This is a genomic window from Pseudomonas floridensis (genome assembly GCF_002087235.1).
Taxonomy (GTDB): Bacteria; Pseudomonadota; Gammaproteobacteria; order Pseudomonadales; family Pseudomonadaceae; genus Aquipseudomonas; species Aquipseudomonas floridensis.
On sequence record NZ_MUIO01000040.1, the window covers coordinates 1 to 56,824 of the forward strand.

The window sequence follows — 56,824 nt, forward strand, 5'->3', positions numbered from 1 at the left end:
CTCGCCGACTTTTCGTACAGAGCCTAATGAAAGGCAGGTTCAGGTCGAAAGTGGTCGCCCGCATACACCAGCTTTCGTTACTAATCCCAGTCCATTTTGATGCCCTCTTGCTTGCGGAACACGTCCAGCACACTCTGGAAATGGGCGCGTTCGAAAGTCAGGCTCGGTATTGAGTCGTACCAATCAACGGCAGGAGATTGCAGACTGATCAACCCCCTCAGCAAGCCAAATCGGCGCCAGTGGACGTGATGCTCATCGGCGTGCTGCTCAGCGACAATGACATTACATGTCAGGTCCAAATCATCAGAGCAAACAAGCAGGGGAACCAGGGTCGCCCAGCCCGGCGATGTAGAGTAGGTCCGATCCCATACCAAATAGTTGTCGTCATCGCTATACAAGCCTGAATGAGCTGCTACGAGGTGTAGCTCCGCTTCCCGATTGTGCCGAGGCAGCCAGACCTCCAGAGGTACACCGTCAACGGAAAAGGTCGGGTAGAAGCCGAAGCTGTACTTGGACTTATGGCTTGCAATAGATAGCAGATTACTCATTCCACCTCTCGACTCCTGAAGTTTATAGAGGTTACTTTTTCCAGGTGCGGATGTCTCTGTTGTCAGCTAGCTTTGTACGGCGGATGGCGGCTATGCGTTGCTTTTGCTACCGCTGTGGATTATAGCTCTGCTTCTTAAAGCTTGATCGTGGATGATGCGGGCGAAGTCTGAGCACAGCGCAGATTTCAGCTCTTCAAGGAAGATTCAAAGATGAGAGCGGACATTACCGATGCTCCAAAACGAGTCATTCGAACACGTCACAAACGTGGCCATTTTTACGTGATCATCTGCGTGATGATTGGAAGCACGGCAACGACAGGTGCAGTACACTTTGGTAGCAGAATCTCGACGCTCAACTCTGCATTCATTCAGGCGATCAGCTCCACCGGAAGCGATGAGGAATCGACTCCAACCAATTCAGCTCGACAAACCGTATTCAACAATCAGAACTATGTGCCAAGAAGCGCTAACAATATTGTTGCTCTGCGCGCTACCTACGATCTTTCTCCTGACAACAAGGGTCCGAAGAAAGTGAAGCTAACAATCATCCGGCAGTCCCCCAGCATGAAAGAACGTGCGTGTTGGCCTTATAGACAAGGAAGTGTCGAATCCCGGAACTGTCGCACCTCGGTCGGGCTCAAGCACCGAGACTGATGTGTTGACAGACCACAGCGGGCAGCGGCTCACTTATGATCGACCGCTATCGGCCAATACTGTTAAAAAGTCGGTTTGCCCGAACAGCCTGATCGTTGACGGGGGAAAAGCCTTTCTTGCAAACTGCCAGGTTAACTCAGAGCCTGGAATTATCCCGAAGTAAGACTTCAATCTCCAACGCGTACTTTCTGCTGAGCAAACCACGGTCGACTTTTTTCAACAGAATCACTTTTAGTAATGGCTAGCTATCCAGCAACATCAGGCGGTCGAATCATCCGCTAAAGATCGTGCGCGGCAATAAACATGTCGACCGCAGACCGGCAATAGGATTCGATTTCGTTGGAGTTCTCCGCTATCGCCTCATCGAAGCGAGCGATCATCAGAAGATCTGATCCTTTGATAAGCGCGGCAAACAAGCGAGCGGACTCTCGAGGGGCGGGCACACTCAATACCGCTTTCGCGTGCAACTGACGCAATAGAGCCTCTATCTGGGCGATGACATAGGCAGGGCCTGCTTCATAATGGAGCTTGCTCAACGACTTTTGCTTCATCTTGTCGACCACGATCATAGCTTCAACACTGCGCACCTCCGGGCTCAGTAACGTGCGCAGCAGGAACGTTCCCACCGCCATGAGCTGATCCGCAGCCGAACCGTCGACGCCTTCAATGATAGCTTGTGGTGCAAACTGATGGCAGTGGGCCGCGATGGCCGCACTGAACAGCGCCTCTTTATTTTCGAAGTGTCGGTAGATGCTTAGCTTGGATATTTTTGCCCGCTGGGCGACCTTGTCCATTGTTGTCGCTTGAAAACCCAACTCCACAAAAAGTTCGCCGGCGGCGTCGACGATCGTTTGGCTGAGCGCTTCATTGACCGGACGGCCGCGCCGGGTTTGGTTATTTTCGTTCACAAAAATTCCAGTACTTGACAGTATTCTAATTCCAGAATTATGGTACTCAACAGTATCCAAAAAGTAAAACACATATCCCTTCATCCACAATGCGGAGCCCATCACCATGAATGACGTCATCATAATCGGCGGCAGTTTTGCGGGGCTTGCCGCTGCCCTGCAGCTTGGTCGTGCCCGCCGAAAGGTCACCGTTCTTGATACCGGCCTTCCGCGCAATCGCCTCGCCAGCCACTCGCACGGCTTGCTCGGCCACGACCACAAGCCACCGCTGGAGATTCTTGCAGAGGCGCGGCAGCAACTGGCACGGTACCCTACGATCAGTATGGTCACTGCACGAGCCGAGGGTATCTCCGGCACCCTTGACGATTTCGCGATCCTCACAGGCGATGGCGAAATCCACAGGGGGCGCCGTCTGATCCTGAGCTATGGCGTCGCCGACCAGATGCCTGAAGTTCCCGGCTTTGCCGAAGGTTGGGGCACCTCCATCGTGCCCTGCCCCTATTGTGACGGCTATGAAGTTGCCGACCGGCATTGGGGCCTCGTCTGGTCCGGACCGCCGTCACATAACTACGTCAGGCTGTACCACGATTGGACTGACACATTGACGGTCTTCGCCAATGGTCACGACATTCCACTCGACATCCGGGGCGATCTCGCGCGCCGAGGCATCCTTGTCGTCGACGGCCGGATCACCAAAATCGACCATGAGGAGAGCCATAACACCACCGTCAGACTCGATGCCGGCCCCCCTGTCGCGATCGACATCCTGTTCGCGCATCCGCGCAACAAGCCGTCCGCACGCTTGCATGAATTGCTGGGCCTCGCCACGGTCGATACACCCCTGGGCATCGCCATCAAGGTCGACGAACGCCGCGAAACCAGTATGCCCGGCGTTTACGCTGCTGGCGATCTCGCCAATCCCCACATGGCCTCGGTCACCACGGCATCATGGCAAGGCGCGATGGCGGGCATCTTCGCCCAACAGTCGATGCTGGTTTGAGAGCACAGATGTCCTTGTTCGGTTGTCGCAGGCTTTTAAAGGTTGCGCCGTTGTAAAGGCGGATTTGGTGTGATGTTGCGCGCCTTTTCTTTTGGCTTGAGGTTACGCAGCTTGGTATCGGCCAGCATGGACGTCACGTATTCCACGTAAAAAACACCAGGCTCAAAAAAGCACTCACGCACCACGCTACTCAAACACGGCGCTAGCCGATGCAAGAAGCTGCCGGAAACTGCTAGATCCAAAAAAAACAAAAGCCCGCAATTGCGCGGGCTTCCGGGTGTTTCTTAGCACTCGCTACCGGACAATGCCGGACGCGGGATCATTCCCACTCAATCGTCGCAGGCGGCTTGCTCGACACATCGTAAGTAACGCGGGAAATACCCTCGATCTCGTTGATGATGCGGCCACTTACCGTCTCCAGCAGCTCGTAAGGCAGGTGCGCCCAGCGTGCGGTCATGAAGTCGATGGTTTCTACGGCGCGCAGTGCGACAACCCAGGCGTAGCGACGGCCGTCGCCGACGACGCCTACCGATTTGACAGGCTGGAACACGACGAAGGCCTGGCTGACTTTGTGATACCAGTCGGCCTTGCGCAGTTCTTCGATGAAGATGTGGTCTGCGCGACGCAGCAGGTCGGCGTATTCCTTTTTCACTTCACCCAAGATGCGCACGCCCAGGCCCGGGCCCGGGAATGGGTGGCGGTAGACCATGTCGTACGGCAGGCCGAGTTCCAGGCCGAGGCGGCGGACTTCGTCCTTGAACAGTTCGCGCAGGGGCTCGACCAGTTTGAGATTCATCTCCTCCGGCAGGCCGCCCACGTTGTGGTGCGACTTGATGACGTGGGCTTTGCCGCTCTTCGCGCCAGCTGACTCGATCACGTCCGGATAGATGGTGCCTTGGGCCAGGTACTTGATGTTGTCCAGCTTGCAGGATTCGGCATCGAACACGTCAATGAAAGTACGGCCGATGATTTTGCGCTTCTTCTCTGGATCGCTTTCGCCTGCCAGGTTGTTCAGGAACTGCTCTTCGGCATTGGCGCGGATGACCTTGACGCCCATGTTCTCGGCGAACATGGCCATGACCTGTTCACCTTCGTGCAAGCGCAACAGGCCGTTGTCGACGAAGACGCAAGTCAGTTGATCGCCGATGGCCTTGTGCAGCAGCGCTGCGACCACGGAGGAGTCGACGCCGCCGGACAGGCCCAGCAGGACGTTGTCGGTGCCAACCTGGGCGCGAATGGTGGCGATCGCGTCGTCAGCGATGTGCGACGGCGTCCACAGTGCTTCGCAGCCGCAGATGTCGAGGATGAAGCGCGACAGGATGCGACCGCCCTGCTTGGTGTGGGTCACTTCCGGGTGGAACTGCACGCCGTAGTAGCCACGGGTGTCGTCGGCCATGCCGGCGATCGGGCAACTCGGGGTGCTGGCCAGAACGTGGAAGCCGTCCGGGATTTCAGTGACTTTGTCGCCGTGACTCATCCACACATCGAGACCGAACACGCCATCAGCGTCGATGTGGTCTTCGATGCCGTCAAGGATGCGGCTCTTGCCAACGACGTCGACGCGGGCATAACCGAATTCACGCAGGTCGGAACCGGCAACGCGGCCGCCCAGTTGTTCAGCCATGGTCTGCATGCCGTAGCAGATGCCGAAGACGGGAACGTTGAGGTCGAACACGGCCTGTGGCGCACGCGGGCTGTTGGCTTCGTGCACGGACTCCGGGCCACCGGCGAGGATGATGCCGCGCGGGGCGAATTCGCGAATCGCTTCGTCGTCCATGTCGAACGGATGCAGTTCGCAGTACACGCCGATTTCACGCACGCGACGGGCGATCAATTGGGTGTATTGGGAACCGAAGTCGAGGATCAGGATACGGTGGGCGTGAATGTCGAGGGCCATGACTCAATCTCGTCAAAAAACAGAAACGACACGGGGCTGCGTCAACAGCCCCGGCTATGAAACTTGCTGAACTGCATCGCAGCGCGAACCACGATGCAATCCGGATCAACCAACGCGATAGTTCGGCGCTTCCTTGGTGATCTGCACGTCGTGGACGTGGGATTCAGCCATGCCGGCACCGGTGATGCGCACGAATTCGGGCTTGGTGCGCATTTCTTCGATGGTGGCACTGCCGGTGTAACCCATGGAAGAGCGCAGACCGCCCATCAATTGATGGATGATGGCGGACAGCGGGCCTTTATAGGCCACACGACCTTCGATACCTTCTGGCACCAGCTTTTCGGCACCTGCGGACGAGTCCTGGAAATAGCGGTCGGACGAGCCTTGCGCCTGGGACATTGCACCCAGCGAACCCATACCGCGATACGCCTTGTAGGAACGACCCTGGAACAGCTCGATCTCGCCCGGCGCCTCTTCGGTACCGGCGAACATCGAGCCCATCATTACGCAGGATGCGCCAGCCACGATGGCCTTGGACAGGTCACCGGAGAAGCGGATGCCGCCGTCGGCGATCATCGGCACGCCGGTGCCTTCGAGGGCAGCGGAAACGTTGGCGATGGCGCTGATCTGTGGAACGCCGACACCGGCGACGATACGGGTGGTGCAGATCGAGCCAGGGCCGATGCCGACTTTGACGGCGTCGGCGCCAGCGGCGACCAGCGCCTTGGCGGCTTCACCGGTGGCAATGTTGCCGCCGATGACCTGCACTTCCGGGAAATTTTCCTTGACCCACCGAACGCGGTCGATCACGCCTTTGGAGTGACCGTGGGCGGTATCGACGACCACGACGTCAACGCCTGCGGCAACCAGTGCAGTCACACGCTCGCCAGTGTCCTTGCCGGTGCCGACCGCAGCACCGACGCGCAGACGACCCTGGTCGTCCTTGCTGGCCAGCGGATAGGCCTTGGCCTTTTCGATGTCCTTGACGGTCATCATGCCCTTGAGCGCGAACTTGCCGTCGACGATCAGGACTTTTTCCAGACGGTGCTTGTGCAGCAACTCGCGCACTTCATTCTTGTCAGCGCCTTCGCGAACGGTGACCAGACGCTCTTTAGGCGTCATCACTTCGCGGACAGGGACATCGAGACGGTTTTCGAAACGCACGTCACGGGAAGTCACGATGCCGACCAGGTCGCCATCATGCAGCACGGGTACGCCGGAAATGTTGTGCATGCGGGTCAGTTCGAACAGATCGCGAACCGTGGCGTCGGCCTCGATCGTGATCGGGTCCTTGACGACACCGGCCTCGAATTTCTTGACCTTGCGCACTTCGGCAGCCTGCTGCTCGATGGTCATGTTCTTGTGGATGATACCGATACCGCCTTCCTGGGCCATGGCGATTGCCAGACGGGCCTCGGTGACAGTGTCCATTGCAGCGGAGACCAAAGGAATATTCAGCTCGATGCCACGGGTCAAACGGGTTTTCAGACTGACTTCGTTGGGCAGTACCTCGGAATAACCGGGCACAAGGAGAATGTCGTCGAATGTAAGGGCTTCTTGACTGATACGCAGCATCGCGGGGGCTCCCGGGCGGGAAAATTGGAAGCGCGCCATTATACCCACACACCCCGCCCGGCTCAATGTAAACCTCAGTCTATTATTGAAGCCGTTTATAAACGCACTTTGACGAAAGACACCGGCCGATCCAGACGTTCGGCGAAGTCATCGAGAAAGGTCTGCGTAAAGGACGCATCCAGCCAGTTGTTGAAGATGAAACCCAGGTTGGAAAAACCGCAGGCGTCCAGAAACAAAAAGCCATTGATGTCGTCTTCGTGCCGGCATTCCGGGCAGGTGAAGTTGTCAGTGTGGCCGGGCATCCAGTCTTCCAGGCTGTCGAACAGCGCTTCGCCGATTTCACGGCGGCATTCCGGGCAACCGGCTTCTTCGGCGAAGTTGTTCAGCGGGGTGAAGATGCAGCGCTTGGTCACGATCTCCAGCCCGTTGACGGTTTCACCGAACGGCAATGCGTCGGGGTTCTGCACCACGCGTCTGGCACCCGGCGCCACGGCGTAGGCCATTTTGTTTCCGGCACGCCCGCAAGTCGTCAGTTCGGGCTCGACGACATTGAGCTTGACCAGCCAGCGCAGGATCAGGCGCGCCCTCGCCTCGTGCGCAGGAAAGGTGGAGATTTGCGGGACGATGATGCTTTGGGTGTTCATGACGGACTGTCGTTTGCAGCGAATCGAGGCCGCAGCTTAATCGGCCATGGTTTCAGGTCAAGTTCAAACGTCCCGTCAACCGGAAAAGTAGCGGGCGATCAGGGCCATGCCACTGACCAGCACCAGCCAGGTCACCAGACGCACAAAGGTTTCGCGGGACAGCCTCTGGGTCAGCGCCCTGCCCACCCAGGAGCCGGTCAGCATCGCGGGCAACAGACAGACGCCCAGCACCAGCAGCGGGATTTCGGCGTAAACACCCGCGATCAAAAACAGGCTCAAGCGTACGACGGTGCTGCAACTGATCAGCGCACTTTGCGTGGCCCGGGCCTGCTCTTTGGACGTGAGGCGACTGTTCAGGTAGATCGCGTATAAAAAGCCGCCACTGCCAAACAGCGCGCCGAACAGACCGCCAATGGTGCCCATGGGGATTGCCCAGCCTGCGGCCAGTTGCGTCGGCCGCACCTTGATGGCCAGGCTGTACACCGCGTACCCGGTCACGAAGACGCCCATTAATAGAAGCAGCAGGTCGGATTTGAGGTTGAGCAGAAACAGCACGCCCAGCGTGCAACCTAACGCCATGCACGGCAACAGACGCAGCAGTTCGGATCTGACCACCGACTGGCGCGAGGGCAGCAGATTGCCGAATGCCGCGAGAAAATCCAGCATCACCAGCAGCGGGATAATGCGGGACAGCGGCATCAAGTGGATCAGGATCGGCCCGGCCACCAGCGCTGTGCCGAAACCGGCAATGCCGAATACGATGTAGGCAGCCGCCACACTCAGCTCGATGATCAGCCAGTCAAGCGGTGTGAAGCCCAGTTGAGTGAAGGCCGAGAACACCCCGATATCGCCCACGATGCTTCCTTTCCAGAGGGATTAAAGCGACTGTAGCAAAGACGCGGGGGAGTCGCCTTCACGTGGATGGCTGCCGGATCGACCGGACGCTCGCGCAACGAGCATCTTCGGGCTTTTGATCGAGCCCGTGCTCCGCGTATGATGCCCGGCATGATCAAAGACCCTTTCGCAAGACTCGGCCTCGACCGGGAAGTCCTTACTGTCAGCCAGCTCAACGGCCGCGCCCGGGTGTTGCTGGAAGACGTGTTCAGCAGCATCTGGGTCGAGGGCGAGATTTCCAATCTCTCGCGCCCGGCGTCGGGGCATGTGTACTTCACCCTCAAGGACTCCGGCGCCCAAGTGCGTTGCGCACTGTTCCGCCAGAGTGCGGCGCGGGTACGCCAGGCGTTGAAGGACGGGCTGCAGGTCAAGGTACGCGGCAAGGTTTCGTTGTTCGAAGGCCGTGGCGATTACCAACTGATCCTCGACACCGTCGAACCGGCGGGCGACGGCGCGTTGCGCCTGGCATTCGATGCACTGAAAGCCAAACTCAGCGACGAAGGCTTGTTCAGCGCCGAACGCAAGGTCGCCCTGCCCTTGCACCCGCAGCGGATCGGCATCATCAGCTCGCCGACCGGCGCGGTGATCCGCGACATCATCAGCGTGTTCCGGCGGCGTGCGCCGCGGGTCGAACTGACGCTGATCCCGACCGCCGTTCAAGGCCGCGAAGCGATTAACCAGATTGTCCGCGCGCTCAAACTGGCCGACTCCCGCGGCTTCGACGCGCTGATCCTCGCCCGGGGCGGCGGCTCGCTGGAAGACCTGTGGTGCTTCAACGAAGAGGCCGTGGCCCGCGCCATCGACGCCTGCGTGACGCCGATCGTCAGTGCGGTCGGGCATGAAACCGACGTATCGATCAGCGACTTCGTGGCGGACGTGCGTGCACCGACGCCGTCAGCGGCCGCCGAACTGTTGGCTCCCGATTCCAGCGACCTGCACCGCCGCGTCGACAACCTGCATCGCCGACTGATCAGCCGTATGCAGGACCGCCTGATGCGCGAGCGTCTGCGCCTCGAAGGGATATCCCGGCGCCTGCGCCATCCCGGCGAGCGCCTGCGTCAACAGTCACAGCGCCTGGATGATCTGGACATGCGCCTGCGTCGCGCCTTTGAACAGAGCATGCACAAACGTCAGGTGCGGCTGGCGCACATGGAAAGTCGACTCGCTGCCCAGCATCCGGGACGTACTCTGGCGTTCCTGCGTCAGCGCCTCGACGGTCTGGCCGAACGCCTGCCACGCGCCATTCGCGAACAGATCAAGACCCGCAAATTACAACTGCAAAGCCAGGTTCAGACCCTTAACGTCGTCAGCCCGCTCGCTACTCTGGGGCGCGGTTACAGCATTCTGCTCGACGAGCGGGGACAGGCGATTCGCACCGCCGCACAAACCCAGACCGGCCAGCGCCTGACCGCAAAACTGGGCGAAGGCGAACTGCAAGTGCGGGTCGAGGACAACCATCTGACGCCCGTGACCCTCTCTCTTCTGGACTGACTGCCCGATGCTACGTTTTATCGCCCCGCTGTTCGCTCTGCTGCTGTGCCTGCCTGCCCAGGCCGACAGTTTCATCACCCGCGCCCTGAACAAACCGGTGCCGGGCGGCGTTGCCGTCATCGACCTGGGAACCGGCGCGCAGGCGCCGACCGCCACCTATCAGGACAAGCCGGTGCTGGTGGTCAAAGAGCAAGGCACGCGCTGGCTGGCGATTGTCGGCATTCCGCTGACGGTCAAGCCGGGGACGCAGCAGATAGCCTCAGGCGGTCGCACGCTCAACTTCACGGTCGGCACCAAGAAGTACCCGGAGCAGCACATCACCTTGAAGAACAAACGCCAGGTCAATCCCAACCCCGAAGACAACACGCGTATCGAAGGTGAACTGGCCGAACAGATCCGTGCCTATCGCAGTTTCAGCCCCGGCACGCCGAGCAACCTGATTCTCGACAAACCGGTCAACGGCCCGCTGTCCAGCAAGTTCGGGGTTCGTCGCTTCTTCAACGGCGAAGAACGCAACCCGCATGCCGGGCTGGACTTTGCAGTGCCTGCGGGCACGCCGATCAAGTCACCGGCGGCTGGCAAAGTGATTCTGATCGGCGATTACTTCTTCAACGGCAACACGGTGTTCGTCGATCATGGCCAAGGCTTCATCAGCATGTTCTGTCACCTGTCGAAGATCGATGTGAAGCCGGGCGATCTGGTGCCGCGTGGTGGCGTCGTGGGCAAGGTCGGCTCCACAGGCCGGGCAACCGGCCCGCACATGCACTGGAATGTCAGCCTGAACGATGCACGGGTCGATCCGGCCATCTTCATCGGCGCGTTTCAGCCCTGATCGTAACGAGTAGCAGGTCAGCCCTCAGAAACTGTCCTGCTTGCGAAAGAGACGGTGCCGCTCGCTGCATTTGCGCAGGAGCAACAAGCGCCACCCGTCTTGCGCACATCACCGAGCCTCAACAATAACCCTGTAAAAATATTGATTAATGCGCTGTTAAAAAGCTCAAAAATCAAGATAACAGGAATTTATCCCAATTATTTTCAAGTGCTTGCCATCCTTTACTCCAATGGTTACGGTTGGCCACATGAAAACCTCTCAAACCCTCATTCTGTTGCGCCAACATCGGTGCCTCAGCCTGGTCAGTGCCCGACTGCCAGGCTAGATTGCAGTGCCTCGACCTTGCGTTTGCGACAACGGTTGGCCGCCTCTTTCCGGCCTTTCAGTACAAAGGACTATTCACATGACCATGCTCAAAGATCCCTCGAACAAGTACCGCGCGTTTCCGACCATCGATCTGCCTGACCGCACCTGGCCTTCCAAGACCATCAATGCGGCGCCGATCTGGTGCAGTTCAGACCTGCGCGACGGTAACCAGTCGCTGATCGAGCCCATGGATGCGGTCAAGAAGCTGCGTTTCTGGAAAACGCTGGTCAGCGTCGGCGTCAAGGAAATCGAAGCTTCGTTTCCATCCGCCTCACAGACCGACTTCGACTTCGTGCGCACCCTGATCGAAGACGGCCACATCCCGGACGACACCACCATCCAGGTGCTGACCCAGGCTCGCGAAGACCTGATCGCCCGCACCTTCGAATCGCTGCGTGGCGCAAAGAAAGCCATCGTTCACCTGTATAACGCGACCAGCCCGTCGTTCCGCCGCATCGTGTTCAACCAGGACAAAGCCGGCGTGAAGGACATTGCCGTCAATGCCGCCAAGCTGTTCGTGAAATACGCCGCTCAGCAGCCTGAAACCCAGTGGACCTTCGAATACTCGCCGGAAACCTTCAGCGCAACCGAGCTGGAATTCGCCAAGGAAGTCTGCGACGCGGTGATCGAGGTCTGGAACCCGACGCCTCAGAACAAAGTGATCCTGAACCTGCCTGCCACCGTTGAAGTCGCGACGCCGAATATCTATGCCGACCAGATCGAATGGTTCGGTCGCAACATCACGCGTCGTGACAGCGTGCTGATCAGCCTGCACACCCACAATGACCGTGGCACCGGCGTCGCCGCCACCGAGCTGGGCCTGATGGCGGGCGCGGATCGCGTCGAAGGCTGTCTGTTCGGCAACGGCGAGCGCACCGGTAACGTCGACCTGGTCACCGTCGCTCTGAACCTCTACACCCAGGGTATTAACCCTGAGCTGGATTTCTCGGACATCGACGGGGTGCGCAAGGTCGTTGAGGAATGCAACCAGATCCCGGTTCACCCACGTCACCCGTACGTCGGCGACCTGGTCCACACCGCATTCTCCGGCTCGCACCAGGACGCTATCCGCAAGGGCTTCACTCAGCAGAAGGATGGCGAGCTGTGGGAAGTGCCTTACCTGCCGATCGACCCGGCCGACATCGGTCGCAGCTACGAGGCGGTAATCCGTGTCAACAGCCAGTCGGGCAAAGGTGGCATCACTTACCTGCTGGAACAGGAATACGGCATCTCGCTGCCGCGTCGCATGCAGATCGAGTTCAGCCAGGTGGTACAGGGTGAGACAGACCGCCTGGGCCTTGAGATGAGCGCCGAGCAGATTCATTCCCTGCTGCGTCGCGAATACCTGCAGGCCAATACGCCTTATGCGCTGATCAGCCACAAGTTGCAGGAAGAAAACGGCAACAGTTCGGTCGATGCCGAAGTCCATGTCGACGGCGAAACCCAGCACTGGCGCGGCAAGGGCAAGGGCGCGCTGGAAGCTCTGGTGGCCGGTCTGCCGATTGCGGTGGAGATCATGGACTACAACGAACACGCCATTGGTTCCGGCACAACGGCCAAGGCCGCTGCCTACATCGAGCTGCGTGTGAATGGCGACAAAGCGGTACACGGCGTGGGCATCGATGAGAACATCACCACCGCCAGCTTCCGCGCGCTGTTCAGTGCGCTGAACCGCTCGCTGAGTCAGGCACAAGCCAAAGCGGCCTGAGTGAACGATAGATAAGAGCAGCGGACACCGGTCCGCTGCCCTTTCGCTGACCTGAAACATCCCTCCCCGCCTTTCAACACGTGGCTTTGCGGGCGATTCCATTCTGCGCATGACCCTGTCCGTTTCGGCATAATCTTTTTTATTTATGCTGTGGTAGCATGCTGCCTTTGTTTCAGACTGACCCGAATCGAACAGCAACTCATAAGCTGAAGATGTCTGTCTGAATTGACCTGCCAGCTCCACCTTCCTATAAAACCAAGACGACTATTGCATTGTTTCCCGGACGAAAAGAATGCACGGGCAGACCCTCCGTGCATTGAAAACAGCATCGGCCTCGTTAACGCCGAGCTGATCCAATCACATTTGGAGCGTTTATGCCCAAGGCTTCCCATCAAGACCTGCGCCGCAGCTTTCGTGAGCTGACCTCGTCAAAATCCTGCTTTCACACCGCTTCGGTATTCGACCCCATGTCTGCGCGCATCGCCGCCGATCTGGGCTTTGAAGTCGGCATCCTGGGCGGCTCGGTCGCTTCGCTGCAAGTACTGGCAGCGCCTGATTTCGCCCTGATCACGCTCAGCGAGTTCGTCGAGCAGGCCACCCGCATCGGCCGTGTCGCACAGCTTCCCGTCATTGCAGACGCAGACCATGGTTACGGCAACGCCCTTAACGTCATGCGCACGGTCACTGAGCTGGAACGCGCCGGTATCTCGGCCCTGACCATCGAAGACACCCTGCTGCCCGCGCAATTTGGCCGCAAGTCGACCGACCTGATTTCGACAGCCGAAGGCGTGGGCAAGATTCGCGCCGCCCTGGAAGCACGGGTCGATCCTGAAATGTCGATCTTCGCCCGCACCAACGCAGCGATCATTCCGGTTCAGGAAGCCATCAGCCGCGTGCAGCAGTACCAGAGCGCAGGCGCCGATGGCATCACCATCGTCGGCATCCGTGACTTTGATCACCTGGCGCAGATTTCCGAAGGCCTGACCGTGCCACTGATGCTGGTCACATACGGAAATCCCGAGCTGCACGACAATGACCGTCTCGCTGAAATGGGCGTGCGGGTTTGCGTACATGGCCATGCAGCGTACTTCGCCGCCATCAAGGCGACGTACGATTGTCTGCGTGAACAGCGCCAGATTCTGGGCAGCACCTCGAACATGAGCGCGACCGAACTGACCCACACCTACACCCAGCCGGAAGACTACGTGGAATGGGCGAAGAAGTTCATGAACGTCAACGAGTAAGCCCGACGCCACGGCAGTAACGCAGAAATCAAAAAGCCTCCCTCTCGTTCAAGAGGGAGGCTTTTTTTCAAGCTCGTTTCTTCGCGGATGGTCGCGAGAAGCGCATCAAGCCTTGGTGTTGACGCCGCCTTGAGTCTGCAATTGCAACAACGTGCCTTGCAGAGTCTGCAACGAGGCGCTGGTGGCCATGATTTGTGCCTGGATCGCCATCGCTCGCTGAGCCTTCTCTTCCGGCGTGCCTTGACTGCTTTGCGCTGCCGCCAGTTGAGCCTGCTGTTGAGCCAGTTGCTTCTGAGCCTGCTTGATCTGCTCTTTGATCTTATCGATAGTGGACTCGAGTGCCGAGCTGCTGGAACCGCCCACAGTGCCGCCTTCAGCCGTCCCGGCCACTTTGGCCCCTTCCAGAGACACTTCCGTCGTCTTCTTCTCATCATCCTGGGTGGCAGCGGCGTTTGCTGCCTGTGCTTCCTGGTTTTTAACCGTTACCGAAAGCGAACTCGAGTAAGCACTTAGCGTGGATGTATTGATAGTAGTCATGACGCTCTCCTGGGGGTTTGCGAACGCTATCGGCCGCCATGAAACATTCTGAAGCATTTATTTGATAATAAATGCATCAGCGTCCAGCCCGGCCGGAAAGCGTGTCCGATAGGCGTGCAGATCACCCGCATTGAGGGCTGCCTGAAAAACCCCGTCCGCCTCGCCAGCGCTGAGCAGGCTCTCGCCGTGGAAGTCCAGCACCTGACTGTCACCTGTATAGGCAAAGCCCTTGCCGTCGGTCCCGATACGATTCACCGCCGCCACGTAACACAGGTTTTCAATTGCCCTGGCGGGCAGTAAGCGGTTCCAGTGCAGGCGACGGGCACCCGGCCAATTGGCGGTGTACAGCAGCAGATCGGTGTCCTGCGCATCGCGACTCCAGACCGGGAATCGCAGGTCGTAACAAATCAAAGGACGGATACGCCAGCCCTTGAGTTCGAACATCACCTGACGCTCGCCCGGCGTGTAATGCTCATGCTCGCCCGCCATGCGGAACAGGTGACGCTTGTCGTAATGCAGCAACTGCCCGTCGGGACGCGCCCACAACAATCGATTGCGATGACTGCCATCGGCAGCGCGAATGATCACGCTGCCAGTAATGACCGCATCGATGCGCCTGGCCTGCTCCAGCAACCATGCCGACGCGGGACCGGCTTCAGGCTCGGCAAGCACCTCGGACTCCATCGAGAATCCGGTGGTGAACATCTCCGGCAGGATCACCAGATCGGCACCCCGCGCCTGATCGAGCAGAGGCTCGAAATGTTCCAGATTGGCGTCGCGGTCATGCCAGACCAGCGTGGTCTGGATCAGAGCGATGTTCAGGTTCGGTAGCTGACTCAGATCGCGCATAGTTTCTCCGCCGCCTGACGCAGCGTTTCCTCTTGTTTGGCGAAGCACAGACGGATCAGTCGCTGGCCTTCAGGCGGACTCTGGTAGAACACCGAGATAGGAATACTTGCCACGCCATGCTCACGGGTCATCCACAACGCCATGTCGACGTCATTGAGGTCGGGGCGTATCTGCGAGTAGTCCACCAATTGAAAATAGGTGCCGCCGACTCGCTCGAAACTGAAACGCGAACCTGCCAGTTGGTCGCAGAAATAATCGCGTTTGGCCTGATAGAAGGCCGGCAGCTCATCGACATGCTCGGGATGCGCGGCCATGAAATCAGCCAGTGCGAACTGCAGTGGCGTTACCCCGCAGAAACTCACGTACTGATGAACCTTGCGCATCTCGGCCGTCAGCGCGGGCGGTGCCACCACATAACCGGTTTTCCAGCCGGTGACGTGGTAGGTCTTGCCGAACGAGCTGACCACGAACGCACGCTGATACAGCGCCTCATGGTCCAGCACACTGACATGACGCTGGCCGTCGAACACCAGATGCTCGTAGACCTCATCGCTGAGCAGGTAAATATCACGCTCGGCAATCAACGCCGCCAGCCGATCAAGCTCGGCGTGGCTGATCAGTGCACCGCTGGGATTGTGCGGGCTGTTGATGACGATCATGCGTGTGCGCGGGCTCAGGGCGTCGGTCAGCTTCTGCCAGTCGATGGCGAAATCATCCAGCCCCAGTTGTACGTGAACGCAGCGTCCACCGGCGAGTTCGACCGCAGGCTCATAGCTGTCATAGCACGGGTCGAAAATGATCACCTCGTCGCCGGGACGAATGACCGTCTGCACCGCACAGAAAATCCCTTGGGTCGCGCCCGGCGTAATGGTGATTTCCGTGTCCGCATCGACCGCGCGCCCATAGCTGCGGGCGATTTTGGCAGCCACCTGCTGACGCAGCGCGGGCAGGCCGGTCATCGGCGAATATTGATTGTGACCTTGCATGACATGACGGCAGACCGCGTCGCGCAGCGCCTGCGGGCCATCGAAATCGGGAAACCCTTGAGACAGGTTGATGGCACCGGTTTCGGCAGCCAGTTGTGACATGACGGTGAAGATGGTGGTGCCCACATTAGGCAGCTTGCTGTCGATCATGGAGCCCTTTCCCTGCAATCCCCCGGCACCACGGCGGCACGGGTCAGGCAGGATAGCCCAAGGAGCGCGCATAAAAAAAGGCACCAGAGGTGCCTTTTTCGTACATTTCCTACAGACCATTCAGCGCTTGTCGCGGCGCTTCTTGTCGGCTTTCTTGTGGTGCGACATCATCCGACGCTTCTTGTTGACCTGGCGGTCCGTCAGCGTGTTCTTGTTGCCTTCGTACGGGTTCTCGCCGCCCTTGAACTCGATACGGATCGGCGTACCGACCAGTTTGAGCACACGGCGGTAGGTGTTCTCCAGGTAGCGAACGTAGGACTTCGGCACCTTCTCGACCTGGTTGCCATGGATCACGATCAATGGCGGGTTCGCACCACCCAGGTGAGCGTAGCGCAGCTTGATGCGGCGGCTGCCAACCATCGGCGGCGCATGCTCGCTGACTGCGTCTTCCAGAATCTGGGTCAGACGGCTGGTCGGCCAGCGGGTGACGGCGGATTTGAACGAGTTCTGTACCGACTGATACAGGTTGCCCACGCCCGTGCCGTGCAGAGCCGAGATGAAGTGAATGTCGGCGAAATCGACGAAGAACAGACGACGTTCCAGCTCGACCTTCACGTAATCGCGTTCGCCCGGCGTCATGCCGTCCCACTTGTTGAGCGCGATGACCAGCGCACGACCGGCTTCGAGCGCGAAGCCCAGCAGGTTGAGATCGTGATCGACCACACCTTCGCGGGCATCCATCACGAAGATCACCACGTTGGCGTCCTTGATGGCCTGCAGCGTCTTGACCACCGAGAACTTTTCAACTTCTTCGTGGATCTTGCCGCGCTTGCGCACACCGGCGGTGTCGATCAGCGTGTACTTCTCTTCGTTACGCTCGAAGGGAATGTAGATACTGTCACGAGTGGTGCCAGGCTGATCGTAGACGATGACCCGGTCTTCACCTAGCATGCGGTTGACCAGCGTCGATTTGCCGACGTTGGGGCGACCGATGATCGCGATCTTGATGCCGTCCTTCTCGCTCGGCCCCGGAATGCGCTTGGCTTCCTCGCCTTCGGCAACCTCTTCGACTTCACCGTCTTCAAGGTCGTCTTCGTCGCGAGGGAATTCGCGCAGAGCAATTTCCAGCATCTGCGAGATGCCGCGACCGTGCGCGCCAGCTACCGGAATGGCATCGCCCAGACCCATCGGGCTGAACTCGGCACGGGCCAGGTTCTCGTCGATGTTGTCGATCTTGTTGGCGACCACATAGGAACGCTTGTTACGTTTGCGCAGGTGCTCGCCGATCATCTGGTCGGCAGCGGTGTAGCCTGCTCGGGCGTCTACAAGAAACAGCACCACATCGGCTTCTTCGATGGCCAGCAGCGACTGCTCGGCCATCTTTTCGTCCATGCCATGCTCGTCACCGGAGATACCACCGGTGTCGATCAGAATGTAGGAGCGCCCCTGCCACTTCGCCTCTCCGTATTGGCGATCACGGGTAAGACCGGACAGATCGCCGACAATAGCGTCGCGGGTCCTGGTCAGGCGGTTGAACATGGTGGACTTGCCGACGTTCGGTCGACCCACCAGGGCGATTACGGGAACCATGCGGCTCTCCACTTCGTTATTTCAGAAAATACAAAAGCCGCTGCAGGGCAGCGGCCGGAGTTCGGGGCGGTGCCAAAAGGCACCGCGGCCTTGCCTGGGCAAGGTCGCCAGAGGCCTGAGGCCTCCAGCTTGGACACTCATTGCTTGACGGTCAGGGCTTCCAGTTTGCCGCTGTTGCCGTACACGTAAATCATGTCACCAACCACCAGCGGACGGGCACGCAGGCCGTCGCTGTCGATACGCTGACGACCCACGAACCGACCATCCACCTGGCTCAACAGGTGAAGATAGCCTTCCATGTCGCCGACCGCTACATAGCTGGAATACACTTCCGGCGCGCCCAACTGGCGGCGGGCCAGAGATTCATTGCTCCACAGTGCGGAGGAAGAACGCTCGTCGATGCCTTCGACCGTTCCGGAAGCCAGGGTCGCGTAAACGCTGCCGAAGCCTTGGGCAACGCCCGAGTAGCTGGACGCGTCACGCTGCCAGAGCACACGACCGCTTTCCAGTTCCAGACCGGCAACACGGCCCTGATAGGTCGCGACATACAGTGTACCGCCGGACAGCAGCAAACCGCCGTCGATGTCGACTACACGGTCCAGCTCCGAACGACCTTGCGGGATCGCAACACGCTGCTCCCAGATCGGCACGCCATTGGAAATGTCCAGCGCGACCACCTTGCCGGTGGACAGGCCTGCGACCGCCAGACGATTGGTCGCCAGCGGAGCACCCGTGCCACGCAGGGTCAGGACCGCAGGCGTGCTTTCATAGATCCAGAGCTGGGAACCGGTAGAGGCATCAAAGCCAACGACGCGATCGTCCTGAGTCTGAACAACGACAACACTGCCGTTGGTAGCAGGCGGGGCCAGCACTTCGCTGGTCACGCGAGCGCGCCATTTTTCTTCGCCGGACGCGGCGTCCATGGCAATCACTTCACCCTTGAGGGTGCCGATCATCACCAGCCCGTAACCCACGCCTACAGCACCGGATACCGGAAGCTCGAGATCCTTTTTCCAGATCACGTCACCGGTCAGACGATCCAGCGACACGACTTCGCCCGTCACATCGGCGGCATAGATACGATCACCGTCGATGGCCGGGACCAGCATGTTGTAGGTCTTGCCCTGACCGTCACCGATTGAACGGCTCCACTGCTTCTGCAGGACCACCTCTTCCTTGAAATCGGTCAGCTCGGCCGGCGGCAGTTCTTTCTTGCTGTTGCTGCTGCAACCCGCGGCCAGAATGGCCAGAGCCAGCAATGCTGCATGTTTCCAACGAATCACGTCACGCATCCCCTTTCGCCAGATCGTCGAGCTTCATTTGCAGGCCGCCGACCGCTGCTTCTTCAGACAGGGCGGATTTGGCCTTTTGGTATGCAGCATACGCCTCGTCGGTACGACCCAGCTGAACCAGCAGATCACCCTTGAGTTCTTCACGGCTGGCCAGGAACGATTTATCAGCATCGCCCGTCAGCAGTTTCAGCGCGTCATCAGCCTTGTTCTGGGCAGCCAGCACGCGAGCCAGACGCTGACGGGCAATTTCACCCAGCGTATCGTTGGCAGGCTTGTCGGCAACCGTCTTCAGCTCGGCCGCGGCGTCGTCGAGTTTACCGGCATCGACGGCAACTTTCGCGACAAAAAGGCTGCCGTACTGGGCATAAGTCGTACCGCCGTACTCGCTTTTCAGCTTGCCGGAGATCTCGGCGACACGGGTTGTATCTGCCTGGCCACTTGGCGTCAGCGCGGTTTCGAGCAATTGCTGATAGAGCATCGAGGCGCCTTGCGACTGGCTGGCCTGATATCTCTGCCAGAACTGCCAGCCGAGGACCACGATCAGCGCCAGCACAGCGCCCACGACCAGGGGTTTGCCGTTGCGCTGCCACCAGTCTTTCATTACCGCCAGCTCTTCATCTTCGGAACTCGACACCCCAATACTCCTATTCGCTAAAACGGCTGTTAATCAGCTTCAACCCTGCACGACGCAGGAGGCCAGGTGCTCTGACAGAGCGTCCCAGGCAATATTTTGTTGTTCACCCTGACCACGCAGGGGTTTGACACCGATGATCTTCTGCGCGAGTTCTTCTTCGCCAAGGATCAGAGCATACAGCGCACCGCTCTTGTCGGCTTTCTTGAACTGGCTCTTGAAGCTGCCGGCACCGGCGTTGACCTGCAGGCGCAGGTGGGGCAAACGGTCACGCACCTGCTCGGCAAGCGCCAGCCCGGCCAGCTCGGCTGCATCGCCGAACGCGCAGAGATAGACATCCACCTGGCGGGAGATCTCTTCGGGAATCTGCTCCAGGGTTTCCAGCAGCAGAACCAGACGCTCGATGCCCATTGCGAAACCGACACCTGCAGTCGGCTTGCCGCCCATCTGCTCGACCAGACCGTCGTAACGGCCGCCCGCACAGACAGTGCCCTGGGCACCCAGTTTGTCGGTGACCCATTCGAAAACGGTCTTGCTGTAGTAATCCAGCCCGCGCACCAGCTTGGGGTTGATCACATACGGAATGCCGGCAGCGTCCAGACGGGCTTTCAGGCCTTCGAAGTGAGCCCGGGATTCGTCATCCAGGTAATCCGCCAGCTTCGGCGCATCGACCAGTACAGCCTGTGTTTCCGGGTGCTTGGTATCGAGCACGCGCAGCGGGTTGGTTTTCAGCCGGCGCTGGCTGTCCTCGTCCAGTTGATCGAGACGGGCCGACAGGAACTCGACCAGCGCATCACGGTAACGCGCACGCGCCTCGCTGGTGCCCAGACTGTTTAGCTCGAGTTTGACTGCGTCACGGATGCCCAGCATGCCCCACAGGCGCCAGGTCATCACGATCAGTTCGGCATCGATGTCCGGACCGTCGAGATTGAAGACTTCCACGCCAATCTGGTGAAACTGGCGATAACGGCCTTTCTGCGGACGCTCGTGGCGGAACATCGGCCCGATGTACCACAGTTTCTGAACCTGGCCACCACCAGTAATACCGTGTTCGAGCACTGCGCGCACGCATGCGGCCGTACCTTCGGGCCGCAACGTCAGGGAGTCGCCATTGCGGTCGGCAAAGGTGTACATCTCTTTCTCGACGATGTCGGTGACTTCGCCGATGGAGCGCTTGAACAGGTCAGTGAATTCGACGATGGGCATGCGAATCTGCCGATAACCGTAGTTATCGAGCAGACGCGAAACGGTGCTCTCGAAATGGCGCCACAGCGGCGTCTGCTCGGGCAGGATGTCGTTCATGCCACGAATGGCTTGCAGAGACTTACTCACAAAAAATCCTTAGCAATACGGGTTAGCCGCGCACGATGACCGAGGCGTCGGCTTCGGCCTTTTCAGCCGCTTTCTCCCGGATCAAGCGTTCAAGCTCGTCCACGAGATTATCATTGGTCAGTTTCTGCGAAGGCTTGCCATCGATGTAGATCAGATTCGGCGTACCGCCCGTGAGGCCGATATGCGCCTCCTTGGCTTCACCCGGACCGTTGACCACACAACCGATGACAGCGACATCCAGCGGCACCAGCAAATCTTCGAGACGACCTTCAAGCTCGTTCATGGTCTTGACCACATCGAAATTCTGCCGCGAACAGCTCGGGCAGGCGATGAAGTTGATGCCACGGGAACGAAGGCGCAACGATTTGAGAATGTCGTAACCTACTTTCACCTCTTCGACCGGATCAGCGGCCAGCGAGATGCGGATAGTATCGCCAATCCCTTCGGCGAGCAGCATACCTAGGCCGACGGCCGATTTCACTGTGCCTGAGCGCAATCCACCGGCTTCGGTGATGCCCAGGTGCAGCGGCTGGATAATCTGCTTGGCCAACAGGCGGTAGGCCTCGACGGCCATGAACACGTCGGACGCCTTTACGCTGACCTTAAAGTCCGGAAAATTCAGACGGTCGAGGTGCTCGACGTGACGCAGCGCCGACTCCACCAGCGCGGCAGGCGTGGGTTCGCCGTATTTCTTCTGCAGGTCCTTTTCCAGCGAACCTGCGTTGACGCCGATACGGATCGGGATGCCGCGATCACGCGCCGCGTCGACCACCGCGCGCACACGGTCTTCACGACCGATGTTGCCAGGGTTGATGCGCAGGCAGTCAACGCCCAGTTCCGCGACGCGCAGTGCGATGCGGTAGTCGAAGTGGATGTCGGCAACCAGTGGCACTTTGACCAATTGCTTGATGCGACCGAAGGCTTCGGCCGCATCCATGTCAGGTACGGATACGCGCACGATATCGACACCGGCTGCTTCCAGCCGGTTGATCTGTGCAACGGTAGCCGCGACATCGTTGGTGTCGCTGTTGGTCATGCTCTGCACGGCAATCGGGGCATCACCGCCGACAGGAACAGAACCAACCCAGATTTTTCGGGATTCGCGACGCTTGATCGGAGATTCGCCGTGCATGACTTATTGCCCTAGTTTCAGGCGAGCAGTTTCGCCGCTGGTAAAAGGTGCCACGTCTACAGGCTGACCGTTATAGCTGACCTGCGCTCCGCGAGCGAAACCCAGACGCAGTGTCAACGGCGGCTTGCCGTTGACGTCCAGGCTGTCGCCCTTGCGCTTGAGGCCGCTGACCAGCACCTTGCCGTTGCCATCGGTCACCTGGGTCCAGCAATCAGCCGTGAACTGCACGTTGATCTGACCGGCACCGGCCATGACAGGCGCAGCCTGCTCGGCCGGTGGGGTGTTCGGCATGGACGGAACGGAAGGCGCGGTAGCAGGCACCTGAGCTGATGCGGCAGGCGGCGTCGCGGGTGCGGCTGCTTGCGAGTGAGCAGGCGGAGTAACGGTCTGGGCCGGTACTACAGGCGCAGCGCTTGGGGTTTCGCTGGGCGGTGTCCCGGTGTTCAACGGCAACGACGTCTCACCGGTTGCCTGGCTTTCAACGACTGCCTGATCTTCAGGCTCGTCCAGCGGATGAATCTGGGTGGTGCCGTCGGCGCTTTCGACTTCGACGTGCTCAAGGTTGAGGCCGGACTGATCCTTGCCACGCATCGCAGCCTGATCCTGCCACCAGAAGAAGCCGCCGCCAACCAGCACGATCAGCAACAACAGGCTGACAATGCGCAGAATGTTGTGCGAAAGACGAACAGGCTCTTCAATCCGGCCCAACGCATGGACCGAACTGCCCTTGCCGTCCGTACCGGTGTATTGGTCGAACTGCTCGACCAGCGCAGCCTGATCCAGCTCCAGCAGTTTCGCATAGGCACGCACATAGCCCCGGGCAAAGGTATGCCCAGGCAGCTTGTCAAAGTTCCCGTTCTCCAGATGGCTGAGTGAGGTCACGGTAAGGTTCAGCCTCAAAGCCACATCTGGCAGCGACCAGTCTTTACTCTCGCGAACCTGGCGCAGGGTTTCTCCAGGATTCACGCGGTTGGTTGCTACAACTTCGGGATGCGCCGCTTTCATCATTGCTCCGACAGGTATTGCTGATATTCCGGCGTACCGGGATAGAGTCTTTTTAATTGCAGACCAAAACTGGCTGCCTTGTTGCGGTCTTCATATACCTTAGCCAACCGCGTACCGAGCAATAGACTACGTGCATTTTGCTCGCTCAGTTGGCTAAAACGGTCGTAATAGTCACGCGCTGGCACATAATGCCCGTCTTCGTAAGACAACTCAGCCATTTCCAGCAAGGCACGCGGCTGTTGACGGTCCAGGCGCAACGCCTTGGTGAATTGCTCACGGGCCTGTTCACGATTGCCCAGTTTGAGCGATGTCATGCCCAGGCTTTCGAAAACCCGCGAACGCTCGGGATAAAGGTTGTCGGCAGCCGCCTGCTCAAAACGCTCGTAGGCTTCCTTGTAGCGCTTCTGCTCGTAGAGAAAACTACCGTAATTATTGACGATGCGCGTTTCGTTGCGGCTCGCCGACAGGGCCTTGCGAAAATACTGATCAGCGAGCTCCGGCTCCATCTCGGTCTGGAACACCAGCGCCAAAGCCGCGTTGGCTTCGGAATCGGAACCGTCCAGCTCCAGCGCTTTTTTCAAGGGAACCTTGGCGCGCTCGGTCTGACCCTGCTGCAAATAGCCAATCCCCAGTTGCACGTAAGCCTTGCGCGCTTCATCACGCCCCTGAGAGGTCGTGAGCGGATTGACATTGCCGGTTGATACGCAGCCCACGAGCAACATGACAACACAAAGCAGCAACGGGGCGCGCACAGACATGAAATCCCTCTTGGTCAGTTTCGCGATGGAGTTGGCGGTCAGTTCCGAATCGCCGCGCCTTGCGTCGCGTCAGACTCGACGCTCAACTCACGCACAGCGATGTAGCGCTCGCTGCGACGGGTGCGGTCCATCACCTGACCGACCAATTGGCCGCAGGCGGCATCGATGTCTTCGCCACGCGTGGTGCGCACAGTGACGTTATACCCGGCCTGATGCAACAGGTCCTGGAAACGACGGATCGCGTTATTGCTCGGACGCTCGTAACCGGAGTGCGGGAACGGATTGAACGGGATCAGGTTGATCTTGCAAGGGGTGTCCTTGAGCAGCTCGATCATCTCGACAGCGTGTTCAACCTTGTCGTTGATGTCCTTGAGCATGGTGTACTCGATGGTCAGCACGCGCTTTTCGCCCAGGTTGGACATGTAGCGACGGCACGACTCGAGCAGCATTTTCAACGGGTATTTCTTGTTGATCGGCACCAACTGATTACGCAGCGCGTCGTTGGGCGCGTGCAGCGACAGGGCCAGTGACACATCAATGTGTTTGGACAGCTCGTCGATCATCGGTACCACGCCGGAGGTGGACAGTGTCACCCGACGCTTGGAAATGCCGTACCCCAGGTCATCCATCATCAGATGCATGGCGGCGATGACATTATCGAAATTCAGCAGTGGCTCACCCATGCCCATCATCACCACGTTGGTGATGGCACGGTCGACGGTTGCCGGGACACTGCCGAAGGATTTGTTGGCAATCCACACCTGACCGATGACTTCGGCGGCGGTGAGGTTGCTGTTGAAGCCTTGCTTGCCGGTGGAGCAGAAACTGCAATCCAGGGCACAGCCCGCCTGGGAAGACACACACAGCGTGCCGCGCTTGCCTTGCGGAATGTAGACGGTCTCGACGCAGCTGCCGGACTCGACGCGCACCACCCATTTACGGGTGCCATCGCTCGAGATGTCCTCGCTGACGACCTCGGGACCGCGAACCTCGGCGCAGGCCTTGAGCTTTTCGCGCAGGGCCTTGCTGACGTTCGTCATGGCGTCGAAATCATCGACGCCAAAGTGGTGAATCCACTTCATGACCTGACCGGCACGGAAGCGCTTCTCCCCGATAGAGTCGAAGAATTTCTCCATTTCCAGCTGAGTCAGACCCAACAGGTTGGTTTTACCAGTCGATGCAATCATGAATTCACCCTTCACTCGATAGTCGCAAGACTTAGCGAGCGGTTACCTCGGTAGCTGCGAAGAAGTACGAGATTTCGCGAGCGGCGGCTGCTTCGGAATCGGAACCGTGAACAGCGTTGGCGTCGATGGAGTCGGCGAAATCGGCACGGATGGTACCAGCGGCGGCTTCTTTAGGGTTGGTAGCGCCCATCAGCTCACGGTTCAGAGCGATAGCGTTTTCGCCTTCCAGAACCTGAACGACAACCGGACCGGAGATCATGAACGCAACCAGGTCACCGAAGAAACCACGAGCGCTGTGCTCAGCGTAGAAACCTTCAGCTTCGGCCTTGGACAGCTGCTTCAGCTTGGAAGCAACGACGCGCAGACCGGCTTTTTCGAAACGAGTGGTGATCTCGCCGATTACGTTCTTTGCAACGGCGTCAGGCTTGATGATGGAGAAAGTACGTTGGACAGCCATGGTGAAACTCCAGAAACAGTGATTGAAGCGAAAAATTAAACCCGCGAATTATACGCGGGTTCTGGTGTATTGCCTAACTGCGTAAGTAACTGAACGTCAATCCGCCTCGTCGTTCCACGTGGTCTGGATGGCTTCGAGGACCTTTTCCCCACCGCGATCACGCTCATCGTCGAAGTCAGGCAATGCCATGACCAGATCGCGCAATCTGACGAAATTCAATGAAAACGGATCGGTATCCGGGTACTTTTCAGCCAGCTGGATAGCGATTTCCTGCACATCGACCCATTTGAGACTCATGAGCGTTCCTTGAATCAATGCGGCGCTTCGGCAGCGTGGTTGAGCGAGTATTTCGGTATTTCGACGGTCAGATCTTCCGTGCCGACAATTGCCTGACAGGATAGACGCGATTGCGCTTCCAGGCCCCAGGCTTTGTCGAGCATGTCTTCTTCCAGCTCGTCGGCCTCATTCAGCGAATTGAAACCTTCGCGAATGATGCAATGGCAAGTCGTGCAGGCGCAGACACCGCCACAGGCACTTTCGATCTCGATGTGATGCTCGTGAGCAAGCTCGAGGATGGACGTACCGGGCTCAACTTCTACAACCAGCCCATCCGGGCAGTGCTCGGCATGGGGCAGAAAAATCACCTGCGGCATCAGTTATTCCTCAATCTCATTCAGGTTGCGCCCGGCCAGTGCGGCTTTTACCGTCGAATCGAGTCGGCGGGCAGCAAATGCATCGGTCACCTGCGACAGACGCCTGGTCTGCTGCTCGATGGCGTGGCCATCGGTGCCTTGCATCAATTCACGTAATTCGTCCATTTGCAGATTGATGACCAAGCGCTCTTCTTCGTCGAGAAGACGCTCGCCATCGGCATCCAGCGCACCCTGCACGGCTTCGAGCAGACGCTCGGCATCGACCTGATGCTCGCGCAGGACACGGGCGACCTTGTCATTACCGGCGTATTCGAACGAATCCTTGAGCATTCGGGTAATTTCGCCATCGGTCAGACCGTAGGACGGCTTGACCTGAATGCTCGCCTCGATGCCCGAGCCCAGCTCACGCGCCGAAACACTCAGCAGGCCGTCAGCGTCCACCTGGAAGGTGACGCGAATCTTTGCCGCGCCCGCCACCATCGGCGGAATGCCGCGCAATTCGAATCGCGCCAGCGAGCGGCAGTCACTGATCAGCTCGCGCTCGCCTTGCAGCACATGGATCATCATGGCCGTCTGGCCATCTTTGTAGGTGGTGAAGTCCTGACCACGCGCCACCGGAATCGTGGTGTTGCGCGGAATGACCTTCTCCATCAGGCCGCCCATGGTTTCCAGCCCCAGCGAGAGCGGAATCACATCGAGCAGCAGCAACTCTCCCCCATCACGCTTGTTGCCTGCCAGGGTATCGGCCTGGATCGCAGCCCCTATGGCCACCACTTGATCCGGATTGATCTCGGTCAGCGGCTGACGCCCGAACAGCTCGGCGACCGCTTCACGCACACGCGGCACGCGAGTGGAGCCGCCCACCATGACAACCGCTTCGACTTCTTCAAGCTCAATACCGGTATCGCGCACAGCACGACGGCACGACTTCAGGCTACGGGCAACCATCGGTTCGATCATCGCGTTGAACGCTTCACGCGTCAGAGCAGCCTGCCAGTCACCGTAGGTCACTTCGACAGAGTCGGCCCCGGCCAGCGCTTCCTTGGCTGCACAGGCTGCCTGCAGCAGACTGCGCTGGGCAGAAGGCGGCAGATCGGCAGACAGACCCGCCTGAGCAACGATCCAGCTGGCGATCGCGTGATCGAAATCATCGCCGCCCAGGGCCGTATCACCGCCAGTGGCGAGCACTTCGAACACGCCGCCAGTGAGACGCAGGATGGAGATGTCAAACGTCCCGCCACCCAGATCATAGATGGCAACCACGCCTTCGGCTTTCTGATCCAGACCGTAGGCGACCGCTGCGGCCGTCGGCTCGTTGAGCAGGCGCAGCACATTGAGGCCTGCCAGCTTAGCGGCATCCTTGGTGGCCTGACGCTGGGCATCATCGAAATACGCCGGAACCGTGATCACTGCACCGACCAGTTCGCCACCCAAGGCAGCTTCAGCACGCTGGCGCAGCACCTTGAGAATGTCGGCAGAGACTTCCACCGGGCTTTTCGGCCCCTGGACGGTCTCGATGAAGGGCATGTGCGACTCACCGTCGACGAAGCGGTAAGGCAGTTGCTCACCCAGTTGCTTGACGTCGGTCAGCCCACGCCCCATCAGGCGTTTGACCGACAGCACGGTGTTGAACGGGTCTTGAGAGGCCGCGACTTTCGCCGACTGCCCCACTTCGACACGCTCGGCATGGTATCGAACAGCGGAAGGCAGGATGACCTGGCCTTCTGCGTCAGCCAGAGGCTCGGACAGGCCGCTGCGCACTGCAGCAACCAGAGAATTGGTGGTGCCCAAGTCGATCCCCACAGCCAGACGACGCTGATGCGGTTGAGGACTGAGGCCGGGTTCGGCGATCTGCAGTAAGGCCATGCGTTTTCAGAATAATCACTGGGCGTGCGGCCGGGGCAGCACGGGGTTAATCGTCGAGGCGCTCTTCTAGCTGGCGCACTTCGTGAGAAAGCTTGTCGAGAAACTGCATACGCCGCATCAGCCTTTCGGCGTGCTCGCGTTGTGCAGCGTCATTCCAACAGGCAGCGAAGCTCTGGTTCAGTTCATCCTGAGCCACTTTGAGCCGACGCTTGAACGTCGCGACACCGGCAAGATCGGCTTCATCCTGCAGATCCTCAAGCTCTTCGCGCCATTGCATCTGCTGCAGAAGAAAGTCCGGATCGTGAACGGTGACCTCAAGCGCAACCTCGTTGCCATTCATGGCCAACAGGTAACGCGCCCTTTTCGGCGGGCTCTTGAGTGTCTGATAGGCTTCATTGAGGCTGGCGGAACGCTCCAGCGCCGTACGTTGCTCGCGCTCGGAAGCATCGGCAAAACGGTCTGGATGGACGCCACGCGCCAATTCGCGATAACGCGTCGCCAACTGATCGAGGTCCAGCTGAAAATCAGGCTTGAGCTCGAACAGAGCGAAGTGACAGGGAGTACCCACGATAAAAAGCCTCAGACGTTGAAGCTTTCGCCGCAGCCGCACTCACCGCGCGAATTGGGGTTGTTGAACTTGAAGCCTTCGTTCAACCCTTCCCGAACGAAGTCGAGCTCGGTGCCATCGAGGTAGACCAGGCTTTTCGGGTCAATGATCACCTTGACGCCGTGCATTTCGAACACGGTGTCTTCGCTGGCCGCCTCATCGACGAACTCGAGCACATAGGCAAGACCTGAACAGCCTGTGGTGCGAACACCCAGACGAACGCCATCACCCTTGCCGCGCCCCTCAAGGGAACGACGCACGTGGTTAGCGGCAGCTTCTGTCATGCTGATAGCCATCGGAACTCCTTACTTTGTCGCAAGCTTCTCTGAAAAAGGACTGCTTACAGCAGGCCTTTCTTCTGCTTGTAATCGCGAACGGCCGCCTTGATGGCGTCTTCGGCGAGTACCGAGCAGTGAATCTTCACCGGTGGCAGCGCCAGCTCTTCAGCCAGCTGAGTGTTCTTGATGGTCTCTGCTTCATCCAGAGTCTTGCCTTTCATCCACTCGGTTGCCAGGGAGCTGGACGCAATGGCCGAGCCGCAGCCGTAGGTCTTGAACTTGGCGTCTTCGATGACACCCTGCTCGTTGACCTTGATCTGCAGACGCATTACGTCGCCGCACGCCGGAGCACCCACCATGCCGGTACCAACATCAGGATCTTCCGCATTCATCTTGCCGACGTTGCGCGGATTTTCGTAGTGGTCGATGACCTTTTCGCTGTAAGCCATGATTCTGTTCCTCTCACATCAGGGAGCCGCTCTTCAGGCCGTATCAGCAGATGCTGACAACGACCTGTGTTGGAGGCGACTTTAAATTAGTGCGCCGCCCACTCGATCTTGGAAATATCGACGCCGTCTTTGAACATGTCCCACAGCGGCGAAAGCGTACGCAGCTTGGTAACGGCCTCACAGACTTTCTGCGCGGCGTAATCGATTTCTTCTTCGGTGGTGAAACGGCCGAAGGTGAAGCGAATCGAGCTGTGTGCCAGTTCGTCATTGCGGCCTAGCGCGCGCAATACATACGAAGGCTCGAGCGATGCCGAGGTGCAGGCCGAACCGGACGATACCGCCAGATCCTTGAGCGCCATGATCAGCGACTCGCCTTCGACATAGTTGAAGCTCAGATTCAGGTTGTGCGGTACGCGGGCAGTCAGACTGCCGTTGACGTAAAGCTCTTCCAGGTTCTCGACCTGCTTGTAGAAACGATCGCTGAGCGCTTTGACGCGCACGTTTTCAGCAGCCATTTCTTCCTTGGCGATACGGAACGCTTCACCCATGCCAACGATCTGGTGGGTCGCCAGCGTGCCGGAACGCATGCCACGCTCGTGACCGCCGCCGTGCATGGCCGCTTCGAGGCGAACACGCGGTTTACGGCTCACGTACAGCGCGCCGATACCTTTTGGACCGTAGGTCTTGTGGGCAGAGAACGACATCAGGTCAACCTTGAGGCTGGCCAGATCGATTTCAACCTTGCCGGTCGATTGAGCGCCGTCAACATGGAACAGCACGCCGCGCGAACGGGTCAGCTCACCGATCGCCGCGATGTCGTTAATGGTGCCGATCTCGTTGTTCACGTGCATGATCGAAACCAGAATGGTGTCGTCACGCAGCGCGGCTTCGATCATGGCAGGGGTGATCAGACCGTCTTCACCCGGCTCGATGTAGGTCACTTCAAAACCTTCACGCTCCAGTTGGCGCGTGGTATCCAGGACAGCCTTGTGCTCGACCTTGGAGGTGATGATGTGCTTGCCTTTGCTGGCATAGAAATGAGCAACACCCTTGATCGCAAGGTTGTCGGATTCGGTTGCACCGGAGGTCCAGACAATTTCACGCGGGTCGGCATTGACCAGGTCAGCGACCTGACGGCGGGCATTCTCGACCGCCTCTTCGGCTTTCCAGCCAAAGACGTGGGAGCGCGATGCCGGGTTGCCGAAGTTTCCTTCGACTGTCAGGCATTCGATCATTTTCTGCGCGACACGCGGATCGACCGGGGTCGTCGCGGAGTAATCGAGGTAAATCGGCAATTTCATTGAAGCTCTCCTATCAGGCAGGCGCACCGCTCATTCATCTGCGTTCATTCAACGGCGGACGTTTCAATCTTACCCAGTTGCGACGTATTGCAATGGCTACGGCGCATATCCTGGCGCTGAGCGACCTCTTGTACCTCACGGCGAGTGACAAGATCCGCCAAGCTGATACCGCTTAGAAATTCGTGAATCTGCTGGCTCAGGTCACACCACAAATGGTGCGTCAGGCACGTGTCGCCAGCATGGCAATCACCCAGCCCCTGACAGCGTGTGGCATCGACCGACTCATTGACCGCGTCGACAACCTGAGCCACCTGGATACCTTTCATGTCGCGAGAAAGCTGATAACCACCACCTGGGCCACGAACACTGGAAACCAGGTTGCCGCGACGCAGCTTGGCGAACAACTGCTCGAGATAAGACAGGGAAATGCCCTGTCGCTCGGAGATATCGGCCAGAGACACTGGCCCGTTCTGCGCGTGCAAGGCCAGGTCAAGCATGGCTGTTACAGCGTATCGGCCTTTTGTAGTCAGTCGCATGGCGTGTACCGCAGAGGATCGGAATAGGCGTGAGTATGCTATTCCCGAGTAAATGAGTCAACTATTAGACCGAGTAAAACAGTCGGAAATAGCAAAAAGCGCGGGCTGCATCATAGCAAAGGTGCGGCGCAATGACACGCCCCAAACCCCCGCCCCGCCTAACCGACCTTGTCCTTGAGCGGCTCTTCGGACTTGTCCTTGACGCAATCGAATACCTCGTCGCGCAGCTCGGGCAGATCCTTGGCGCAGTAATCGCTGCCCAACCGGCTGAGTGCGCCACACATGCCTTCAAGACGGCCATCGACGGCCTGCAAATGATCGAGCAACTGGCCAATCGCGCGAGCAACCGGGTCCGGCATGTCGGCACTGACGCCATAAGCATCGAAACCCAGCTTCTCGGCCATGGCCTTGCGCTTGGCTTCGGTCTCGTCGCTGGACTTGACGATAATGCGTCCCGGGATGCCTACCGCCGTGGCTCCTGCCGGTACCGCCTTGGTGACCACTGCGTTGGAACCGATCTTGGCGCCGGCACCGACGGTGAACGGGCCGAGCACTTTCGCTCCGGCACCCACGACCACGCCGTCTTCCAAAGTGGGGTGACGCTTGCCGGCGTTCCAGCTGGTGCCACCCAGGGTGACACCCTGATAGAGCGTCACGTCATTGCCGATCTCGGCGGTCTCACCGATGACAATGCCCATGCCGTGATCAATGAAGAAACGACGACCAATCCGCGCACCCGGATGGATTTCGATGCCGGTCATCCAGCGACCGAAGTTGGACACCACACGAGCAGGCCATTTCCAGCCCTTACCCCACAGGATGTGCGCGAAGCGGTGCAGCCAGATGGCGTGCATGCCCGGATAGCAGGTCAGCACATCGAATGCGTTGCGCGCGGCAGGGTCACGATGGAACACACTTTGGATATCTTCCCGCAGACGCTCGAACATTATTGATCCTTCCGCTTGTAGGGTTCACCGCGCGCGGCTTTCTGGGTCTCGGTGAGAATCCCGCGCAGGATGCTCAGCTCGGAATGCTCCACTTCGCTACGACCGTAAAGCCTGCGCAGACGCGCCATCAGGTGACGGGGCTTTTCGGGATCGAGGAAGCCGATTGCCACTAGCGTCGCTTCCAGATGGGCGTAAAAGCCTTCCATTTCATCCATCGTCGCAAGCCCGGCACTGTGCGCCGACTTCGAAGGCTCGTCCTGAACCGGCTGTTCGCTGGCGGCGAGCCAGGACATGCGAACCTCGTAGCTGAGCACCTGCACGGCGGCGGCCAGGTTCAGCGAGCTGAAACCGGGGTCCGATGGAATGTGCACATGAAAATGACAGCGCTGCAGCTCTTCGTTGGTGAGGCCCGCGTGTTCGCGACCGAACACCAAGGCAACCTCGGCGCCCTGTCCTGCCTGCTCGACGACTTTCACGCCCGAAGCGCGCGGGTCGAGCATCGGCCAGGGCAGACTGCGATCGCGGGCGCTGGTACCCAGCACCAGACGGCAACCCACCAGCGCCTCTTCGAGCGTGGCGACAACCTGCGCACCTTCCAGAATGTCGGTCGCTCCCGACGCACGCGCATCGGCGTCAGGTGAAGGGAAGATCCGTGGATCGACCAGCACCAGGCGTGAAAGCCCCATGTTTTTCATGGCGCGAGCAGCCCCGCCGATATTTCCGGGATGGGTAGTGCCGACCAGGACAACACGAATGTTCTGCAACAAAGCGAACGCTCACTGACGCGAATTAGGGGGGCAAATCTTACAGAAATGCCCTGACTAACGCTATGAACCTGTTCAACCCGAGCGGACCGAAACCGCAATGATGCGCGCCGGAAAATGCCCGGAAACCCGACAACCGTTACAACGCAAGGCTGGAAATAATTTGACGCAGCCAATAGAATGCCCGGCTCTCTTTAACAACCTTAGGTGAATTGTCCATGCAGCCCATGCTGAATATCGCGCTGCGCGCCGCCCGCAGCGCCAGCGAATTGATTTTCCGCTCCATCGAGCGCTTGGATACCATCAAGGTCGACGAAAAAGAAGCCAAAGACTACGTCTCGGAAATTGACCGCGCTGCCGAACAGAGCATCATCACTGCTCTGCGCAAGGCCTACCCTACCCACGGCATCCTCGGCGAAGAAAGCGGCATGCACGAAGGCAGCGGTGAAGGCACCGACTACCTGTGGATCATCGATCCGCTGGACGGCACAACCAACTTCGTTCGCGGCGTTCCGCACTTCGCAGTCAGCATCGCCTGCAAATACCGCGGTCGTCTTGAGCACGCTGTCGTTCTGGACCCTGTTCGCCAGGAAGAATTCACGGCCAGCCGCGGTCGTGGCGCAGCCCTGAACGGTCGTCGCCTGCGCGTCAGCCAGCGCAAGAGCCTTGAAGGCGCGCTGCTGGGCACCGGCTTCCCTTTCCGCGACAACCAGATGGACAACCTCGAAAACTACCTGGGCATGTTCCGCAGCCTGGTCGGCCAGACCGCAGGCATCCGCCGTGCAGGCGCAGCCAGCCTGGACCTCGCCTACGTTGCAGCCGGTCGTTTCGACGCTTTCTGGGAATCGGGCCTGTCAGAGTGGGACATGGCTGCAGGCGCACTGCTGATTCAGGAAGCGGGCGGTCTGGTGAGCGACTTCACTGGCGGTCACGATTTCCTTGAAAAAGGTCACATCGTTGCCGGTAACACCAAGTGTTTCAAAGCTGTGCTGACCGCAATCGCACCGCACCTGCCCGCCTCGCTGAAACGCTAAGCGACAGATGTAAAAAAACCGGCGAAAGCCGGTTTTTTTATGCCTTGCAGAAACTCAGCCGATTTACTGGGCCTGGCCCAGAATCAACTGACCATTCTTGTCGACAGGAATCTGATTGCCTGGATCACGCTCCATACGGACCTGACCCACCTTCTCGTTCAACTTGTACTTCACGTTGTAACCCACCACTTTCTCGCTCACGTCGTTGACTGTGGTGCAACGGTTCTGCGTCGTGGTGTAAGTGTCACGTTCCTGCATGCCTTCCTGAACCTTGTTGCCCGCATAACCACCGCCAACCGCACCTGCGACCGTCGCGAGCTTCTTGCCATTACCACCACCGACCTGATTACCCAGCAAACCGCCAGCTACAGCGCCGATGACGCTACCCACAATCTGGTGCTGGTCCTTGACCGGCGCCTGACGGGTAACGGTTACGTCCTTGCAAACTTCACGGGGGGTTTTGATCTGCTGATTGATCGGCTCGACCGCCAATACGTCAGCATACTCAGGACCACCCTTGACCAGGCTATAGGTGGCAACGGCGCCGCCGGCAGTCACAACAGCAGCACCTAATACAGCACCAACAAGCATAGACTTGTTCACTTGAACCTCCTGACCCAATCGAAACGCAGCTTCACTGCGCAATGCCTAGCCTTGGAGCATAAAAAAAGGCGCGAGTTCATCACTCGCGCCTTTTTTATGACAGCTGGCTATTAAGGCAGATCGTCCGCCTTCTCGACCACCACCGGAGGAATCAGATCCTCAGTGGTCAGGTTCAGCCAGATCAGCACTACGTTGGCGATGTAGATGGACGAGTAGGTACCCGCCAGAACACCGATGAACAACGCGATGGAAAAACCTTCCAGGCTGTCGCCGCCGAACACCCACAGCGCAACGATCGCCAGCAACGTGGAGATCGATGTGGCCATAGTGCGCAGCAGGGTCTGCGTGGTCGAGATGTTGATGTTCTCGATCAGCGAGGCCTTGCGCAGCAGACGGAAGTTTTCACGCACCCGGTCGAAGACCACGATGGTGTCGTTCAGCGAGTAACCGATGATCGCCAGTACCGCCGCCAGCACCGTCAGGTCGAAGGTGATCTGGAAGAACGACAGGATACCCATCGTCACCACCACGTCGTGGATCAGCGAGATGATCGCACCGACCGCGAACTTCCACTGGAAGCGGAACGCCAGGTAGATCAGTACGCCACCGAGCGCCAGCAGCATGCCGATGCCGCCCTGGTCGCGCAGCTCTTCGCCGACCTGCGGGCCGACGAACTCGACACGCTTGACCACCGCCGGGTTATCGGCACCGGACTTGCGCAGCGCATCGGCCACCTGGGTGCCCAATTGCGGGTCTTCACCCGGCATGCGCACCAGCAGATCCGTGGTCGCGCCGAAGCTTTGTACGACGGCCTCATGGTAACCGGCCTCGACCAGCTCCTGACGGACCTTGCCCAGATCGGCAGGACGCTCGTAGGTCAGCTCGATAAGCGTACCGCCGGTGAAGTCCAGACCAAAGTTAAGCCCTTTATGGAACCAGCTGAACAATGCCAGTGCGGTAAGGAGCATGGTAATGGCGAACGCAACATTGCGAACGCCCATGAAGTTGATGGTACGTAACATGGCAGCCCCTTAAATCCACAACTTCTTGAAGTCACGACCGCCGTAGATCAGGTTGACCATAGCGCGGGTCACCATAATGGCCGTGAACATCGAGGTAAAGATCCCGAGCGACATGGTCACCGCAAACCCCTTGACGGGACCGGTTCCCATCGCGAAGAGAATGCCGCCGACCAGCAGCGTCGTCAGGTTGGCGTCGAGAATCGCCGTGTAGGCACGATCGAAACCTTCGCTGATTGCACGCTGCACGGTCATGCCGTTGGCGATCTCTTCACGTATCCGCGAAAAGATCAGCACGTTGGCGTCCACCGCCATACCCATGGTCAACACGATACCGGCGATACCCGGCAGGGTCAGTGTTGCACCCAGCAGCGACATCAGTGCCAGCAGCATGACCATGTTGAAGGCCAGCGCAACGGTGGCGATCAGACCGAAGAAACGGTAGATGGCCATGATGAACAGCGAGACGAACAACATGCCCCACAGGGAAGCGTCGACGCCCTTGGTGATATTGTCGGCACCCAGGCTCGGACCGATGGTGCGCTCTTCAGCGAAGTACATCGGTGCAGCCAGACCACCGGCACGCAGCAACAGCGCCAGCTCGGACGACTCGCCCTGACCGTTCAGACCCGTGATACGGAACTGGCTGCCCAGTGGCGACTGGATGGTCGCCAGGCTGATGATCTTCTTGTCTTCCTTGAACGTCTGGACCGGCACGTCTTTCTCGACGCCGTTGACCATTTGCTTGGTGTAAGTAGTGGTCGGACGCTGCTCGATGAAGATCACCGCCATGCTGCGGCCCACATTGCTGCGGGTCGCGCGGCTCATCAGCTCGCCACCGTGACCGTCGAGGTTGATGTTCACCTGTGGACGGCCGTGCTCGTCGAAGCTCGCCTTGGCGTCGGTCACCTGGTCACCGGTGATGATCAGACCACGCTCCACCGCCGCTGCTGGACGACCGCCTTCGCGGAACTCGAACATCTCGGTGGTGCCTTTCGAATCGTCCGGACCTGCGCCCAGACGGAACTCGAGGTTGGCGGTCTTGCCCAGAATACGCTTGGCTTCTGCGGTGTCCTGCACGCCCGGCAGCTCGACCACGATGCGGTTGGCACCCTGGCGCTGAACCAGCGGCTCGGCAACACCCAGCTCATTGACCCGGTTGCGGACAGTGGTCAGGTTCTGCTTGATCGAATATTCGCGAATCTCGGCCAGTTTGGCCGGGGTCAGCGCCATGCGCAGCACGGGAATACCGTTCAGCTCGGCAGGCGTGATTTCGAAATCGGTGAAGCCCTTGCGCACGATGGCACGAGCCTGCTCGCGCTCTGCATCATCGGCAAAGCCCAGCTGAATCACGTTGCCCAACTGCGGCAGGCTGCGATAACGCACCTTTTCCTTGCGCAGCAGTGTCTTGACTTCGCCTTCGTAGACTTTCAGACGGGCATCGATGGCCTTGTCCATGTCGACTTCCAGCAGGAAGTGCACACCTCCGGACAGGTCGAGACCAAGCTTCATCGGGGTTGCGCCTACATTGCGCAGCCAGGTCGGAGTGGTACGAGCCAGGTTCAGCGCGACGACATAGTCATCACCCAGTGCCTTGCGCACGACATCCTTGGCCGGCAACTGGTCTTCCTGCTTGCTCAGACGCAACAAACCGCCTTTGCCATTCTCAGCCAGAGAAGAAGCCTTGACCGAGATCCCGGCATCGGTAAGCGCTTTGGCTGCACGATCCACGTCTGCCTGAGTGACCTGCAACGCAGTACTTGCGCCACTGATCTGGATGGCCGAATCGTCAGGGTAGAGATTGGGTGCGGAATAAATAAAACCGATCACCAGCACCGCCAGGATCAGTACGTATTTCCACAGAGGGTATTTGTTCAGCATCACGCCGCCCGCTTAAAACGCGGGGCGCCTTGCGCGCCCCGTCGATGGGTAAAAGTTGGTACTCAGATCGCTTTCAGGGTGCCTTTAGGCAGAGTGGCTGCGATAGCGCCCTTCTGGATTTTCAGCTCAACGGTGTCGGACACTTCGATCACGACGAAGTCGTCGGTCACTTTGTTGATCTTGCCGGCGATGCCACCGCTGGTTACGACTTCGTCGCCCTTCTGCAGGTTGCCCAGCAGGTTTTTCTGCTCTTTGGCGCGCTTGGCCTGTGGACGCCAGATCATCAGATAGAAGATGACCAGAAAGCCAACCAGGAAGATCCACTCAAAGCCGGTGCCCGCAGGACCGGCAGCCGGTGCAGCAGCATCCGCGAAAGCGGGAGAGATGAAAAAGCTCATGTGTCGCTCCAGTTACATAATTAGTATAGGAAAGCAGGAAAAACTCGCTCTGTTTCAACCCAGAGGCGGCGTTGGGAGGCCGCGTTTGGCATAGAAGGCATCGACGAAGGCGGCCAATGTACCCTGTTGAATAGCCTCGCGCAAACCAGCCATAAGCAGCTGGTAGTGCCGCAAATTGTGGATCGTATTGAGCATGCTCCCCAGCATTTCCCCGCATTTGTCCAGGTGATGCAGATAAGCGCGCGAGAAGTGCTTGCAGGTGTAGCAGTCGCAGGTCGGATCCAGCGGCGAATCGTCATGACGATGGAACGCATTACGGATTTTCAGAACGCCAGTATCGATGAACAGATGGCCGTTGCGGGCATTGCGGGTCGGCATCACGCAGTCGAACATGTCGACGCCACGGCGAACACCTTCGACCAGATCTTCCGGCTTGCCTACCCCCATCAGGTAACGAGGTTTGTCTGCTGGCATCTGGCCCGGCAGGTAGTCCAGCACCTTGATCATCTCGTGCTTGGGCTCGCCCACCGACAGACCGCCGATGGCCAGGCCGTCGAAACCGATCTGATCGAGGCCTTCGAGCGAGCGCATGCGCAGGCTTTCATGCATGCCGCCCTGAACGATGCCGAACAGCGCCGCAGTGTTTTCGCCGTGAGCGACCTTGGAACGCTTGGCCCAGCGCAGCGACAGCTCCATCGAGATACGCGCCACGTCCTCATCGGCCGGATACGGCGTGCATTCGTCGAAGATCATCACGATGTCCGAGCCCAGGTCACGCTGGACCTGCATGGACTCTTCCGGCCCCATGAACACCTTGGCGCCATCGACTGGCGAGGCGAAGGTGACGCCCTCCTCCTTGATCTTGCGCATCGCGCCCAGGCTGAACACCTGAAAACCACCGGAGTCGGTCAGAATCGGACCCTGCCATTGCATGAAATCGTGCAGATCGCCGTGGCCCTTAATGACCTCGGTGCCGGGACGCAGCCACAGGTGAAAGGTGTTGCCCAGAATGATCTGCGCGCCGGTGGCTTCGATGTCGCGTGGCAGCATACCCTTGACCGTGCCATAGGTGCCCACCGGCATGAACGCCGGGGTTTCGACCACGCCACGCGGAAAGGTCAGGCGACCGCGGCGGGCTTTGCCATCAGTGGCCAACAGCTCGAAAGACATACGACAGGTGCGACTCATGCGTGATCCTCTGGTACCGATTCCTGTGGGGCCGTCGGCGCGGGATTGCGGGTGATGAACATTGCATCACCGTAACTGAAGAAGCGGTACCCATGCTCGATGGCGGCAGCGTAGGCGGCCATGGTTTCGGGATAACCGGCGAACGCCGAAACCAGCATCAACAGCGTGGATTCGGGCAAATGGAAATTGGTCACCAGGGCATCGACCACATGAAACGGCCGACCCGGATAGATGAAGATGTCAGTGTCGCCGCTGAACGGCTTCAGCTTGCCATCGCGTGCCGCGCTTTCCAGCGAGCGCACGCTGGTGGTCCCGACCGCAATGACCCGCCCGCCCCGCGCACGGCAAGCGGCCACGGCATCGACCACCTCCTGACTGACTTCGAGCCATTCGCTGTGCATGTGGTGATCTTCGATCTGCTCGACACGCACCGGCTGAAACGTACCTGCACCAACGTGCAGTGTGACGAACGCCGTCTCGACGCCCTTGGCGGCAATCGCCTCCATCAGCGGCTGGTCAAAATGAAGACCGGCCGTCGGTGCTGCCACGGCGCCGGCGCGCTGGGCGTAAACGGTCTGATAACGCTCGCGATCCGCGCCGTCATCGGGGCGATCTATATAAGGAGGCAACGGCATATGCCCGACCCGCTCGAGCAGCGGCAGCACTTCTTCGGCAAAACGCAGTTCGAACAAGGCGTCATGCCGCGCCACCATCTCGGCCTCACCGCCGCCGTCGATCAGAATCGAGGCACCCGGCTTGGGCGATTTGCTGGAACGCACATGCGCCAGCACGCGATGGCTGTCCAGCACGCGCTCGACCAGAATCTCCAGCTTGCCACCAGAAGCCTTCTGCCCGAACAGCCGTGCGGGAATGACGCGGGTATTGTTGAACACCATCAAATCGCCCGCGCGCAGGTGCTCGAGCAAATCGGTGAATTGACGATGTGCCAGCTCGCCGCTCACCCCGTCGAGGGTCAACAGACGACTGCTGCGACGCTCGGCCAGCGGATGACGAGCAATCAGGGAATCGGGGAGATCGAAAGTAAAGTCAGCGACGCGCATGATGGGGTTCGTTTAGCAGGGCCGGGAAGTTTATCCGGTTTGGCGGCATTAGTAAAAAACCGCCGCAAATCCCTGTTGACCAACGGAAAACTCATCCCTATACTTCGCCGCCATTGAGCCCTGATGGCGGAATTGGTAGACGCGGCGGATTCAAAATCCGTTTTCGAAAGAAGTGGGAGTTCGATTCTCCCTCGGGGCACCACCGAATTGAAGAAAGACCTTGAAATTCAAGGTCTTTTTTTTCGTCTGCAGGAAAGTGGCTCTGGCGGGCAGGCCATTGACTTCGAAAGCAGTGGTTACAACGTGTCGACTTTCATGGAGACACGCCCTATTGACCAGCGTTTATAGGCCGCAGGCGTCATGCCTGTCACCTGTATGAATGCCCGGCGAAATGACGTGTCCTCGTTGTAGCCACACTCAAGCGCTATCTGTTTGATGCTCGCCCCCGGCACCTGCAGAAGTACGCAGGCGGTCTCTATTCTCACGCGCGTTATCAGCTCTTTGGGCGACTCATTGGTCAGGTTTTTGAATCGTCTGTGTAACGTACGCTCGCTCACGTTCAAGGCCTTGGCCAGCTCCGTAGCGTTCAGACCGGGACTGCCGTGGCGAATGATTTGCTCTGTTTCCAGCAGCAGTGGATCAGCATTGTTGATAAATCCCCGAGGCGCGTACACCGACTGAGGCAGCGGCAAACTGTCAGTCACTGAAATGTCTGCGGTCAGTTTCGCGACATCCGCTCCTGCGAGGCTGCCGATCACATACAGCGCCAGATCGATCCAGGATAAGGGTCCGCCGGTCGTCACGACGCGATCCTGCGACTCCACTGCTGAACCCCAGGCTACTAATGCCTTGGGGAATCGTTGTCTGAAAACATGATGCACAAAAGTCGGCGAGCGAAGGTCAGGCAAGGCAGCGGAGTTTACGTGCTGTAAATGAGCATTCCGAGCCTGTGTTAAACGCAGCATCACCGAGCGCAGCCACTTTTCGTACAGAGCCCACAAGCGCCTGGTCTTTTTCTGACACCACCCGCAGACACGCCCGATTTCAACGCCTCGCCCGCAGCGCTAATCTCTCCGCCGCTCGCTGCCCAATCAGCGACCGGATTTGACGATCCGCTCTATCCAGGCGTATACGCTTCCCCACTGCATCAGGCCAAGCCTGAGGTACATGTTATGGCGGCTGTGCGTCGGAGACCTTCGGGTCTGCCGGGTTCCTGGATACTTCGGTCTGCCCGTTTGGAATTCGGGTCGGTCCATCCTTGCGCACTTGTCGCTATAATCGCCGCAGAATGGACCTCAGGAAAATCCAGTGAACAAGATCGTTTATGTAAAAGCCCACTTTCGCCCCATTGGCCAGGAGTTCACCGTCAAGGTCCCTACCGGCGAAACGACGTGGGGCCTGTTCGGGACGAAAGAAGAAACCCGAAAAGAGAAACAATGGAAGCAGACCGGTTGGTCGGATTGCGAGATCGATGGCGAGCGGCTGTCAAAGGATATCGAGGATGCCGTCGCCCTGCTCAATGCTGACGGTTATGAGATCCAGACCATTCTGCCTATTTTGTCCGGTGCTTATGACTATCAGTTCAAATACGAGAACATCCAATTTCCCGAGCAGATAGGCCGCCCTGGCGGCGGCTGGGGATATGGCTACGGTTATGGCTACAGCTTCACAGAGGGCGTGACTCTAATCGCGAGAAAAATCCACAACGCTCCGGCCTGAGGCTCGACGCCTCCATCCCGGCTGCCGCACATGAGCGAAAAGCGCTTGCCGCAACCATTGGCAAGCGCACTCACACCGTGACAGGCCCGATTGCACAGGACGTTGCTCGATTGATTCCTGTTGAACGCTCTGGATTGAATCGGACTACTTTAGTCCTCCAGATCCGTGGCCGTGCCGCCACACGAAGATGAGGCGTGACGGTCACTGAACAAGCTCCGCCAGCATTACGGTTGGTGTGTTCATACGCCCTCGTCGAGAGCTGCGATTCCCCCCTCCAGCTCAATTATTTTCGAGCCCCCTGCATCGCGTGGTTGTGCTCCTCCCGACTTTACCTGAGTGGTAGAGATGCATGCGTTTTTGCTTGGCAATGTGCGGACTAAACGTAAGAAAACGTGGTCGGACGTTTCAGAACGTGCTCGCACCAATAAGCAGTCAAGGCAGCTAGAATGGCTTACATCATATAATTATTATTGAAACCTAACACACCCCCGATCGGAACAATTATCTAACCCTTGTCCGAGCTTGAGGAAAATAGACGTAACCTGGCAGACACTGCGACTAAGCATTCGTGGAGACCGTCATCCATTCTAAAAAAATTCTCATCCAACCATTCACATTCAGCTTGTATAAAGCCAGACATACTGTGAATGCGAAGAGGTTTTACTGACTGGCCAGCCATAAAATTCATGCCGTTCACCTCGTGTTTCTCCCTCTGTTTTACTGACTGAGCCCTAACTTATGAGACTCGACATACTTCCTGCGCTGTGCATTTTTCTGCTGCTGCCAAATCTTTGCCTTTCTGCGGAAAAGAAAATGTACGGCGCGTACGAGTACGCACGACTCCCCGAGCTGGGTCTGGACGTACCTGCAAAACTCGATACCGGAGCAGAAACAGCCTCATTGAGCGCTCGCAATATCAAGTATTTCAAACGTAATGGTAAGCGTTGGGTAAGCTTTACCCCTGCTATCGATGGCAGTGACCATCGCGTGATTGAAAAGCCTCTCGCAGGGATCGACAAAATTATTCGCCGTGCGGCTGATCGCGCACCCAATGACAAAAAGACGTATCCCGCACGACCCGCAATCATTCTGTCGGTGTGTATGGGTAGCGTTTTACGTGACATTGAAGTGAACCTGACCGACCGAACCGGTTTCCGGTATCCCTTTTTAATCGGTGCCGTCACGTTGAAAAGCTTCGGTGCGACGGTCGACCCTAGCGTCGAATATAAGGCGGGAAAACCTGACTGCGTTTCCAGCGCACAGACCTCAATGTGATGAACTGAGCGAAGAAGGCAGTGGAGACAACGACATCGAGAAGATCGATGCCAAAGTGGAATGGGTCGGCTGCAAAAGGAGTTGGCAAGCTTCTCGACGACCGCTATTTATTTTAACTCCAGAACCAGCGAGCAGCACTGAAGCGATTACTGAGTAAATTTCACATGGGCATGAGCTTTTAGCTGGATAATCTTTTTAAAGCAAACTCAGTAATCTGTATCACGTGCCTGAAACGCTCTTGCGCAGGTACCTACAGTGTAAAGACTCAATAGGCAACCAGGGCGTTTGAAGCATGGCAATCACCTCGATAAACACACTCGAGATCAGTTTCTCTGAGCGTCCGGATCATCACATCGAGACCGTATTACTCAACCACATTGAACAGTTGAAACAATCGCCAGGCTGTTTAAGTTATTCGCTGAGCCAACGCATGACGGGCCCCACTTGCTGGATAGTCACGGGTTACTGGGCAAACGAAAACCAGATGTTCGATCATTTCTGTCAAGGCGCTATGACGACGTTCATTGATCGCCTGATCGAGGCTGAAGCCAATCTCTCATTCGCACGCTTTTCGGCCAACGTGGAAGGCCCCGTTTAATTGTTAGCGGCCCGCCGCTTAGCCACGTATTAAAGGCCTGGTCAGTTAAAACACCTTAACCACACCTCCATAGAAAGGTTATCCATGAAACTCTTAGCACATGCAGTCATGACTGTAGTGGTGTCGGGCCTCGCTGGCTGTGCATCCGGTATATCTGTACCCAGCAACGATAACGCCATCGTTCATCTTGAGGCACAGGTTGGCGATGAGATGATTGCAAGGCGCCTTGACGCCAGCCAAGCCGAGAGCCTGACTCACTTTGAAGTGTCGCCCGGAAAACACACGATGGAATTGGGTATCGTGGCGTGGGGTTATCAACAAAGTCAGCGCCGCTGCGTTGCCACTCTTGAGTACGACATGTTTCTAGCAAACGGGCTTTACACGCTGATCGAAAGCAGGTCAGGCGTGGAAGTCAAAGTGAGTCTGGTCGACAGCAAGGGCGCTACGCTGGCGCAGACAGACAAGGTGCCCTGCCTGTAAGCCCGCTCAGCCCTGTCAGGATTTCCGAACCCGACTCCGACCCAGCGCCAGCGAGGACTTCAGGTTCACGCGTAAGATGGCGTAACGTGAGCGCGTCACATAGGTGCAGGGGCCGACAGGCAAGTAGCACGGTTACGAGCCGGTCATGGCTGGCCAGGCTGGACCGAGAACCCCGGGATAACAATTACCCTCTTTCTGCATATCCAGGTAGATCTTTAACCCGGCAGGCATCTGACTGCCCTTCGGGGAGTTGAGGTATTCATTGAGCGCTTTACCATGCGATTCGAAAGGTTTACGTGCAGGTGTTTTCGGCTCTCAGATATAACGACGTCTTCCAGTTTCATACCTTTTGCATCAAGACCCTTTTTAATGGCGGCCTTGCCATTCCCCACCAGCTCGGCGACCAGATTGGCAGGCTGCCTATTATCCTTGCCAGCCGTTTTTGCAGGGTCGAGGCTGAACGGATAGCGGCTTTCACACCAGCGAGTCAGCTCGGCGAGGTCGTTTGAAGTCTGCAGTTCGATGTGCAGCGGTCGAACGTAAGGTTGAAGCCACCATTTGACTGCGGTGCACATGACTGCCGCTCACTGCATCGGACCTGGTCGTTCCGGCTTGCTTTACAGCGCCCTCATTTTTTGAAGGCACCAAGCTTTCGAGCATGGCTCTGACTTTTTCTGTGTCCTCGGGGGCCTATGCCAGAACGGCAGGCGCTTGAGGGGAATGGGCAAGAGAAAACCGGGATGAGCTTTCAGCTTGTTGCGTTACGGGACGCTCAGCCTCGGGCACAGGCGGGTGGTAGTGTGCAGCCAGGCCGCCGACGGGTCTCATATCGAGTTTCCATTGATAAAGGATCATTAAAGACCGGGCGCCGTGCGTACCGGTCTCTGGTCTTTCAGACGGGTTAATGCGCTTTCGCAATCCCGAACTGGTTCAATACCGGATCGACGTTATGGTCGAACGCTTTCTGCGCTTTGTGCTTTTTGACGGCGTCGACGATCATTGAAATCCCGAAGCCCAAGGCCATGGCTCCGTCAATGGCCCAACCGACGATGGGGATCGAAGCACCCACGGCCATGCCGGCCGCCATGCCAGCGGCTTCACCCGCGACCATCCCCACCGCGCGTCCGACCAACTGGCCGGCCATGCGGCCCAGGCCAACCGAGGCTTCGCGGCCCAGCATCTTTGCACCTGCATCGATACCGCCCTTGATGGCCTCGGCACCGTACTTGGCGCTGTCGTAGATCACCTGCCCCGCTCCCAGTTTGTCACCGTGAGCGAGCATGTCTTTTACTGAAACAAAGCCCATCACAGACCTGAGAATCTTGGGACCACCGCCAGCAAGGAGTTCTTTCGCCAAGTCGGATACCTGGCTCTCGTCGGTCTTGCCTTCCAGCAGCTTGCGGCCTTTCTTGGAGTCCTGCAGCTCGCGTGCCGTGGAGTTCGCGTAATCCTCTTTCACACTGTCTGTAACGTCGCTGGACAATACGCTGTCGTAGGCTGCTTTCTGGCCAGCCATCATTTGCACAGCCTGTTCGCCATCGATTTTTTTCTGGCCAAGAAGCTGTTTGAGCGCACCACCGTTTGCAAAATTGTTCATATAGGAGTCTTTGATTGTCGACTCCAGTTGCGGGTTTTTGGCCACTACCTCTCGAGGGCTCGGCACTTGAGTGTCGGGAAACAGGTCTTGCTGCAATTGCAACTGGGCGGACAGGCCATTGATAGCGTTGCTGTAATCCGGGTTCGGATTGTGCTTGTTGACCGCCTTGTCGGCGGTCGCCATATCGGTCTGCAGTGCCTTACCGCTGTTGACGTTCTGCGCCTGCTTGACGACCGCATCCTCCAGCGCAGAATCACTGCTTACCAGCTTGCGCTCTTGCTCGGGAACGCTTTTGTTGAGGAAGGCCTGCACGTCGGGATCAGCCTGCAATCGGCCAATCCGGTCCGTAAGGCCTTCCTCGGTTTTTTCGGTATTACGCAGTTCACGCCCGGCAATGACGCTTTGCTGTGTCTGTTGCAGCTTGATCATCACCGCAGCTTTTTGGGCTCCGGTATAAGCTTTCGGATTATCAAACACGTCCGCGCCCAGCTTACTGATGTCGATACCCGCAACGGAGTTGAGCGTTGCGGCATCACTCAACATGCTCGCGAACTGACCACCATTGGTGGGCGCGCTTTTCCTGATCCACTCACTCAGGTTCTTTGCGTTGAATAACTGATCCGGGCTATGTGCGGCCTTTGCCCGCCCTTTCATTCCAGCCTCGTCAAGCTGCCCGAGAAAGCCGGACTGCGACCAGGTGCTGCAGGACTGTTTAAGCGCTCCGGAGAGACCCGGGTTGTTGGCGGCCAGATTTTTCAGGTCTTCGGCCCCGACGTTGTCATCTACATCGGTCTTGTCCTCGGCGCCCACGGCATTGTGAGGATCGGCTGCCTTGGCCAGCGGCATGTTGGCGCGCATGACTGCGGCATTACGTACCATTTCCAGAGATTGCGGATCCGCGTCGGGATTGTCCTTCTGGTATTTTTCCACGTCCTTGTCGGCCGCGTCCGCCGCTTTCTCCATGTTTTTGGCGAAGGTCTTGAGATCTTTATTGGTGATCTTGCCGTCCGCGTTGCCGCCGCCCTGCGCGGTGTCCACCGCCGTTTTCAAAGCCGGGTTCGCGTTGATGAACTCCATGGCCCGGGCCGCTTCAGGTCCGTTTTCACGGGCCATCCATGCCGCGGCGATAGGTCGGTTGAGCTCTTTGGCAGCTTGCTCACGTTCTTCGGGTGGCAGATGGGCAACCATCGGCTCCCAACGCTTCAATGCTTCGGGGGAAGAGTACTTGGAGTCGTCGAGAAACGACGCGTCGGACGCCTTGGGCGCATTGGCCGGGTCAGAAGCATCACTGCCGGTCGTACTGCTGGCCGAACTGACCGAGCCGACGGACGAAAAGTCGGTCAGGCCGAAACTGCTGCTGGCCGATGTCCTGCTCGGGGAAAAAAAGGATGCTACAGACGATGCCGTATCGTCGGCACTGTTAAGCAACTCGGAAAGGCTTTGCCCGGATTGACCGAACTGTACGCCGCCGCTCGAGGCACCAGGACTTCTGGCAAGCGGCGACGGATCAGCCAGTTCGTCAGAGGTGAATTGAGGGACATTACCGCTGAGGATGGGGGGACTGGATATACGCATGGGAGGTCGCCGTCCAAAAGTGAAGGTTCATCACTGTGTGGCCGACGACCTGAGTCGGTTCCAACTCCCTCGCGAAATCCGTCTTTCACGCGAACGGGTCGATGTGCTGCTTCAACTGGACCCGGGCGCGCGACAGTCGCGAACGTACGGTACCGATCGGCACTCCCAGGCTGCTTGCCGTCTCCTGGTAATTGCCGTCCATCTCCAGTGAAACCTCAAGCACCCTCTGCATATTGGAAGGCAGGGTACCGATGGCCTGGATGACCCGAGCCAACTGTCGGTGCCCGTCCACCTGATGACCCACATCAGCGTGCCCTTCCAGTTCAGAATGAACCTCGTCTTCCCAGCTTTCCTGATAAGGCTGGCGATACATTTTGCGGAAGTGATTGCGGATCAGATTCAGCGCGATACCACACAACCAGGTCTGCGGTTTGCTGGCGTGCTGGAACTTGTGTTCACTGCGCAATGCTTCAAGAAAGACACACTGCAGGATGTCGTCCACGTCATCCGGGTTCATCACGCGCTTCTGGATGAATGCTCTGAGCATCTGAATCTGGTCCTGTGTCATCTGTCGCACACCTGCCGATGACGCAGGCTGGCTGGATGAGGTCTTATCGAGGATCACGACGCGTGGAAACATAGAGAATGCCCTTAATGTGATGGTGTGCAATCCCTATAGCGATAACCGTGCCACACAAAAAAAATAAAATAAGTAATTGATTTATAAGACTTTTAATAATTATGTAATTATTTGAAATACATTTTTTTGCGCAACCCCCTCTTTTGTGACGACAACATTTGGCACAACCCTCTGCGCTCTCTTCATAAGGGAACCGAACTGATACGACGACCCACTCAGCGGTCATGATCTGGCTCAGAACCGTCTTATGAAAATCGTCGCTCCGCGTATTTTGCCAACCCATCCGGTCGCACCGATCCGCGATGTGTTGCCTGCTGCGCGGCCAATTCAGAGCACCGATCCTTACACCACAGGGACATCTCGTCAGCAGGCATCACGCTTCGCTGCCGCACTGGTGCAGCACAGCCGGATCCTGCGGCAAAGAGAGCTGATTGCGAGCAGAAACGCGCTGCAATCGCGAGCCGTCAAATTGGCCGAGCTCTATCACCTCCTGATGAACGAAGAGGACACCGGTCTCGATAACGCAGCCAGGGTGCTGCGTAAAAAGCTGGCGCAGGATGACTCTACCGATATCGAGCAGGTGCTGGAGTTCGCTGAGGGAGACGTCGCCAAGGCTTACGTGGTGCTGCAAGCCGCACGCAAGCAGGCAGAGGCGGAAGGCAGCGAGCGGGAACACGAAATTCTGACCGACCGGCTCAAACACCTGCGGCGTATATTTGGCTCACGTGCCCGGGCAGGCCTTAATACGGCCAGGGCCTTTGGCCGCCAGAACATCGACAACAAACGCCGCGCCGCCTTGCGCAATCTGTATGGCGTCGCGGTCAGCGGCCAACCGAACGTCACCGGGCTGATCGAGGCACTGATCGGCGAGCAGGAAGAACCGGGACAGTTCAATCTCAACCTGCGGGACATGCGCATCGCCATAGCAGACGACCTGTCGGCCATCAAACCTTCGACCTCTCATGAGCAGCTACGCACGCTGATGCACGGTCTGACCACCGCACGGCACGTAGCCACTTTATTGCGGGGTTGCGAACACTTGCTGGGGCGGATGCGCAGCAAGAATCCCAGCCTGAAGGTCGATCCCCCGGCGTTCCTCAAACACCTGCTGACCCTGACGGCCAACGGTATGAATGTGAATCAGACATTGCAATTAACCCAGCATATCGGTGGTGAACAACTCAAACACCAGTTGGCGTTCCTGAACAGCCTGCGCCCCATGCTCATGCAACTGCCCATCCTGCTCTGGCGGGACATGAAAAGCCGTCAGACCGCGCTGAGCAACCTGCTCATCCTGATGGCTGAACTCACCGAAAAGGAACAGAAGCAGATGTATGGGGGGCTTGCCTGATGAATCAACTCATCAATATGTTGAACGGCATCGCGCTGTCGGCCATGCGCCGATCGGAGCTGGTCGGCGCGTTCTTTGTGATCGCCATCGTGTTCATGATGATCACCCCCCTGCCGACCGGCCTGGTGGATGTGTTGATCGCGGTCAACATTTGCATTTCATGCTTGTTGATCATGCTGGCCATGCACCTGCCCAGGCCGCTAGCATTTTCGACCTTTCCGGCCGTTCTCCTGCTGACGACCATGTTTCGTCTGGCCCTGTCGATTTCCACTACCCGTCTGATCCTGCTCAATCAGGACGCCGGCCACATCGTCGAAGCGTTCGGCCAGTTCGTGGTCGGCGGCAACCTGGCGGTGGGTCTGGTGATCTTCCTGATCCTGACCGTGGTCAACTTCCTGGTGATCACAAAGGGCTCAGAACGGGTCGCCGAAGTGGGTGCGCGTTTCACGCTGGACGCCATGCCCGGCAAACAGATGTCGATCGACAGTGACCTGCGGGCCAACCTCATTACCGTACATGAAGCGCGCAGGAGACGAGCCGAACTGAACAAGGAAAGCCAGTTGTTCGGTGCCATGGACGGTGCGATGAAATTCGTCAATGGCGATGCCATTGCGAGCCTGATCATCGTGGCCATCAACATGATCGGCGGTATTTCGATCGGCGTGGTGCAGCACGGCATGAGCGCTGGTGACGCACTTCAGCTCTACACCGTACTGACCATCGGTGACGGCCTGATTGCGCAGATCCCGGCGCTGCTGATCTCCGTGACGTGCGGGATGATCATTACGCGCGTGCCCAACACCGAAACCGGTGTGGAAGCCAACATCGGTCGCGAAATCGCCGAACAAATCACCAGCCAGCCCAAGGCCTGGATCATTGCGGCCGTGGCCATGCTGGGTTTCGCCGCTTTGCCCGGCATGCCGACCGGGGTATTCATTACCATTGCCATCATCTGTGGTGCTGGCGGCATGCTGCAACTGCAGCGGGCCAAGCCCAAGAAACAGCAGGACGGCGCCGTAGCGGTCGCTCCGGAAATGAACGGCAAGGAAGACTTGCGCACCTTCTCTCCCAGCCGTCAGTTCGTTCTGCAGTTTCATCCAGGTCAGAACCTGGCGCAGGTCGAGGCGCTGGTCAGCGAAATACGGCAACGGCGTAATCGTCTGGTAGTCAACTACGGCCTTACCCTGCCCTCGTTCGTCATCGAGCAGGTCCAGTATCTGCAGCCAGATGAGTTCCGCTTCACGGTGTATGAAGTGCCTATGGTCAAGGCAACTTTCACCCAGACCCATGTGGCGGTGGATGCGCGTCAACTGGGACACGAAAACACGACGCCTGTCATTCCCGGTAATAGCGACCGTCAGGAAGAACAATGGGTCTGGCTGCCTGCCGACGCGCCTGAACTGCAGGACAACCAACTCTCCGCCATCAGCTCGACAACCCTGATCATCGAGCGCATGGAGCGTGCGCTTCAATCCTGCGGGCCACAGTTCATTGGCCTGCAGGAAACCAAAGCCATCCTCAGCTGGCTGGAATCCGAGCAGCCCGAACTGTCTCAGGAGATTCAGCGGGTACTGACCCTGACGCGGTTTTCCGCCGTTCTGCAACGACTGGCTTCGGAGTGTGTGCCGTTGCGCGCACTTCGAGTCATCGCCGAGACACTGATCGAGCATGCCCAGCACGAACGCGATATCAGTGTGCTGACCGATTACGTGCGCATTGCGCTCAAGTCACAGATTTACCATCAGTACTGTGGCTCCGAGGGTCTGCTGGTGTGGCTGTTGACGCCGGAAAGCGAAGGCTTGCTGCGCGATGGCCTGCGTCAGACTCAGACCGAAACATTCTTTGCGCTGGACAATGAAATCAGCCAGATGCTCGTACAGCAATTGCACATGGCGTTCCCTCTGCGGGCGCCCGAGCAGGCGGTTCTGTTGGTCGCGCAGGACTTGCGCAGCCCGCTGCGCAACTTGCTCAAGGAAGAGTTTTATCACGTCCCGGTGTTGTCTTTCGCCGAAATCAGCAACGCGGCCAAGGTCAAAGTCATGGGTCGTTTCGACCTGGAAGATGATCTCGAGCCGCTGGATAACGAGCACGCGGCCTGAGCCTGAAACGCTCGGCCACAGGGAGAGAGTCGGATGTTTGAATTACGCGTACTGAACGGTCATCACCAAGGCGCAGCGTTGCCCCTGATTGGTGAGCAATGGTCGATCGGCTCAGCCGAACAGCAGGACCTGGCGCTGGAGGACCCAGGCGTCGAGCGTCTTCATGGTCGCCTGAAGCGCCTGGGTGACAGCTGGTTTCTGGAGGGTGAAGAGGGGCAGGTATGCGACGAAGAAGGTCAGGCCCGAGCGAGCGCGGAATTGATCCTCAATCAGGCATTCATGCTGGGCACAGTATGGTTGTGCGTTTCACCGGCCGACGATGAGTGGCCTGTCGTACCGCAGATCATTCCTGCAGCAGCCGAACCGGAACCGGCGCGCAATACCGCGCCGCTGGAAAAGGTTCAGACACGTTCGCAAAAGCTGCTGAATCGCACGACCGGAATCATCGCCGGTTTGCTGATCGGCGTCATCGGCAGCGCATGGAGCCTGACACGCCCTGCACCCAGTGCCCTGGATCCGGAAGTGGCTCAGGTGGCGGCGGTCACCCGGTCTGCCTCGACGGCACCAGAAAAAACATCACCAACGGCTGCCACTGCAGGCAGTCAGTCGCCCGACAACCGCATCCGCCTGGCCGACCCTGATGCCGTCCGGCACCAGCTCAATACGATGCTCAGCGAACGCCTGCTCACCGGTGTCAGAATTGAAGAAACCCCTGAAGGCCTGGTGCTCGACGGTGACCTCAAGGACGAAGCGTTGCTGGTTTATCAGCGCATGCTGCAGCGCTTCAAGGATCGTTATAAATCGCCCGTCACGGTGCTGGATAACGTGGCCAGCGCACGCAACGCGTTGCCCTTCGTGGTCGTACAGATTCTGACCGGCCCCCACGCCCATCTAGTGACCGCCGACGGCCGACGGGTGTACGTGGGCGATGAGGTGGACGGGCTGCGTCTGTCCAGAATCGACGAGCACAAACTTCAGTTCGATGGCGACCGTCACGTTGAGGTGACCTGGTGAATGCCGCGCTGACCCAATGGAAAGCACATCACACGGCGCGACTTTCACAATACAGCGCGGTGCGCATCAGTGGCCGGGTAAGCGCTGTACGCGGCATTTTGCTGGAGTGCAAGCTGCCCGCCGCAAAGGTCGGCGATCTGTGTGAAGTGAGCAAGGCAGATGGCAGTCTGTTGCTCGCCGAAATCGTGGGTTTCACCCCGGATTGCACACTGCTCAGCGCGCTCGGAGCCCCGGATGGCATTCAAGTCGGTGCCACAATACGCCCGCTCGGCATTGCGCACCGGATCGGTGTTGACGACAGTCTGCTGGGGTGTGTGCTGGACGGGTTTGGTCGGCCCCTGATGGGTGACTGCCTGGGTGCCTTTGCCGGCCCGGACGACCGCCGTTCCACACTGCCGGTGATCGCCGACGCCCTGCCGCCCACTCAGCGTCCACGTATCACCACGGCCCTGCCGACCGGCGTGCGTGCCATCGACAGCGCAATTCTGCTGGGCGAAGGCCAGCGTGTCGGACTGTTCGCCGGCGCGGGCTGCGGCAAGACCACGCTGATGGCGGAGCTGGCCCGCAACATGGGCTGCGACGTAATCGTGTTCGGACTGATCGGTGAGCGGGGCCGCGAATTGCGCGAGTTCCTCGACCACGAACTGGATGAAACCTTGCGTGCGCGCTCGGTACTGGTCTGTGCCACCTCGGACCGTTCGAGCATGGAACGGGCACGCGCCGCCTTCACAGCCACCGCCATTGCCGAAGCGTTCCGGGCAAGGGGTCAGAAAGTACTGCTGCTGCTCGACTCCCTCACCCGATTTGCCCGCGCACAGCGTGAAATCGGTATTGCCTCCGGCGAGCCTCTGGGGCGCGGCGGCCTGCCGCCTTCGGTCTACACCTTGCTGCCACGCTTGGTGGAGCGCGCCGGCATGAGCGAATACGGCTCGATCACAGCGCTCTATACCGTACTGATCGAGCAGGACTCGATGAACGATCCGGTTGCAGACGAAGTGCGTTCGCTGCTGGACGGCCACATCGTGCTATCGCGCAGGCTGGCCGAACGCGGGCATTACCCGGCCATCGATGTGTCCGCCAGCATCAGCCGGATTCTCAGCAACGTGACAGGTCGTGAGCACCAGCGGGCCAACAATCGACTGCGCCAATTGCTGGCGGCCTATAAACAGGTGGAAATGCTCCTGCGTCTGGGCGAATACCAGGCCGGTGCGGATCCGGTCACCGACTGCGCCGTTCAATTGAACGATGCCATCAATGCCTTTCTGCGTCAGGACCTGCGTGAACCTGTGCCATTGCAGGAAACCCTGGATGAGTTGCTCAAGCTCACGTCTCAATTGCCGGAGTGATGATGGACGAATCCCTCGAGGAAGATCCGCAACGCGTGGCGCTCGAGCAGGTCATCGGCCTGCTTACGCCGTTGCGTCAACACCGTCAGGCCAGTGCCGAACGTGCGCAACGCCAGGCGCAGGTGGAACTGAAATCCATGCTCGACCACCTATCAGTGACCAGAGCGTCGTTGAACCTGGAACGAGATCGGCAAAAGCAACGACGTGAGACGCTATCAGAGGCTCATCTGGAAAAAACCATCAGTCTGAATGACCTGGACCGATGGCACGACAAAGAAAAAACCATGCTCGACCGCCTGGACCTCATGCGCCAGGACATTCAGCAACAGCAACTTCGAATATCCGAACAGCAAGCGCTGGTGGAAGACCGACAGCGACAAGCCAAGGCGTCTCAGCGTGCAGTCGAGAAACTGGCCTGCATGAGCGAGACACTCAACGAAGAAGGTTAAGTGCCGATGCCCACTCCAATCAGACACGCAACAACAGCACCGCCGGCACCTCCAGCCACACCAGCGATCGACCGACAAGCACCTGAAGAACAGGCGGAGCGGACACCGGCACCCGCGACGCACTCGCGCACTACACCGTTTACCCGTGCAGTGATGCCCAGCGGCGAAAAGCGCCCCGCTGCCAGCGTCGGCCGCGGCGATTCGCACGCAGGCCGTTCACCTGCGGATGGCTCGCTGCGGGACGATGCCATCAGTGCCGACGGTTTGTTCTTCTCGCAACTGTTGGTGCCTCCGGTAAGCGAAGAGCCTGATCAACAGAGCTTTGCAGGCGGCAGCCTGGACTTCACGACGAAAACGGAACCGGTGCCTGCGCAACTGATCGATGAACTGAGCCAGCGGTTGCCGCAGCAGCCCGTCGGCCCCCTCAATTTCACGCTGCTGATGCCGAACCTGGGTCAGGTGCGCGTCAACGCCGAAAAAACCGACAACCGCTGGAACATCCAGTTGGGCTTCAGCCGTCGCGACGTCCTCAAACGGGTAAACGGCCAGGCAAGTGCCTGCCGCGATGCGCTCGCGCAAGCCTTGGGTCACGACGTCGACCTCGACTTCCATGAAGACCTTGACGCATGAGCGCGCTGCATCTGCGCAAGGTCGATCCGCTGCTGGCTCGAGCCACACGCGAACTGGGCGCCGGACAGCGTCTGGCATTCGAAGCTCAGGGCCAGCGCGGTGAGCTGACGCTCTTGCCGCTGGTTGTCGAGGCGGATGCACCGACGGATGGCGTATGGCTAAACAGTGCTGTCGGCGCGCTGTGTCTGGGCGATGCCGAGGCGGTACTGAGCCTGTTGGGCGACGCGCCATTGACGCTGAACGGTGAGCAGCAAGGCTGGTACTGGCAATTTTTCAACCAGTGCCTGAGTCCCTCGATTGCCGCGTTGCTAGCACCTGTCGAGCCACTGTTCGACGCCTCCGACATCGGTTCTTTCGGCTGCCGGATTCAGGTCCGTCTTGCCGAAGAGTCGATTCATGCCCATATGCACTGCGCGCCTGAAACGTTGCTCAGGCTGCTGCACGCTGCGCCTTGGCAGGCTCGGCAACAGCCTGTCGATGACACCTGGACAGTGACCACACCGCTGATCATCGGCGAACTGGCACTGACGCTCAGTGAACTGGCCTCGCTGCGCCCCGGAGACGTGGTGTTGCCCGCCCGCTGCCAGTTCGACAGCGCAGGCCAGGGTTGCCTGACGCTCGGCGGGCGACAGTGGGCCGCGCACACCGACAGTCAGGCACAGCAATTATTTCTGCGGCTTAGCCACGAGGAGCATGGTCACCATGAGTACTGAGGATCTTTACCAGGACGAAGTCGAACACCTGGACGACCTTGACGATGCAGCCGATACGCCGGAGGACCGATCCGGCGCAAGCTCGTATGCGCATGACGATCAATACACACAACCGAATGCCGAGGCATGGCCGGACGCTGATCCCGCTGACGAAGCACAACCGGTATTTGCCAATGATTACTCACCCGAACAGACCACGTTCGAGAGTCTTGCACTTGAGCTGACCCTTCGTTGCGGCCAGCTCAAGCTGACCCTGGGCGAATTGCGACGCCTGGATGCTGGCACGGTCCTGGAGGTCGCCGGCATCGCGCCGGGGCATGCCACGCTATGTCACGGCGAGCGGGTCGTGGCCGAGGGCGAACTGGTGGATGTCGATGGCCGGCTCGGTCTGCAGATCACGCGGATGGTGACCCAGCCATGATCATGGACGGGGTGAACCCGATCCTGCTGGCGCTGATGCTCGGTTCCTTGTCGCTGATACCGTTTTTGCTGATCGTCTGCACGGCGTTCCTGAAGATTGCCATGACCCTGCTGATCACCCGTAACGCCATTGGGGTCCAGCAGGTTCCGCCGAACATGGCGCTGTACGGCATTGCGCTGGCGGCAACGATGTTCGTGATGGCGCCGGTGGCTCATGAGATTCAGCAACGGGTGCATGATCACCCTCTGGAGCTGGGTAGCGCAGATAAGCTGCAAGCCAGCCTGAGAACCGTCATCGAACCGTTGCAACGCTTCATGACACGCAACACTGACCCGGACGTGGTCGCCCACTTGCTGGAAAACACCCAGCGCATGTGGCCCAAGGAGCTGGCCGATCAGGCAACCAAGGAAGATCTGTTGCTGGCGATCCCCGCTTTTGTACTCTCAGAGTTGCAGGCCGGATTCGAAATCGGCTTTCTGATCTATATCCCGTTCATCGTCATCGATCTGATTGTCTCGAACCTGCTGTTGGCCCTGGGTATGCAGATGGTATCGCCGATGACCATTTCCCTGCCGCTCAAGCTGCTGTTATTCGTGCTGGTGTCGGGCTGGTCACGCCTGCTCGACAGCCTCTTCTATTCGTATATGTGAGGCGGTCATGGAAGC

Annotated in this window: 59 protein-coding genes and 1 tRNA gene (1 of these 60 cut by a window edge); 22 read left to right on the forward strand and 38 right to left on the reverse strand. The window is 58.6% G+C overall.

The window, feature by feature from the left end; translation table 11 throughout:
- Positions 1-80: 80 nt before the first annotated feature.
- Positions 81-548, reverse strand: coding sequence for a hypothetical protein (locus BZK31_RS30095; RefSeq protein ID WP_244182669.1), 468 nt, complete (start codon positions 546-548; stop codon positions 81-83).
- Positions 549-758: 210 nt separating this feature from the next.
- Here BZK31_RS30095 and BZK31_RS29425 point away from each other — a divergent pair, with 210 nt between their 5' ends.
- Positions 759-1,202, forward strand: coding sequence for a hypothetical protein (locus BZK31_RS29425; RefSeq protein ID WP_157900726.1), 444 nt, complete (start codon positions 759-761; stop codon positions 1,200-1,202).
- Positions 1,203-1,480: 278 nt separating this feature from the next.
- Here the strand turns inward: BZK31_RS29425 and BZK31_RS11775 are convergent, their stop codons facing one another.
- The gene (locus BZK31_RS11775; protein ID WP_083183062.1) at positions 1,481-2,110 is read right to left on the reverse strand and encodes a TetR/AcrR family transcriptional regulator; all 630 of its coding nucleotides are present in this window, start codon (positions 2,108-2,110) and stop codon (positions 1,481-1,483) included.
- 106 nt (positions 2,111-2,216) lie between these two features.
- Here BZK31_RS11775 and BZK31_RS11780 point away from each other — a divergent pair, with 106 nt between their 5' ends.
- Positions 2,217-3,110 (forward strand): NAD(P)/FAD-dependent oxidoreductase, encoded by an 894-nt coding sequence (locus BZK31_RS11780; RefSeq protein ID WP_083182839.1) that lies wholly within the window; start codon positions 2,217-2,219, stop codon positions 3,108-3,110.
- 319 nt (positions 3,111-3,429) lie between these two features.
- Here BZK31_RS11780 and guaA read toward each other — a convergent pair whose 3' ends face one another.
- The 4 genes from guaA to BZK31_RS11805 form a co-directional block, all read right to left on the reverse strand.
- Positions 3,430-5,007 (reverse strand): glutamine-hydrolyzing GMP synthase, encoded by a 1,578-nt coding sequence (gene guaA / locus BZK31_RS11790; RefSeq protein ID WP_083182844.1) that lies wholly within the window; start codon positions 5,005-5,007, stop codon positions 3,430-3,432.
- A gap of 105 nt (positions 5,008-5,112) precedes the next feature.
- A complete protein-coding gene (gene guaB, locus BZK31_RS11795) occupies positions 5,113-6,582 on the reverse strand; it encodes an IMP dehydrogenase (RefSeq protein WP_083182847.1) in 1,470 nt (489 codons plus the stop codon).
- A 95-nt stretch (positions 6,583-6,677) separates the two neighbouring features.
- On the reverse strand, positions 6,678-7,226 hold the full coding sequence (locus BZK31_RS11800) for a sugar ABC transporter ATPase (RefSeq protein ID WP_083182849.1): 549 nt from the start codon (positions 7,224-7,226) through the stop codon (positions 6,678-6,680).
- A gap of 75 nt (positions 7,227-7,301) precedes the next feature.
- Positions 7,302-8,081, reverse strand: coding sequence for a sulfite exporter TauE/SafE family protein (locus tag BZK31_RS11805; protein WP_083182851.1), 780 nt, complete (start codon positions 8,079-8,081; stop codon positions 7,302-7,304).
- A gap of 150 nt (positions 8,082-8,231) precedes the next feature.
- Here BZK31_RS11805 and xseA point away from each other — a divergent pair, with 150 nt between their 5' ends.
- From xseA to BZK31_RS11830, 4 genes are all read left to right on the forward strand, one after another.
- Positions 8,232-9,611, forward strand: a complete 1,380-nt coding sequence (gene xseA, locus BZK31_RS11810; protein ID WP_167377934.1) for an exodeoxyribonuclease VII large subunit — start codon at positions 8,232-8,234, stop codon at positions 9,609-9,611.
- A 7-nt stretch (positions 9,612-9,618) separates the two neighbouring features.
- A complete protein-coding gene (locus tag BZK31_RS11815; protein ID WP_083182855.1) occupies positions 9,619-10,443 on the forward strand; it encodes a peptidoglycan DD-metalloendopeptidase family protein in 825 nt (274 codons plus the stop codon).
- Positions 10,444-10,846: 403 nt separating this feature from the next.
- Positions 10,847-12,517 carry a 2-isopropylmalate synthase gene (leuA, locus tag BZK31_RS11825; protein ID WP_083182857.1) on the forward strand — a complete coding sequence of 557 codons (1,671 nt, stop codon included), beginning with the start codon at positions 10,847-10,849 and terminating at the stop codon, positions 12,515-12,517.
- Positions 12,518-12,891: 374 nt separating this feature from the next.
- Positions 12,892-13,761 (forward strand): isocitrate lyase/PEP mutase family protein, encoded by an 870-nt coding sequence (locus BZK31_RS11830; protein ID WP_083182860.1) that lies wholly within the window; start codon positions 12,892-12,894, stop codon positions 13,759-13,761.
- Between the two features lie 105 nt (positions 13,762-13,866).
- On the opposite strand, the gene BZK31_RS29030 is transcribed toward BZK31_RS11830, so the two are convergent.
- From BZK31_RS29030 to trmJ, 22 genes are all read right to left on the reverse strand, one after another.
- Positions 13,867-14,298 carry a hypothetical protein gene (locus BZK31_RS29030; protein ID WP_087881658.1) on the reverse strand — a complete coding sequence of 144 codons (432 nt, stop codon included), beginning with the start codon at positions 14,296-14,298 and terminating at the stop codon, positions 13,867-13,869.
- Positions 14,299-14,355: 57 nt separating this feature from the next.
- Positions 14,356-15,147, reverse strand: coding sequence for an amidohydrolase (locus BZK31_RS11840; RefSeq protein WP_083182870.1), 792 nt, complete (start codon positions 15,145-15,147; stop codon positions 14,356-14,358).
- A complete protein-coding gene (locus BZK31_RS11845) occupies positions 15,135-16,283 on the reverse strand; it encodes a pyridoxal phosphate-dependent aminotransferase (RefSeq protein ID WP_083182873.1) in 1,149 nt (382 codons plus the stop codon). The genes BZK31_RS11840 and BZK31_RS11845 overlap by 13 nt, the downstream gene beginning before the upstream one ends.
- A 120-nt stretch (positions 16,284-16,403) precedes the next feature.
- The gene (gene der / locus BZK31_RS11850) at positions 16,404-17,873 is read right to left on the reverse strand and encodes a ribosome biogenesis GTPase Der (RefSeq protein ID WP_083182875.1); all 1,470 of its coding nucleotides are present in this window, start codon (positions 17,871-17,873) and stop codon (positions 16,404-16,406) included.
- 137 nt (positions 17,874-18,010) lie between these two features.
- Positions 18,011-19,165, reverse strand: coding sequence for an outer membrane protein assembly factor BamB (gene bamB / locus BZK31_RS11855; RefSeq protein ID WP_083182877.1), 1,155 nt, complete (start codon positions 19,163-19,165; stop codon positions 18,011-18,013).
- Complete coding sequence (locus BZK31_RS11860; RefSeq protein WP_083182879.1) at positions 19,158-19,799, reverse strand: tetratricopeptide repeat protein; 642 nt, start codon at positions 19,797-19,799, stop codon at positions 19,158-19,160. The genes bamB and BZK31_RS11860 overlap by 8 nt, the downstream gene beginning before the upstream one ends.
- Before the next feature lie 39 nt (positions 19,800-19,838).
- On the reverse strand, positions 19,839-21,128 hold the full coding sequence (gene hisS / locus BZK31_RS11865; RefSeq protein WP_083182882.1) for a histidine--tRNA ligase: 1,290 nt from the start codon (positions 21,126-21,128) through the stop codon (positions 19,839-19,841).
- A 22-nt stretch (positions 21,129-21,150) separates the two neighbouring features.
- The gene (ispG, locus tag BZK31_RS11870; RefSeq protein WP_083182884.1) at positions 21,151-22,260 is read right to left on the reverse strand and encodes a flavodoxin-dependent (E)-4-hydroxy-3-methylbut-2-enyl-diphosphate synthase; all 1,110 of its coding nucleotides are present in this window, start codon (positions 22,258-22,260) and stop codon (positions 21,151-21,153) included.
- Positions 22,261-22,263: 3 nt separating this feature from the next.
- Positions 22,264-23,265, reverse strand: a complete 1,002-nt coding sequence (locus tag BZK31_RS11875; protein ID WP_083182886.1) for a RodZ domain-containing protein — start codon at positions 23,263-23,265, stop codon at positions 22,264-22,266.
- Positions 23,265-24,023 (reverse strand): type IV pilus biogenesis/stability protein PilW, encoded by a 759-nt coding sequence (pilW, locus tag BZK31_RS11880; protein ID WP_083182889.1) that lies wholly within the window; start codon positions 24,021-24,023, stop codon positions 23,265-23,267. The genes BZK31_RS11875 and pilW overlap by 1 nt, the downstream gene beginning before the upstream one ends.
- A gap of 38 nt (positions 24,024-24,061) precedes the next feature.
- Positions 24,062-25,210 carry a dual-specificity RNA methyltransferase RlmN gene (gene rlmN / locus BZK31_RS11885; protein ID WP_083182903.1) on the reverse strand — a complete coding sequence of 383 codons (1,149 nt, stop codon included), beginning with the start codon at positions 25,208-25,210 and terminating at the stop codon, positions 24,062-24,064.
- A 31-nt stretch (positions 25,211-25,241) separates the two neighbouring features.
- Positions 25,242-25,667 carry a nucleoside-diphosphate kinase gene (gene ndk / locus BZK31_RS11890; protein WP_002552482.1) on the reverse strand — a complete coding sequence of 142 codons (426 nt, stop codon included), beginning with the start codon at positions 25,665-25,667 and terminating at the stop codon, positions 25,242-25,244.
- A gap of 96 nt (positions 25,668-25,763) precedes the next feature.
- Positions 25,764-25,964, reverse strand: a complete 201-nt coding sequence (gene iscX, locus BZK31_RS11895; protein ID WP_083182905.1) for a Fe-S cluster assembly protein IscX — start codon at positions 25,962-25,964, stop codon at positions 25,764-25,766.
- A gap of 14 nt (positions 25,965-25,978) precedes the next feature.
- A complete protein-coding gene (gene fdx / locus BZK31_RS11900; RefSeq protein WP_083182906.1) occupies positions 25,979-26,320 on the reverse strand; it encodes an ISC system 2Fe-2S type ferredoxin in 342 nt (113 codons plus the stop codon).
- 3 nt (positions 26,321-26,323) lie between these two features.
- Positions 26,324-28,186: a Fe-S protein assembly chaperone HscA gene (gene hscA / locus BZK31_RS11905; RefSeq protein ID WP_083182907.1), complete on the reverse strand. Its 1,863-nt coding sequence runs from the start codon at positions 28,184-28,186 to the stop codon at positions 26,324-26,326.
- A gap of 46 nt (positions 28,187-28,232) precedes the next feature.
- Positions 28,233-28,754 carry a co-chaperone HscB gene (gene hscB / locus BZK31_RS11910; protein WP_083182908.1) on the reverse strand — a complete coding sequence of 174 codons (522 nt, stop codon included), beginning with the start codon at positions 28,752-28,754 and terminating at the stop codon, positions 28,233-28,235.
- Between the two features lie 11 nt (positions 28,755-28,765).
- Positions 28,766-29,089, reverse strand: coding sequence for an iron-sulfur cluster assembly protein IscA (gene iscA, locus BZK31_RS11915; protein ID WP_003365093.1), 324 nt, complete (start codon positions 29,087-29,089; stop codon positions 28,766-28,768).
- Between the two features lie 44 nt (positions 29,090-29,133).
- The gene (gene iscU, locus BZK31_RS11920; RefSeq protein WP_002552476.1) at positions 29,134-29,520 is read right to left on the reverse strand and encodes a Fe-S cluster assembly scaffold IscU; all 387 of its coding nucleotides are present in this window, start codon (positions 29,518-29,520) and stop codon (positions 29,134-29,136) included.
- Between the two features lie 86 nt (positions 29,521-29,606).
- Positions 29,607-30,821 (reverse strand): IscS subfamily cysteine desulfurase, encoded by a 1,215-nt coding sequence (locus BZK31_RS11925; RefSeq protein WP_083182911.1) that lies wholly within the window; start codon positions 30,819-30,821, stop codon positions 29,607-29,609.
- Positions 30,822-30,865: 44 nt separating this feature from the next.
- A complete protein-coding gene (gene iscR / locus BZK31_RS11930; protein ID WP_004878734.1) occupies positions 30,866-31,357 on the reverse strand; it encodes a Fe-S cluster assembly transcriptional regulator IscR in 492 nt (163 codons plus the stop codon).
- A 158-nt stretch (positions 31,358-31,515) separates the two neighbouring features.
- Positions 31,516-32,304, reverse strand: coding sequence for a serine O-acetyltransferase (gene cysE, locus BZK31_RS11940; RefSeq protein WP_083182912.1), 789 nt, complete (start codon positions 32,302-32,304; stop codon positions 31,516-31,518).
- The gene (gene trmJ, locus BZK31_RS11945; RefSeq protein WP_083182913.1) at positions 32,304-33,071 is read right to left on the reverse strand and encodes a tRNA (cytosine(32)/uridine(32)-2'-O)-methyltransferase TrmJ; all 768 of its coding nucleotides are present in this window, start codon (positions 33,069-33,071) and stop codon (positions 32,304-32,306) included. The genes cysE and trmJ overlap by 1 nt, the downstream gene beginning before the upstream one ends.
- 215 nt (positions 33,072-33,286) lie before the next feature.
- Between trmJ and suhB the strand changes: the two genes are divergently transcribed.
- Positions 33,287-34,102 carry a type III secretion system regulator SuhB gene (gene suhB, locus BZK31_RS11950; RefSeq protein WP_083182914.1) on the forward strand — a complete coding sequence of 272 codons (816 nt, stop codon included), beginning with the start codon at positions 33,287-33,289 and terminating at the stop codon, positions 34,100-34,102.
- Between the two features lie 63 nt (positions 34,103-34,165).
- On the opposite strand, the gene BZK31_RS11955 is transcribed toward suhB, so the two are convergent.
- The 6 genes from BZK31_RS11955 to queA all read right to left on the reverse strand — a co-directional run bounded on the left by BZK31_RS11955 (position 34,166) and on the right by queA (position 40,252).
- Entirely contained in the window at positions 34,166-34,705 is a 540-nt protein-coding gene (locus BZK31_RS11955) for a glycine zipper 2TM domain-containing protein (protein ID WP_083182916.1), read from the reverse strand.
- A 110-nt stretch (positions 34,706-34,815) separates the two neighbouring features.
- Positions 34,816-35,727 carry a protein translocase subunit SecF gene (gene secF, locus BZK31_RS11960; protein ID WP_083182918.1) on the reverse strand — a complete coding sequence of 304 codons (912 nt, stop codon included), beginning with the start codon at positions 35,725-35,727 and terminating at the stop codon, positions 34,816-34,818.
- Between the two features lie 9 nt (positions 35,728-35,736).
- Positions 35,737-37,605: a protein translocase subunit SecD gene (gene secD / locus BZK31_RS11965; protein WP_083182920.1), complete on the reverse strand. Its 1,869-nt coding sequence runs from the start codon at positions 37,603-37,605 to the stop codon at positions 35,737-35,739.
- Positions 37,606-37,667: 62 nt separating this feature from the next.
- Positions 37,668-38,003, reverse strand: coding sequence for a preprotein translocase subunit YajC (gene yajC / locus BZK31_RS11970; RefSeq protein ID WP_083182922.1), 336 nt, complete (start codon positions 38,001-38,003; stop codon positions 37,668-37,670).
- A gap of 54 nt (positions 38,004-38,057) precedes the next feature.
- Positions 38,058-39,173 (reverse strand): tRNA guanosine(34) transglycosylase Tgt, encoded by a 1,116-nt coding sequence (gene tgt / locus BZK31_RS11975; protein ID WP_083182924.1) that lies wholly within the window; start codon positions 39,171-39,173, stop codon positions 38,058-38,060.
- A 14-nt stretch (positions 39,174-39,187) separates the two neighbouring features.
- Positions 39,188-40,252 carry a tRNA preQ1(34) S-adenosylmethionine ribosyltransferase-isomerase QueA gene (gene queA / locus BZK31_RS11980; protein ID WP_083182926.1) on the reverse strand — a complete coding sequence of 355 codons (1,065 nt, stop codon included), beginning with the start codon at positions 40,250-40,252 and terminating at the stop codon, positions 39,188-39,190.
- A gap of 117 nt (positions 40,253-40,369) precedes the next feature.
- Between queA and BZK31_RS11985 the strand changes: the two genes are divergently transcribed.
- Positions 40,370-40,454 (forward strand) — tRNA-Leu (locus BZK31_RS11985).
- A 94-nt stretch (positions 40,455-40,548) separates the two neighbouring features.
- On the opposite strand, the gene BZK31_RS30100 is transcribed toward BZK31_RS11985, so the two are convergent.
- Positions 40,549-41,253 carry a helix-turn-helix domain-containing protein gene (locus tag BZK31_RS30100; RefSeq protein ID WP_244182670.1) on the reverse strand — a complete coding sequence of 235 codons (705 nt, stop codon included), beginning with the start codon at positions 41,251-41,253 and terminating at the stop codon, positions 40,549-40,551.
- Positions 41,254-41,560: 307 nt separating this feature from the next.
- Here BZK31_RS30100 and BZK31_RS11995 point away from each other — a divergent pair, with 307 nt between their 5' ends.
- The 4 genes from BZK31_RS11995 (at position 41,561) to BZK31_RS12010 (ending at position 44,324) form a co-directional block, all read left to right on the forward strand.
- Positions 41,561-41,971 (forward strand): hypothetical protein, encoded by a 411-nt coding sequence (locus tag BZK31_RS11995; RefSeq protein WP_083182928.1) that lies wholly within the window; start codon positions 41,561-41,563, stop codon positions 41,969-41,971.
- 738 nt (positions 41,972-42,709) lie between these two features.
- Positions 42,710-43,246 (forward strand): ATP-dependent zinc protease family protein, encoded by a 537-nt coding sequence (locus tag BZK31_RS12000; RefSeq protein WP_083182929.1) that lies wholly within the window; start codon positions 42,710-42,712, stop codon positions 43,244-43,246.
- 292 nt (positions 43,247-43,538) lie between these two features.
- Entirely contained in the window at positions 43,539-43,844 is a 306-nt protein-coding gene (locus BZK31_RS12005; RefSeq protein WP_083182931.1) for an antibiotic biosynthesis monooxygenase family protein, read from the forward strand.
- Between the two features lie 84 nt (positions 43,845-43,928).
- A complete protein-coding gene (locus BZK31_RS12010) occupies positions 43,929-44,324 on the forward strand; it encodes a PA0061/PA0062 family lipoprotein (protein WP_244182671.1) in 396 nt (131 codons plus the stop codon).
- Between the two features lie 215 nt (positions 44,325-44,539).
- Here the strand turns inward: BZK31_RS12010 and BZK31_RS29430 are convergent, their stop codons facing one another.
- The 3 genes from BZK31_RS29430 to BZK31_RS12025 all read right to left on the reverse strand — a co-directional run bounded on the left by BZK31_RS29430 (position 44,540) and on the right by BZK31_RS12025 (position 48,136).
- Entirely contained in the window at positions 44,540-44,899 is a 360-nt protein-coding gene (locus BZK31_RS29430; RefSeq protein WP_157900727.1) for a hypothetical protein, read from the reverse strand.
- Between the two features lie 326 nt (positions 44,900-45,225).
- Positions 45,226-47,496 carry a type III effector HrpK domain-containing protein gene (locus tag BZK31_RS12020; protein WP_083182936.1) on the reverse strand — a complete coding sequence of 757 codons (2,271 nt, stop codon included), beginning with the start codon at positions 47,494-47,496 and terminating at the stop codon, positions 45,226-45,228.
- An 85-nt stretch (positions 47,497-47,581) separates the two neighbouring features.
- The gene (locus BZK31_RS12025; RefSeq protein WP_083182938.1) at positions 47,582-48,136 is read right to left on the reverse strand and encodes an RNA polymerase sigma factor; all 555 of its coding nucleotides are present in this window, start codon (positions 48,134-48,136) and stop codon (positions 47,582-47,584) included.
- A 247-nt stretch (positions 48,137-48,383) separates the two neighbouring features.
- On the opposite strand from BZK31_RS12025, the gene sctW reads away from it, so the two are divergent.
- The 10 genes in view from sctW to sctS are tightly spaced (at most 33 nt apart) and all read left to right on the forward strand, a layout consistent with a single transcriptional unit that may run on beyond the window.
- The gene (gene sctW / locus BZK31_RS12030) at positions 48,384-49,487 is read left to right on the forward strand and encodes a type III secretion system gatekeeper subunit SctW (protein WP_083182940.1); all 1,104 of its coding nucleotides are present in this window, start codon (positions 48,384-48,386) and stop codon (positions 49,485-49,487) included.
- Entirely contained in the window at positions 49,487-51,586 is a 2,100-nt protein-coding gene (gene sctV / locus BZK31_RS12035) for a type III secretion system export apparatus subunit SctV (protein WP_083182942.1), read from the forward strand. Before sctW ends, sctV begins: the two co-directional genes overlap by 1 nt.
- Before the next feature lie 33 nt (positions 51,587-51,619).
- The gene (locus tag BZK31_RS12040) at positions 51,620-52,600 is read left to right on the forward strand and encodes an FHA domain-containing protein (RefSeq protein ID WP_083182944.1); all 981 of its coding nucleotides are present in this window, start codon (positions 51,620-51,622) and stop codon (positions 52,598-52,600) included.
- Complete coding sequence (locus BZK31_RS12045; RefSeq protein WP_083182945.1) at positions 52,597-53,946, forward strand: FliI/YscN family ATPase; 1,350 nt, start codon at positions 52,597-52,599, stop codon at positions 53,944-53,946. Before BZK31_RS12040 ends, BZK31_RS12045 begins: the two co-directional genes overlap by 4 nt.
- Positions 53,947-53,948: 2 nt before the next feature.
- Positions 53,949-54,395 carry a type III secretion protein gene (locus BZK31_RS12050; protein ID WP_083182947.1) on the forward strand — a complete coding sequence of 149 codons (447 nt, stop codon included), beginning with the start codon at positions 53,949-53,951 and terminating at the stop codon, positions 54,393-54,395.
- A 6-nt stretch (positions 54,396-54,401) separates the two neighbouring features.
- Positions 54,402-55,025: a type III secretion system HrpP C-terminal domain-containing protein gene (locus tag BZK31_RS12055; protein WP_083182949.1), complete on the forward strand. Its 624-nt coding sequence runs from the start codon at positions 54,402-54,404 to the stop codon at positions 55,023-55,025.
- On the forward strand, positions 55,022-55,738 hold the full coding sequence (locus BZK31_RS12060; protein WP_083182951.1) for a type III secretion system protein: 717 nt from the start codon (positions 55,022-55,024) through the stop codon (positions 55,736-55,738). The genes BZK31_RS12055 and BZK31_RS12060 overlap by 4 nt, the downstream gene beginning before the upstream one ends.
- Positions 55,728-56,159, forward strand: coding sequence for a FliM/FliN family flagellar motor switch protein (locus tag BZK31_RS12065; RefSeq protein ID WP_083182953.1), 432 nt, complete (start codon positions 55,728-55,730; stop codon positions 56,157-56,159). Before BZK31_RS12060 ends, BZK31_RS12065 begins: the two co-directional genes overlap by 11 nt.
- The gene (gene sctR / locus BZK31_RS12070) at positions 56,156-56,809 is read left to right on the forward strand and encodes a type III secretion system export apparatus subunit SctR (protein WP_083182955.1); all 654 of its coding nucleotides are present in this window, start codon (positions 56,156-56,158) and stop codon (positions 56,807-56,809) included. Before BZK31_RS12065 ends, sctR begins: the two co-directional genes overlap by 4 nt.
- A 7-nt stretch (positions 56,810-56,816) precedes the next feature.
- Positions 56,817-56,824 carry the 5' portion of a type III secretion system export apparatus subunit SctS gene (sctS, locus tag BZK31_RS12075; RefSeq protein WP_083182958.1) on the forward strand. 259 nt of this gene lie beyond the right edge of the window, so the window shows 8 of its 267 coding nt (coding positions 1-8); the start codon lies at positions 56,817-56,819; its stop codon lies beyond the right edge, outside the window.

Coding starts and splice junctions, on each gene's coding strand:
- ndk (WP_002552482.1), bottom strand. CDS start 25,667: ATGGCTGTCCAACGTACTTTCTCCATCATCAAGCCTGACGCCGTTGCA.
- rlmN (WP_083182903.1), bottom strand. CDS start 25,210: ATGATTGCATCGACTGGTAAAACCAACCTGTTGGGTCTGACTCAGCTG.
- BZK31_RS12025 (WP_083182938.1), bottom strand. CDS start 48,136: ATGTTTCCACGCGTCGTGATCCTCGATAAGACCTCATCCAGCCAGCCT.
- ispG (WP_083182884.1), bottom strand. CDS start 22,260: ATGCACGGCGAATCTCCGATCAAGCGTCGCGAATCCCGAAAAATCTGG.
- BZK31_RS12020 (WP_083182936.1), bottom strand. CDS start 47,496: ATGCGTATATCCAGTCCCCCCATCCTCAGCGGTAATGTCCCTCAATTC.
- secD (WP_083182920.1), bottom strand. CDS start 37,605: ATGCTGAACAAATACCCTCTGTGGAAATACGTACTGATCCTGGCGGTG.
- BZK31_RS11815 (WP_083182855.1), top strand. CDS start 9,619: ATGCTACGTTTTATCGCCCCGCTGTTCGCTCTGCTGCTGTGCCTGCCT.
- sctW (WP_083182940.1), top strand. CDS start 48,384: ATGAAAATCGTCGCTCCGCGTATTTTGCCAACCCATCCGGTCGCACCG.
- BZK31_RS11875 (WP_083182886.1), bottom strand. CDS start 23,265: ATGAAAGCGGCGCATCCCGAAGTTGTAGCAACCAACCGCGTGAATCCT.
- iscA (WP_003365093.1), bottom strand. CDS start 29,089: ATGGCTATCAGCATGACAGAAGCTGCCGCTAACCACGTGCGTCGTTCC.
- BZK31_RS12000 (WP_083182929.1), top strand. CDS start 42,710: ATGAGACTCGACATACTTCCTGCGCTGTGCATTTTTCTGCTGCTGCCA.
- fdx (WP_083182906.1), bottom strand. CDS start 26,320: ATGCCGCAGGTGATTTTTCTGCCCCATGCCGAGCACTGCCCGGATGGG.
- yajC (WP_083182922.1), bottom strand. CDS start 38,003: ATGAGCTTTTTCATCTCTCCCGCTTTCGCGGATGCTGCTGCACCGGCT.
- BZK31_RS29430 (WP_157900727.1), bottom strand. CDS start 44,899: ATGTGCACCGCAGTCAAATGGTGGCTTCAACCTTACGTTCGACCGCTG.
- iscU (WP_002552476.1), bottom strand. CDS start 29,520: ATGGCTTACAGCGAAAAGGTCATCGACCACTACGAAAATCCGCGCAAC.
- suhB (WP_083182914.1), top strand. CDS start 33,287: ATGCAGCCCATGCTGAATATCGCGCTGCGCGCCGCCCGCAGCGCCAGC.
- BZK31_RS12040 (WP_083182944.1), top strand. CDS start 51,620: ATGTTTGAATTACGCGTACTGAACGGTCATCACCAAGGCGCAGCGTTG.
- guaA (WP_083182844.1), bottom strand. CDS start 5,007: ATGGCCCTCGACATTCACGCCCACCGTATCCTGATCCTCGACTTCGGT.
- BZK31_RS12055 (WP_083182949.1), top strand. CDS start 54,402: ATGCCCACTCCAATCAGACACGCAACAACAGCACCGCCGGCACCTCCA.
- BZK31_RS29030 (WP_087881658.1), bottom strand. CDS start 14,298: ATGACTACTATCAATACATCCACGCTAAGTGCTTACTCGAGTTCGCTT.
- BZK31_RS12005 (WP_083182931.1), top strand. CDS start 43,539: ATGGCAATCACCTCGATAAACACACTCGAGATCAGTTTCTCTGAGCGT.
- iscR (WP_004878734.1), bottom strand. CDS start 31,357: ATGCGACTGACTACAAAAGGCCGATACGCTGTAACAGCCATGCTTGAC.
- BZK31_RS30095 (WP_244182669.1), bottom strand. CDS start 548: ATGAGTAATCTGCTATCTATTGCAAGCCATAAGTCCAAGTACAGCTTC.
- sctR (WP_083182955.1), top strand. CDS start 56,156: ATGATCATGGACGGGGTGAACCCGATCCTGCTGGCGCTGATGCTCGGT.
- sctV (WP_083182942.1), top strand. CDS start 49,487: ATGAATCAACTCATCAATATGTTGAACGGCATCGCGCTGTCGGCCATG.
- leuA (WP_083182857.1), top strand. CDS start 10,847: ATGACCATGCTCAAAGATCCCTCGAACAAGTACCGCGCGTTTCCGACC.
- BZK31_RS11780 (WP_083182839.1), top strand. CDS start 2,217: ATGAATGACGTCATCATAATCGGCGGCAGTTTTGCGGGGCTTGCCGCT.
- bamB (WP_083182877.1), bottom strand. CDS start 19,165: ATGCGTGACGTGATTCGTTGGAAACATGCAGCATTGCTGGCTCTGGCC.
- BZK31_RS11830 (WP_083182860.1), top strand. CDS start 12,892: ATGCCCAAGGCTTCCCATCAAGACCTGCGCCGCAGCTTTCGTGAGCTG.
- tgt (WP_083182924.1), bottom strand. CDS start 39,173: ATGTCTTTCGAGCTGTTGGCCACTGATGGCAAAGCCCGCCGCGGTCGC.
- BZK31_RS11845 (WP_083182873.1), bottom strand. CDS start 16,283: ATGATCGACAGCAAGCTGCCTAATGTGGGCACCACCATCTTCACCGTC.
- BZK31_RS12065 (WP_083182953.1), top strand. CDS start 55,728: ATGAGTACTGAGGATCTTTACCAGGACGAAGTCGAACACCTGGACGAC.
- hscA (WP_083182907.1), bottom strand. CDS start 28,186: ATGGCCTTACTGCAGATCGCCGAACCCGGCCTCAGTCCTCAACCGCAT.
- secF (WP_083182918.1), bottom strand. CDS start 35,727: ATGTTACGTACCATCAACTTCATGGGCGTTCGCAATGTTGCGTTCGCC.
- BZK31_RS12010 (WP_244182671.1), top strand. CDS start 43,929: ATGAAACTCTTAGCACATGCAGTCATGACTGTAGTGGTGTCGGGCCTC.
- pilW (WP_083182889.1), bottom strand. CDS start 24,023: ATGTCTGTGCGCGCCCCGTTGCTGCTTTGTGTTGTCATGTTGCTCGTG.
- cysE (WP_083182912.1), bottom strand. CDS start 32,304: ATGTTCGAGCGTCTGCGGGAAGATATCCAAAGTGTGTTCCATCGTGAC.
- BZK31_RS29425 (WP_157900726.1), top strand. CDS start 759: ATGAGAGCGGACATTACCGATGCTCCAAAACGAGTCATTCGAACACGT.
- BZK31_RS12050 (WP_083182947.1), top strand. CDS start 53,949: ATGGACGAATCCCTCGAGGAAGATCCGCAACGCGTGGCGCTCGAGCAG.
- der (WP_083182875.1), bottom strand. CDS start 17,873: ATGGTTCCCGTAATCGCCCTGGTGGGTCGACCGAACGTCGGCAAGTCC.
- BZK31_RS11840 (WP_083182870.1), bottom strand. CDS start 15,147: ATGCGCGATCTGAGTCAGCTACCGAACCTGAACATCGCTCTGATCCAG.
- BZK31_RS12060 (WP_083182951.1), top strand. CDS start 55,022: ATGAGCGCGCTGCATCTGCGCAAGGTCGATCCGCTGCTGGCTCGAGCC.
- BZK31_RS11800 (WP_083182849.1), bottom strand. CDS start 7,226: ATGAACACCCAAAGCATCATCGTCCCGCAAATCTCCACCTTTCCTGCG.
- queA (WP_083182926.1), bottom strand. CDS start 40,252: ATGCGCGTCGCTGACTTTACTTTCGATCTCCCCGATTCCCTGATTGCT.
- guaB (WP_083182847.1), bottom strand. CDS start 6,582: ATGCTGCGTATCAGTCAAGAAGCCCTTACATTCGACGACATTCTCCTT.
- BZK31_RS11925 (WP_083182911.1), bottom strand. CDS start 30,821: ATGAAATTGCCGATTTACCTCGATTACTCCGCGACGACCCCGGTCGAT.
- xseA (WP_167377934.1), top strand. CDS start 8,232: ATGATCAAAGACCCTTTCGCAAGACTCGGCCTCGACCGGGAAGTCCTT.
- iscX (WP_083182905.1), bottom strand. CDS start 25,964: ATGAGTCTCAAATGGGTCGATGTGCAGGAAATCGCTATCCAGCTGGCT.